Source organism: Pontibacter sp. JAM-7 (assembly GCF_048548695.2).
Classification (GTDB): Bacteria; Pseudomonadota; Gammaproteobacteria; order Pseudomonadales; family Balneatricaceae; genus Neptuniibacter.
In genome coordinates this window covers 230687-287491 of sequence record NZ_JBLYIF020000004.1, presented here as the reverse complement: position 1 = coordinate 287491, position 56805 = coordinate 230687, and the positions used below count along the sequence as shown (strand labels likewise).

Here is a 56805-nt window from a genome sequence, read left to right as displayed (position 1 = left end):
AACGGCAATCACAATCAGCAGTACCACAACCGTGATAATCAGTTCAATAAAGGTAAACCCAGACTGGTATTTCCTTACACGCATGCACGCTCCCATGACAGAACTTAATCCCTACATCATGTATCGGGTGAAACGACAAAAGCTAAAGTCATCTAGACTTGATTACGAAGTTCTTTGATACTTAGGCAAACTAAAGATAGCAGTGGCGACAATAAAATGAAACGGACAAACTCGGGTTTCAGCTTGATAGAACTGATGATTGTAGTAGCTGTAATAGGTATTTTAGCCGCTATAGCCTACCCTGCTTACAGGGATTATGTATTGGAAGCACGCCGGGCCGATGCTCAGGCTGTGTTGCTAGATGCGCAACTGCTCCAGGAACGCTATCGCGGCTATAACAATACCTATGCACTGACCTCTGCGGCCTTGGCGACTGCCGGTTTAGGCATGGTAACTGACAATGAGTACTACAATTTCACCACCGCCGGTTCAACCAGTACCTTCACCGTTACCGCAACGGTAAAGGCTGGCAGCACTCAAATTGAAGATCAAGAAGGCGGCGTAACATGTTCGCCCATGACGATAAATCAGTCCAGCACCGTTACTCCGCCGGGCTGCTGGAAGAACTAGCATCCGCCACGCTGATTATCTCGACATCAAACTGCAGGCTCTTGCCTGCCAGCGGATGGTTGAAGTCGACGGCAACTTTATCTTCGCCGATAGACGTAATAATACCCGGCAGCTCCCCGCTGGCCGGGTCACTGAATGACACTACCAGTCCTTCTTCAATTTCCATATCGGCAAACTGACTGCGCGGGATACGGTGAATATTGCTGGGGTTAGGCATGCCAAAACCGTTTTCCGGCAGGATTTTCAGGCTATGCTCAGTACCCTCTTCCAGGCCAAACAGTGCTTTTTCAAACCCTTCCAGCATATTGCCATCACCGATAGTGAAAGTAGCCGGCGTCGCGCCAAAATTAGAATCAACAAGCTCTCCACCTTCGAGTTTGATGGAAAAAAACAGGGTAACGGTTTTACCTGGGCCTATCAGTTTGCTCATGAGGTTCTCTTCTCAGGCGAAGTACGACGCCGTTCCAGAAACAATGTATCAATAATTAACAAAATCGCCCCCAGAGTAATGGCACTATCCGCCAGGTTAAACGCCGGGAAATACCAGCTCTGGTAATGCACTGAGATGAAGTCAACTACATAGCCCAGCATGACCCTATCGTAGAGATTGCCCAGCGCACCACCCAGAATCAGCGATAATCCAAGACCTAACCACCATAGCTGACGTTCAGTGCGTTTCAGCCAGATCACCAGTACCGCGCTAACAGCCAAGGCAATCAACACGAACAGCCAACGCTGCCAGCCACCAGCGTCAGACAGAAAGCTGAAGGCCGCGCCATAGTTGTATAACAGCGTAAGATCGAAGACCGGCAATACCGGATGCGGATCACCATAACTTAATAACGAAACGGCCAATTGCTTGGTCATATAATCCAGCCCAACCACCACGACCGCCAACCACAACCAACGCAAACAAGTGCCCGGTTTATGTGATTTCCCTGCTGCCTCAGACATCAAGCAAATTTCCGCTCTTCGCCAGCACCATGCACGTTCTCAACACAACGACCGCAGAGTTCCGGGTCGTCACTATGACTTCCCATATCATCCCGATAATGCCAGCAACGCGGACACTTATGCCCGGCACTTTTCTCGATGCTCAGTTGTAAACCGGCCAACTCGGTAGCTTCAGCGCCCTCGGCATCCAGCAACGGTTTCACTTCAGCTTTGGATGTAATCAGTACAAAACGCAGCTCATTTTCTAGCACAGACAACGCCGAGAGTAATTCAGGCTCACAATAGAGGGTAACTTCAGCCTCAAGACTGCCACCCACTTCGCCAGCATTACGCTTTGCTTCCAACAGTTTGTTGACGGCATCTTTGACTGTCATCACCTGATGCCAATAGTCCGCACTCAATGCACTGTCAGCAGGCAGTCTGGCCAATTGACCATACCAGCCGTCCAACTGCACGGACTCAGGCCGGTCACCTGCCAGATTTTTCCAGATCTCATCGGCGGTGAAGCTGCAGATCGGCGCAATCCAGCGGGTCAACGCCTCAACGATATGGTGCAGTGCTGTTTGCGCAGAACGGCGCGCATGGGAGTCAGTCGCTGCGGTATATTGGCGATCTTTAATGATGTCCAGGTAAAAACCACCTAGATCCAGCGAGCAGAAATGCGATATTTTCTGGAAAATCTGCAGGAATTCGTACTGCTCGTAGTGATGTAACAGCTCATCCTGCAGGCGCGCAGCCCGATCAACTGCCCAGGCATCCAGCGCCACCATTTCAGTCGCCGGTACACTGTGCGCTGCCGGATCAAAGCCACTCAGGTTTGCCAGCAGGAAACGGGCGGTATTACGAATGCGGCGGTAGGCATCTGCCGCGCGCTTGAGAATGTCATCGGAAATGGTCATTTCACTACGATAGTCGGTAGAAACCACCCACAACCGCAGAATATCGGCACCGTATTTGTTCATCACTTCCTGCGGCGCTATGACATTGCCAACAGACTTAGACATCTTGCGGCCCTGACCATCCACCGTGAAGCCGTGGGTCAGCACCTGCTTGTATGGCGCGCACCCCTTAATAGCAATGCCGGTTTTCAGCGATGACTGGAACCAACCACGGTGCTGGTCAGAACCCTCCAGGTAAAGGTCTGCCGGAAATTGCAGCTCATCCCGCTGATCCAATACGGAATAATGCGTCACCCCGGAGTCAAACCACACATCCAGAGTATCAGTGACCTTTTCATACTGATCAGCGTCTGCACCCAGCAATTCAGCAGGCTCCAGCTCAAACCAGGCATCAATCCCGTCAACTTCGATCCGCTTTGCCACCTGCTCGATTAAATCAGCGGTTTGCGGATGCAGCTGCTGGGTTTCTTTATGAATAAACAGAGTAATCGGCACACCCCAGGTACGCTGACGGGACACACACCAGTCAGGGCTCTGCTCTACCATTGCCTCGATGCGGTTTTGACCCCAGGCAGGGAACCATTGCACGCCCTTAATGGCAGCCAGGGCGTCATTTTTGAGGCCTTTTTCCTGCATACTGATAAACCACTGTGGCGTAGCCCGGTAGATCAGCGGCGTTTTGGTACGCCAGCAATGAGGATAACTGTGCTGAAACTTGTGCAGTTTCACCAGAGCATGTTTTTCCTGCAGCAGTGCAACGACTTTGTCGTCGACCTTGTATACGTGCTCGCCAGCAAACACGCCGGCCTCATCCGTAAACACACCGTTGGCAGCAACCAGGTTCATCGTACCGATGCCGTATTTCGCACCCACCTCAAAGTCTTCTACACCATGGTCCGGTGCGGTATGTACCGCGCCGGTACCGGCATCCAACGTCACATGATCACCCAGCAAAACCGGCACCTGACGCTCAGCAAAGGGATGTTGCAGCAACTGCTGCTCCAATGCCTGACCAGCACAACGACCGACAATCTGGTAAGACTCGATACCATAGCGCGACATGGCATCTTCCAGCAGGCCGGCCGCCAGCAACAACCGCTCAGCACCCTGCCCCAGGTCCACCTGCACTAGCAGGTACTCAAGCTCCGCATTCAGCGATACCGCCTGGTTGGAGGGCAGAGTCCAGGGTGTCGTGGTCCAGATCACAACGGCAACCGCACCTTCACCACCGCCGTTTTCTGGCTCAAATTTGCCAAGAAAGCCGGCTTGATCAACCGGCGCAAATTTCACATCAACCGCGGTAGAAGTTTTATCCTGATATTCAACTTCAGCTTCAGCTAGCGCAGAGCCGCCTACCACGCTCCAATACACCGGCTTAAAGCCTTTCACCAGATGACCGTTCTCAACGATTTTGCCCAAAGCCCGGACAATATTCGCTTCGGTATCAAAATTCATGGTCAGATAAGGCTTGTCCCAGTCACCCAGCACACCTAGGCGGATAAAATCTGCTTTCTGCCCCTCAACCTGTTTGCGGGCGTAATCGCGACACTTCTGACGAAACTGTTTATGGCTGACTTTAACGCCGGCCTTGCCAACCTTGGTTTCCACCTTGTGCTCGATAGGCAGACCATGGCAGTCCCAACCTGGCACATAGGGCGCATCAAATCCGCTCAGCGTGCGTGATTTGACAATAATATCTTTCAGAATTTTATTAACCGCATGACCGATATGAATGTCACCATTGGCGTAAGGAGGGCCATCATGCAACACAAACTTCTCACGACCAGCACTGGCTTCACGGATTTTTTGGTACAAACCTGACGTCTGCCACTGCTTTAGCATCTCCGGCTCACGCTGCGCCAGATTGCCACGCATCGGGAACGCCGTTTCCGGCAGGTTAAGTGTCGCTTTGTAATCGGTCATTATCTGGTTTCCGCTCCACACCCGACCGCAAAAAATCGGCGGGCCTGTTCAATATCTTCAAAAATCTGTTGTTTAAGTGCTTCCAGCCCGGAGAATTTTTGCTCTGGACGAATAAAGTGCTTAAATTCAACACTCAATAACTGGCGATAAATCTGTTGATTAAAACCAAACAGATGCGCCTCTAATACTGGCTGACTGCCACCGACCGTTGGCCGTATCCCAATATTTGCCACCCCCTGCAGCCAGTCACCCGACTCCGTCTGGGCACAAACGGCATAGACCCCCCGCAGCGGGCAAGGGTAACGATGCATACGCACATTGGCGGTGGGCACACCCAGCTGCCGGCCCAACTGCTGCCCCTGCATCACACGTCCAGTCACCCGATAAGGACGACCCAGCAACTGTACAGCCATATCAAAATCATTCGCGGCAAGGGCTTCTCGAATACGTGAGCTACTGATGCGTGCGTGATCCTGCAGGCAGGTCGCAGTATTCACCACAGTAAATCCATATTTTTCACCCGCCGCCTTCAGCATGGCGTAATCACCACTGCGATCACAGCCGAAGCGAAAATCATCCCCTACCACAAAGTGCTGCACATCCAGCCCCTGCAGTAACAGCGACTGCACAAAAGCATCTGCAGACAAGCTGCGTAAGCGTTCGTTAAACGACAAGCACAGCAGGCGATCAATGCCTTCGGCTTCCAGCAACCGGAATTTTTCGGTAAAGCGCGTCAACCTTGGCGGTGCATCAGCACCCGCAAAGAATTCGCGCGGCTGAGGCTCAAAGACGATCACGACAGATGGCACATCCAGCTGAGCGGCTTTATCCTTGACCTGCTGCAATACCCGACGATGCCCCATATGGACGCCATCAAAATTGCCAATTGTCGCTACACAGCCACGGTGTTCACCACGCAGATTATGCAGTCCCCGAATCAGTTCCATCTCTCAGCTTGCCAGTCAAAACGAACGCGCAATTATAGCCCAGTTGGCCCCTGACATGTACCGCCCACCCGATTTAATGCTGACGCAAGTGCCTGAGGCGCAAACCGCTCAATACCAATAACATCAAGTAGAGCAGAACGCTGCTACCCACCAGCCAGGACATATTCAATACCCGTTGTCCAACATCCATCTGTAACCACTGCGCTGCTGGCAAGCTCTGCCAGACAACCCAACCCAGCAAACTCAAATTAGCCACGCTTAAACGCAGCCAGTGAGCCCCCCAACCAACAGACCACTGCAGCACACCTGTGCGACGCAACCCCATCAGCAGCAAACCCGCGTTCATAAACGCCGAGATGGATGTCGCTGCCGCCAGACCTACATGCTGAAGCGGCCCAATCAGTAACAGATTCAACACCATATTCGCCGCGACAGCCTGCAATGCAATCTTTACGGGCGTCTTAGTGTCCTGACGGGAGAAGTAGCCAGTCGCCAGTACCTTGATCAGCATAAAGGCGACCAGACCACAGGCGTACGCGCGCAAGCTCATACCCGCCATCCACACATCACGCTCCTGCATGGCTCCGTAATGAAACAGCGTAATCAGCAGAGGCTCCGCCAATAGCAGCAGCGCCAGTGCAGCCGGCACTCCAATCAGCAGCACCATCTGCAACGCCCAGTTCAGAGTATCGGAAAACGCCTGTTGCGACTGTGTCGCATGTTTGCGGGATAAACTCGGCAGAATAACCGTGGCAATCGCAATACCAAAGACGCCAAGCGGCAACTCAGTCAGCCGGTCAGAGTAATAAAGCCAAGACACACTCCCGGTTTGCAGGAAAGACGCCAACACCGTATCCAGCAACAAACTGATCTGGGTAACAGACACGCCAAACAGAGCCGGCAGCATCAATTTTAAAATGCGCTGTACACCTTCGTCACGCCAGCCCCAGATCGGCTTTGGCAATAAAGCCAGCCGCGCCAAAAACGGCATCTGAAAGATCAGCTGTGTAACGCCGGCAATCATCACCCCCCAGGCCAGAGCCATCACCGGCGGATCAAACAGCGGACTGAGAAATATGGCCGACCCGATCAGAGAGACATTCAACAAAACTGGGGTAAACGCGGGCACCGCAAAGCGGCCATAGCTATTCAAAATAGAGCCAGCAAACGCCGTTAACGAGATCAGCAGTAAATACGGAAAGGTCAGGCGTAGCATGTCCACTGCGAGGGCGTACTTTGCACTGTCATTGAGATAAAAGCCTGGCGCAAACAGCGCTGTTAACACCGGTGCCGCCGTGACGGCCAGCACCGTCAGCATAATCAACACGCCGCCCAGGGTGCCCGCAACACGATGAATCAAGGCTTGAACCGCAGCCAGGTCTCGCTGACTGCGATACTCAGACAACACTGGCACAAACGCCTGAGCAAAGGCCCCTTCGGCAAACAGGCGACGCAGAAAGTTAGGAATCTTAAATGCGACAAAAAAAGCATCGGCGCTACTGCCAGCACCAAAGTAACCGGCTACTACAATATCACGCGCCAGGCCTAGCATCCGGGACAGCATGGTCATAAAACCCACCACTGCACTGGAGCGCAACAACCCTCCTTCGCGTTCTGCCGGTTTGTCCGTCTGCATTATCGTCCTCGGGTCAACCTATATAACTTGCGGGCATATTACTGGCTTGGCAATAAAATTTCCGCAGTTTTATTGACAGTTTGCCCGCAAATATGAATAATTCCGCCTCTTATTTTCGGCGCATACGCCGTTTTTATGATCAACCCTAATTAAAGGAGCCGGACTGTGGCAAATTCCGCAGGATCTCGTAAACGTGCTCGCCAGGCAGAGAAGCGTCGCCAGCATAACGCTAGCCTGCGTTCCATGGTACGTACCTACACCAAAAAAGTAGTTGCAGCGATCGACAGCGGCGATAAAGCAGCCGCCGAAGCCGCTCTAAAAACCGCTCAGCCTATTCTGGATAGCTCTGTCAACAAAGGCATCTACCACAAGAATAAAGTGGCTCGTATCAAGAGCCGCCTGACTGCACGGATCGTTGCTCTGGGTTAATTCATCACCCACAGCAAACAAAAAACCGGCTTCTGGCCGGTTTTTTTGTGGTCCGCTCATCGCCAAGCGCACTAAGCCAATACCAGATTATCCCGATGCACCAGCTCCACTTCGCCCATAAAGCCTAAAATGGACTCGATTTTACCGCTTGGCTGGCCGATGATGCGCTCAGCATCTTCATAACCATAATTCACCAGACCTCGCGCGATAATACGACCAGACTCATCCAACAACATCACCATCTCGCCACGCGAAAAATCACCACCGATACGCCTGACACCTGCCGGCAACAGGCTTTTACCACGTTCGCGCAATGCCCGAATAGCCCCCTCATCCAACACCAGCGTGCCACGCGCCTGAAGATGACCGGCAATCCACTGCTTACGGGCAGCAACCGGACCTTTTTCAGGCTCCAGCAGGGTACCAATCTGTTCTGCCGCACGAATTCTCAGCAACACATCAGCCTCACGACCGCTAGCAATAACAGTCACCGCCCCTGAACGCGCTGCCAGTTTGGCTGCTCTGACTTTTGTCGCCATACCACCACGACCCAGCTTGCCACCGCCACCCGCCATGGCCTCAAGCACCGGATCCTCAGCCTGAGCCTGGCTAATCAGTTCAGCCTTGGCATCAACCCTTGGGTCTGCAGTAAACAAACCCTGCTGGTCGGTCAGCAGAATCAATGCATCCGCTTCCACCAGATTCGCCACCAACGCACCCAGAGTGTCATTGTCACCAAAACGGATCTCCTTAGTGACCACGGTGTCGTTTTCATTAACAACCGGGACAACACCCAGAGACAGCAAAGTACGCAAAGTCGCCTGAGCATTCAGGTAACGCTTACGGTTAGCATGGTCTTCATGGGTAAGCAGGATCTGCGCAGTTAGAGTATTGTGACGTTTGAAATTGGTCTCGTACGCCTGCACCAAACCCATCTGCCCTACTGCAGCAGCGGCCTGCAATTTATAGATTTCATGCGGACGCCGCTGCCAGCCCAAGCGGGTCATACCTTCTGCAACTGAGCCGGATGAAACCAGCACAACCTCGATGCCCGCTTTCTGCAAAGCCGCGATCTGATCTACCCAGCGGCCAATCGCCTCTAGGTCCAGCCCCCGACCATCGTTTGTCAGCAAGGCACTGCCAATCTTCACTACCCAGCGCCGGCTACCTGCCAGCTTTTCACGCCCATTGGCCACAGCCAACCCTCAATCAAAAGGCCACAAAATTAACGCACGTACTCTACTTCAACGTCATAATCATCATCGTCGAAGTCATCGTCATCCAGGTCATCATCAGCGTCACGACGTTTACTGGCCCGCAGCTGCTCAATACGCTCACGCGCCTCCAGATCAATCTGGTGCCGCTCTTCCTCTTCCTGAGCCAACAGCTCAGGATTTTCTTCAATCGCCATCAGACGCTGATCCAGGAACGCCTGGATATCAAGCATCATAGCCTCTGTACCTTCCTGGCCAAGCGCAGAAATACGGTACACCGGCCCCTGCCAATCCAGGGCATCAAGTACCGCCTGACAGCGTTCTTCACGCTCTTCTTCCGGCACCATATCAAGCTTATTCAATACCAGCCAGCGCGGCCGATTGGCCAACGTCTGACTAAATTTTGCCAACTCAGCCGCAGCAACCACCGCCGCCTCTGCCGGAGCCTGCTCATCCCAGGGCGCCATATCCACCAAATGCAGCAAGATACGATTGCGGGCCAGATGTTTAAGGAAACGAATACCTAGGCCGGCGCCCTCTGCAGCACCTTCAATAATGCCGGGAATATCCGCAATCACAAAACTGCGGTGACGCTCCGTACGCACCACGCCCAAGTTCGGCACCAGAGTGGTAAATGGATAGTTAGCCACCTTGGGCCGCGCAGCAGACACTGCACGAATCAATGTCGACTTACCCGCATTAGGCAGACCCAACAAACCGACATCCGCCAGCACCTTCAATTCCAGCTTCAGGTTACGCGTCTCGCCAATAGAGCCTTTAGTGGTTTGACGCGGCGCCCGATTCACACTGCTCTTGTAGCGGGTATTGCCCAAGCCATGGAAACCGCCTTGGGCTATCTTCTCTACCTGACCCAATTCGGTCAGATCAGCCAGCACTTCATCGGTGTCGGTATCAATGATTGTTGTGCCCACCGGCACCCGCAGCACTAAATCTTCACCCTTGGAACCGGTACAGTTGCGCCCCATACCCTGTTGACCATTTTGCGCCTTATAAAAACGGGTAAAACGGTAGTCAATCAGAGTATTCAGGTTTTCGTCTGCTTCAAAAAACACTGAACCGCCGTCCCCGCCGTCACCACCATCGGGACCACCTTTGGGTATATATTTTTCACGTCGAAAGCTCATGCAGCCATTGCCGCCTTTACCGGCCTCGACTGTAATCACTGCCTCATCGACAAATTTCATTGTTAGTCACCATGCGGCTGACGCCGGTTCTTGTTCAGTATTGCTAATCATAAACAAAAAAAGCCCCGCCGTGGCGGAGCTTTTTCTGATGTGGGGCTATATCAAGCAGATACGACGGAAACGTATTTACGCTTGTTAGGACCCTTCACTTCAAATTTCACTACGCCATCAGCTTTAGCGAACAGGGTGTGGTCTTTACCACAACCTACATTATCACCTGCGTGGAATTTAGTACCACGCTGACGGATCAGGATGTTGCCAGCGATCACTGCCTGACCACCATAGCGTTTAACACCCAAGCGTTTCGATTCGGAATCGCGACCGTTTCGAGTAGAACCTGCAGCCTTCTTATGAGCCATTTATCTATCTCCTTTGCGGTTAATCTTAGGCGTTAATGCCAGTGATTTTAACTTCAGTAAACCACTGACGGTGGCCCTGGTGCTTCATGTGGTGCTTACGACGCTTGAACTTGATGATCTCAACCTTCTTAGCGCGTGCAGTCTGCACAACTTCTGCAGTCACTTTGGCACCTTCAACAACCGGCGCACCAACTTTAACGTCATCACCATTGCCAACCAGCAGAACGCGATCAAACTCAACGTTAGCACCGGCTTCAGCCTGCAGTTTTTCCAGCTTAAGGGTCTGGCCCTCCTGGACACGGTACTGTTTACCGCCACTTACGATTACTGCGTACATGTTAATCTCCGATAATTGCCCACCCGGCTACTGTTTAACAGACCTACTTTTAATGGCGCACCATATGGTAGGGAGCTACATTTGGATGAGTCAGGGCGCGCGATTATAATGCACTTCCCGGCCAGACAGCAACCCCTATCAAAGCCAACAGGCAGAATTCTTGACAGGGTTGCGGCCTACCCCTAGCATGCGCGCTTACTTAACATTCACGCATCGCCAAGATCATGCAGCCATCAGAACTCAACCCGCACATCGCCCCACAGTTTGAGGCCGTCAATGACTACATCATCAACCACCTGGGCTCTAACGTGCCACTGGTTGAGAAGATTGGTCACTATATAGTAGAAAGTGGCGGCAAACGGCTGCGACCTCTGCTGGTTTTATTGGCAGCTAATGCCAGTGGTTATCAAGGCGAGAAACATATCCCAATGGCCGCGGTCATTGAGTTTATTCACACTGCCACCCTGCTGCATGACGATGTAGTCGACAACTCCGAATTGCGCCGCGGCAAAGATACCGCCAATGCCCGCTGGGGCAATGCACCCAGCGTTCTGGTTGGTGACTTCCTGTACTCCCGCGCGTTTCAGATCATGGTCGAGATTGGCTCCATGGAGATTATGGAAGTGATCTCCAATGCCACTAATGTCATTGCTGAAGGCGAAGTCCTGCAACTCTTAAACTGCCGCAACCCCGATACCACCGAAGACGCCTACATGCAGGTCATTCTGGGCAAAACCGCGATGCTGTTTGAGGCCGCTGCCGAAGCGGGTGCTCTGCTTGCTGACTGTTCTACGACGGAAAGGCAGGCATTAAAAGAATATGGCCTACAGCTAGGCATCGCGTTTCAGCTAATCGACGATGTTATGGACTATTTATCTGACAGCGACGCCATGGGCAAGAACGTGGGCGATGATCTGGCAGAAGGAAAGGCCACACTGCCACTGATTCAGGCCATGCGAGTCTGCAATGACGAACAACGCATCCTGTTGCGACAAGCGATTCGTGAAGGCGGTCTGGAAAACCTGCAGCCGATTATGGATATTATCCTCAGCAGCGGCGCCATTGAATACACCCAGAGCAAAGCCCAGCAGGCTGCTGACCAAGCTATCAGTGCTTTAGCGCCACTGCCTGACAGCTCATTCAAAACCACACTCGAGCAATTGGCGAGTTTAGCGGTTAACCGCAACACTTAAGCGCTGGATAACCTCTCAGGCAGACGAGGCATCCTCCAGATACCAGACAGTCTCCTGCCATTCAGGACGATCCTCAGCCTGACGTTGATCTAGCCGCTGCAGCTTAAATCGCCCCTGAAATAACTTTATGACTTCATCATCATTCACGGTGAAGGGCGGCCCTTCCGCTGTGGCACGCTGCAGAGTCACCAGCAGCATTTTCACCCCCGGCGGCAACAAGGCCACCAGAGTTTCGGCGTAACGCAGCCGCATCGCCTCAGGCATTGCCACCAAGGCTGCCCGGTCATAAACGACACTTACCGCCGATAAGTCCTCCGCCTGCAGGCGAAAAAAATCACCGCACCACACTTCCAACGACGGTATAACGAAGCGCAAGTAGCGTTCGCAGGATTTTTTTTCAGGCTGCAAACCGTGCTCAGCAAAAAAAGCCTCACACGCCGATGCATTTAACTCAATCCCGGCAACAGAGCAGCCCTGACGGTACAGCCATAACATGTCCATCGACTTGCCGCACAGCGGCACCAACACACGCCCTCCGGGATTTACAGCAAGCTCAGGCCAATATTTACAGAGGTGCTGATTGACCTCAGACTGATGGAAACCGATCTGGCCATTCCGCCAGCGAGCATGCCAAAAAGACTCATCCACCGCATTTTTCTCCAACATTCATCAACAATTGGGCGAATAAAACCACGACAGTTCGTGCCTCACCCGGCTCAAGTCTGTATAATTACGCGATATTTTGACTTATAAAAAGCCCGGAAACACAGAACCCAATGACTCGACCTTCTTCTTTTAGCCGCGACGAACTCCTGCAGTGCGGCCACGGCGAAATGTTCGGCCCAGGAAATGCGCGTCTGCCGATTGGCAATATGCTCATGATGGATCGAATCCTAAAAATCACCGAAGACGGTGGCAACTTTGGCAAAGGTGAAATCATCGCAGAACTGGATATCAACCCAGAACTGTGGTTTTTCCAGTGCCACTTCGAATCTGACCCGGTAATGCCTGGCTGTCTGGGCCTGGACGCTATGTGGCAGCTGGTTGGCTTCTACCTAGGCTGGAAAGGCAACCCGGGGCGTGGCCGCGCATTGGGCTCAGGTGAAGTAAAATTCTTTGGGCAGGTCCTACCAACCGCGCAAAAAGTTACCTACCATATTCATCTGAAGCGCGTAATTGAGCGCAAGCTGGTAATGGGGATTGCCGACGGCAGCATGTATGTTGACGGTCGTGAAATCTACACTGCCAAGGATCTGCGGGTCGGGCTGTTTACGTCTACCGACGGATTCTAAAGCCACACCTGCGGGTAGGGTCATCAACAATAACTATCAGGCCGTAGTTTAGTTTCCGGTAGCCAAACGGCTACGATTCACGGAAAATAAGTGCCTTAACGAAAAGATAGAGAGAGAAGCACATGCGACGCGTCGTAGTTACCGGTATGGGCATTGTGTCTTGTTTAGGTAATGACAAGGCTACTGTTCTGGAGTCCCTGAAACTGGGCCGCTCCGGAATCAAGTTCCAGGAAGAATACAAAGAACGCGGCTTTCGCAGCCAGGTTGCCGGCAGTATCGATATCGACTTTGCCGAGCGTATCGACCGTAAACTGTTGCGTTTTATGGGCGACGCTGCTGCGTACACCTATATCGCCATGCAGGATGCCATCACTGATTCCGGCCTGGCCGAAGATCAGGTATCCAATGTACGTACCGGCCTGGTCGTAGGCTCCGGCGGCGCATCTGCAGAAAATATCGTCGAAACAGCAGATATCACTCGCGAAAAAGGCGTTAAACGCGTTGGGCCATATCGTGTAACCCGCACCATGGGTTCTACCGTATCTGCATGTCTGGCCACCCCATTCAAGATCAAGGGTGTGAACTACTCCATCACTTCAGCCTGTGCCACCAGTGCTCACTGTATCGGTAATGCGGTGGAGCAGATTCAGCTAGGCAAACAAGACGTAGTTTTTGCCGGAGGCGGTGAAGAACTGCACTGGGTACAAACCGCTATGTTTGACGCCATGGGCGCACTCTCCAGCAAATATAACGATACGCCCGAAAAAGCCTCTCGCGCCTACGATGCTAACCGTGACGGTTTTGTTATCTCCGGCGGTGCTGGTGTGCTGGTTGTCGAAGAACTAGAGCACGCCAAAGCCCGTGGTGCCAAAATCTATGCCGAAATCGTGGGTTATGGTGCTACCTCTGACGGCTATGACATGGTCGCTCCGTCAGGTGAAGGCGCAGTGCGCTGCATGCAGCAAGCCATGGCAACTGTTGACGGCGATATCGATTACATCAACGCTCATGGTACTTCTACACCCGCAGGCGACATGCAGGAACTGAAAGCCATGAAAGCAGCTTTTGGCGATCAGCTGCCAACAGTTACTTCAACCAAGTCACTGTCCGGACATTCCCTGGGTGCCGCAGGCGTTCAGGAAGCCATCTATTGCTTATTGATGCAGGAGAACAATTTCATTGCTGCATCAGCCAACATTGACGAAATCGACCCCGAGGCAACCGGTATGCCGATTGCCACTGAGTCCAAGAAAAATGTGGATCTGCAACGTGTAATGTCTAATAGTTTCGGTTTTGGTGGCACCAATGCCACACTGGTTTTCCAGAAAATCTAACTATCGACACACACTAAAAAACCCCGCTCTGGCGGGGTTTTTTAGTCTTATAGCTTGGCAAACATTAGCCTGACACATAATTTAGCGGAATCACTGTACTCCACAAAATCACGGTGGCCGCCAGCATACCCACCAAAGTACACAGGCCCACGGTCAAAATCGAAGTTGAAAACATAAACGCGCGGTCTTCAGGTATTTTCATAATCACCGGTACACCGGTATACAGCAGGTAAACTGAATAACAAACCGCGCACAGCCCAACCCCAACATTAAACCACAGCAACGGATACAGTGCGGCTAATCCCGACAGGAATAAAGGCGTGGCTGTGTAGGTGGCTAACGAAACACAATCTTCAAATGCAATGGTACCGCCATAGGTTTTTTCCATCCAATGCACACAATAGCTAATAAAGGCGACCCCAGCCCACATCGCAAAATAAAACGCTATCGCTGCCGGTAAGGCGCTCATTACATCCAGTTTCACATAATCAGTACCAGTGATACTCCATCCGATCTGCGTCGTCCCGATAAACATTGCTATTGCCGGGATCGCCGCCAGCATACTCACCTGCTGCAAAAAAATATGCGCAACACTGTAATGCTCGTTGCGAATTTGGCTCCATTCAGTTTTAGGGTGATACATCATTCCCATCATATGTTGAATGAACATGATAATTTCCTCTTTTTATTATATTGCCGACTGCCTGCTAAGGGACTAGGACGGCCGTTTGGTTGGTTTACATCTACTACATTTCTCCCTTCCTGTTTGTCAGGGGTTGGTAAGGCTACACATTCAGTTTAGATCGCCTCTTCGACCTTTCAACCAATGATCAGATAATGATCAAGTAAAATGGCACAAAACAGTAACATTATGTAAGTAATGCTATAGCGGAACATCGCCATAGGTGCACCCGGTTGGGCTTGGTAGACACGCCACGCCCACTGCATGAAGCGCAAGTTCAGCAACACCACTAGGCCCAGGTATAGATAACTACTCATGCCACTGAGAAATGGCAATGCCGTGGTCGCCACCATCAATAGCGTGTAAAGCACGATCTGCAACTGAGTATAAGCATCGCCATGGGTCACAGGCAGCATGGGGATGCCTGCCTTGGCATAATCTTGTTTACGGGCGATACACAGCGCCCAGAAATGCGGTGGCGTCCAAGCAAAAATAATCAGCATCAGCAGCAAGCTGTTAGGGTCAAGCGTGCCAGTAATGGCGGTCCACCCCAACATCGGTGGGGCAGCGCCTGCAATCCCACCAATGACAATATTTTGCGGTGTAGCCCGCTTTAGCCATACGGTATACACCAACGCATACCCCACCAGTGAGGCCAATGTCAGCCAAGCCGTAAGTGCATTCACCAGCACCACCAGCAAAGCAATGCCCAATGTGCCAACCACGGCCGAGAAAGTTAATGCCTGGATCGGCGAAAGCCGCCCCTGCGGCAATGGTCGGCCTTTGGTGCGAGCCATCTTTTCATCAATTTTACGATCCATAACATGATTGACAGCCGCTGCCGATGCCGCCGCCATGCCGATACCAATCAGACCGGCAACCACCTTAATCGGGTCCGGCAGTTCAGGCACTGCGACAAACATCCCAACCGCTGCAGTGATCAACATCACCAGCACCACATTGGGCTTACACAGTGTTATATAGTCCCGCCAGCTGATAGGCGTATCTAGCGCCCCAAGTACACGTGGTTCAGCCATGTATAACCTCCTTGGTAGACAACCCGGCACGGTCATAAGCCCATAACAGGGACAACAGAACCGCAACCGCCATAAAGTGATGAGCCATTGCCAAACCAATTGGTAGTGCATGCACAATATTGGCAATGCCTAAAGCAACTTGCGCCACCACAGATAGCGCCAGCAGTCGCACGGGTGCCGCCAGGTGTGGCAAGCGCCCGAAACACCAGAGTAATACCAGCGTATACGCCAGTACGACCAGAGCCCCCACGCGATGTACCATCTGGATTGCCGCTCGAGCTTCAACTCCCAACTGTCCCCCCTGATAATTTGGGCCGATTGCCTTAGTCGGATCAAAACCTGCGGCAAAATCCAAGCCCAATTCGGTACCCGGATTACATGACAACCAGTGAGTACAGGCATAACCGGCATAATTAGAGCTGGTCCAACCACCCAGGGCAATTTGTAATAACAACAGAAAAATACCCAGCAAAAACCAGCGTTGCACCGGTCCGGGATTAACAGCTTCCACTATATTCAGCCGCTTTAGCTTTTGCCTCAGTAACAACAACAAGGTTAACGTCAGCAGCCCGCCCATCAAATGTACGGTTACCACCAGCGGGTGTAGCTTCAGCGTCACCGTCCACATGCCAAACAGTGCCTGCACTACCACCAATACCAGCAGCGAAAAGCTCAGCACAATAGGGTAACGTGGCATACGCCGTTTCATTACCGCACAGCCGGCCAGAGCAGTAATTAACAAACCCAGGGTACCCGCAAGGTAGCGATGCCCCATTTCAAGCCAGGTTTTGTGCTTTTCAATCGGCACTTCCGGAAAACGCTGCTGTGCCAGCTGCAATGCTTCCTCAGACCCGGGCATCACAATATGGCCATAACAACCAGGCCAATCCGGGCAACTGAGGCCAGCATCATTAATCCGTGTCCAGCCCCCCATCAGCACCACCAGCAATACCAGCAGTATTGATAGGTTGACCAGTTTCCATGCAGTTCTGACCACCATGCTCAACCTACCTTTGACAGCTTCAACAGTTTACGCAAGTCATCAAGTACCGCTCTTGGCGACTGGGAAAACTCATACCGCAACACTAGGTTACCTAATGGGTCAGCTATCCAGACGGCTTCACCTAAACCCGTCAGAGACTGACCATTAAAACCGGACTGAGGCGCATCCAGCAGCTGCAAGACTACCCGATCACTGTCTTTACCCAATGCGACCTGAATCTTCTGCAAGGCCTGCCACCAATTCGTACACTGCTCATTGCTGTCACAATTTCTCGGTGCCGTCAGAATTAGATTCCAGTGTTCATTATTCAATTTATCCGGTAACTGTTCCGCATCAAACCAACTGCTAAGCTGCTGTCCCACAACCAGCTCACCTTTATTTACCCGGCCTTCAGGCAGGGCAAAACCGCCGTAATACATCGCCATCGCGCTCAGCATTGGCACCAGGCCAATCGCCCAGATCAACCAGAACATCCGCTTATTCATCGATATCCTCTCTTTGCATACGAAACCAGCTCACTACCAGTAGCACCAACAGCGCCAGCGCCAGCGCAAACCATTGCACCGCATAGCCAAGATGGCGCTCTGGCGGCACAAGATTAAGATTCCAGCGAATATCCAATTCAGACACCACCGGTGCTTGCGCACGCGCTTCTGCTTGCCACAGAGGTTGTGACACAAACCGCTGCACCAAATTAAAATCCAGTGTCTGAATCCGTTTTGGCCAACCTTCAGACCAATGATCTTCTGCCAGTAACAACTGTTTATCAGTGGCTTTCACCAGCATAGAAATTTCGACCTCCTCACGTGGTAACACAACTTGAGGCAGGTTATCCCGGGAAACTGGGGCCACCAGCCAACCAAGATTTACCAACACCAGCAGCGCTTCCTGCCGAGGCTGAAACACACCAATAATTTCATAACCAACCTTGCCATCACGGGTGCGGTTATCGAGTAAAAAGTAACGTTGTGGATCTAGTAGGCCGGTCAGACGTACCGGCTGGTACTGCCCACTGGAAAGAGTCTGCAAAGGTGGCAAAAACGCCATAGGCTCAGCCTGTTGCATACTGTCAATTAATTGCTGCTTTTCCGTTGCACGCTGCAACTGCCAACAGCCCAGCCCGATGAGTACTGGCAGTCCGATCACCGCAAAACTGCCCAGCATCCACTTGAAGCGAAGCGTACTTTGATCTTTACTCTGTAGGTTCATAAGCTTATCGGAGCTTTGCATATGCTACTTAAGCCACTGTTATTATTATTGTTTGCAGCCGCTGTTATCAGCCTATTCTGCGGTCTATTCTTTCTCATCAAAGACCAGGGGCAATCCAACCGCACGGTAAATTCATTGTTTCTTCGGGTGGCATTTTGCGCTCTGATTATTCTGGTCTTGGCGTATGGGATTTACAGTGGCGAACTAAAACCCCATGCACCCTGGTTGCAGTAATCAGATAATATAAACAAACAGGAACAGCCCCACCCATACCACATCGACAAAGTGCCAGTACCAGGCCACTGCCTCAAAGCCGAAGTGTTTATCTGCTGAAAAATGCCCCTTTATCACCCTGAGCCAGATGATGATTAACATTAGCGTGCCCAGCGTGACATGTAAGCCATGGAAACCGGTCAGAATAAAGAAGGTGGCACCATATATACCCGCATGCAGCGTCAGGCCCAAGTCATGATACGCCTCGATATATTCATAAGCCTGGAACACCAGGAAAGCCGCACCAAGCAGGATCGTAGTCGCCAGCCACAACACAATTTTGGAACGTTTGCCCTGCTTCAGGGCTTTATGCGCAATGGTGACAGTGAAACTGGAAGAGATCAGCAGAATGGTATTAATCAAAGGCAGGTGCCAGGGATAAATGATCGCTTTGGGACCAGGGAAGGCTTCTGCATCAGGCGGTGACATTAAAGGCCACTCAGCCGTAAAACCAGGCCACAGCATATTCGCCACCCCTTTTTCACCCTCACCTCCCAGCCAAGGCACCGCCAGCGTGCGCACATAAAATAGCGTGCCAAAAAAAGCAGCAAAGAACATCACCTCAGAAAAGATAAACCAGCTCATACCCCAGCGAAATGACCGATCCATTTGCGGGCTGTACAGGCCTTCATGACTTTCACGAATTACATTGCCAAACCAGCCAATCAGGATTAATCCCATAGCCAGCGCCCCTGCTAACAACAGGAGCACGCCAAATCCACCTCCCTGATCGGCATTCAAGCCATTAATGGTGTTACCGGCACCAAACGCCATAAGAAACAGCGCGATGGACGCCAGGATTGGCCAACGGCTCTGCGTCGGCACATAGTAGGTCTGGGTAGTCATAGTCCATTCCTCCCGCCAGCCGCGACACGGTTGTCCGCGGCTGGCGTAATATCAAAAAGCGTATAAGAGAGTGTGATGGTATGAATATGGGCGGGCAGTTCAGGTGAGATACTCAACAACAGCGGCATCTCCTTCTGTTCAGCAGCAGACAGGGGCTGGCGGTCAAAGCAAAAGCAGTTCACCTTTTGTACATAAGGAGCCGCCTCTGAAGGCGAAACAGAAGGGATTGCTTGGGCAATCATATAGCGGCCTGTCGGGTTGTGAGCAATATAAGCGGTCTGCAGCAACTGTCCTGGGTGCAACCGGGTTTGTGCTTGTGCCGGACGGAAGCCCCAGGGCATTGCTTCATTATTGACTGCGGTCAATTGCAGCTTCACCTCACGACTACGGTCTATTTGACCTGGCAATGGAGCCGCTACCGCTTGTAATTCCACCTTGCCATTAAGCCCAGTGATATCACAGAACACGTCATACAGCGGCACCAGCGCAAAACCAAAGCCGAACATCGCCAGACAGCCAAACAGACTGTAGAAGAGGGTGCGCTTGGTTCTGGCTTGCTGCTTACTGTCCATCGTCCTGAACTCCTGCCTTTATTTCACCACCGGTGGCTCAGTGAAACTGTGGTATGGCGCCGGGGATGGCAGTGTCCATTCCAGGCCATGAGAGCCTTCCCATACCCGGTCAGAGGCCTTATTACTGGAGCGAATACAGCTAATCACGTTGTACAGGAAGATCAACTGCGACAGCCCGAATATAAAGGCACCCACTGAGGCAATGGCATTGAAGTCAGCAAACTGCAAAGCATAATCGGGGATACGCCTCGGCATGCCCGCCAGACCGATAAAGTGCATAGGGAAGAAGGTGATATTTACACCCACAAAGCTGCACCAGAAATGTATCTTGCCCATCCGTTCGTTGTAGTAGTTACCGGTCCATTTCGGTAACCAGTAATAGGCGCCGGCCATAATGGCAAAAATGGCGCCTGGTACCAGCACATAATGGAAATGAGCCACCACAAAGTAGGTATCGTGGTATTGGAAATCTACCGGCGCTATCGCCAGCATCAAGCCGGAAAAGCCGCCAATAGTGAACAACACCACAAACGCCAACGAGAACAACATCGGAGTTTCAAATGTCATCGAGCCCCGGAACATAGTGGCAATCCAGTTAAACACTTTCACCCCGGTAGGGACCGCGATCAACATGGTCGAGAACATAAAGAACACCTCGCCGACCAACGGCATCCCCACGGTAAACATATGATGCGCCCAAACGATAAACGATAGGAACGCAATCGAGGCCGTGGCATACACCATCGAGGCATACCCAAAGAGCTTTTTGCGAGCAAAGGTGGGGATGATTTCACTGACAATGCCAAAGGCCGGCAAAATCATGATGTAGACTTCAGGGTGCCCAAAAAACCAGAACACATGCTGGAACAACACCGGATCACCGCCACCTGCTGCATTAAAGAAGCTGGTGCCAAAGTGGATATCCATCAGCATCATGGTAACTACACCGGCCAGAACAGGCATCACCGCAATCAGCAGGAAAGCAGTGATCAGCCAGGTCCAGACAAACAGTGGCAGCTTCATCATGGTCATGCCCGGAGCCCTGAGGTTCAGGATGGTGGCAATGATGTTGATCGCCCCCATAATTGAACTGATACCCATCATATGCACGGCGAAGATAAAGAAGGTCACGCTGGGTGGCGCATAGGTGGTGGATAAAGGTGCATAAAAGGTCCAGCCAAAGTTTGGCGCGCCGCCATCCATAAACAGCGTGGACAGCATCATGGCAAATGCAAACGGCAGGATCCAGAAGCTCCAGTTGTTCATTCGCGGCAACGCCATATCAGGCGCACCGACCATCATCGGTACCATCCAGTTGGCCAACCCAACAAATGCCGGCATCACAGCACCGAACACCATGATCAGCCCATGCATGGTGGTCATCTGATTGAAGAAATCAGGTTGAATTAACTGCAACCCCGGTTGAAACAGCTCAGCTCTGACCAGCAGCGCCATACAGCCACCGGTGAGAAACATAATGAAACTGAACCAGAGATACAGTGTTCCGATATCCTTGTGGTTAGTGGTAAAGAGCCAGCGTCCAATACCAGACGCAGGTCCATGGTGGTGTTCTGTCAGCTCGCCGGCTGCAGCAGTCTGTTCCAGAGTCGACATTTTCCCCTCCTACTGTTTCAGTGCTGCAATGTCAGCGGGATTGATCAAATCGCCTGTGCTGTTACCCCAGGCATTACGCTCATATGTAATGACTGCGGCCAGCTCAACGGCACCCAACTGATCACGAAACGCCTGCATCGCTGTGCCCGTTTTACCATTCAGCACAATATCGATGTGCGCCGCCGGATCACCCAGAGCAATGGGACTGTTTTTCAGTGCAGGGAAAACACCCGGTATACCACTGCCATCCGGGGCATGGCATGCCGCGCAGGCTTTGTTGTAAATCTGCTGCCCTGTCTCCATCAGCTCAGCCAGAGTCCAGGTTTTTTCTGCGGCCGCCGCCTGGGCGGTTTTCGCCTGTTTCATCTCAGCCAGCCACTGCTGATAATCAGCTTCTGACTTAGCTTCAACAACAATGGGCATAAAACCGTGGTCTTTACCGCACAGTTCAGCGCACTGACCACGATAAATGCCCGGTTCTTCAACCCGTGCCCAGATCTCATTGATGAAACCAGGAATGGCATCTTTTTTAACCGCCAGGTCCGGCACCCACCAAGAATGAATGACATCATTTGCTGTTACCAAGAAACGCACTTTTTTACCGGTGGGAATAACCAATGGGTTATCCACTTCCAGTAGGTAGTGCTCGCCCTTGGTGGCTTGATTGTTAATCTGTTCGGTTGGAGTGCTCAGTGATGAGAAGAAATCGACATCCTCCCCTAGGTACTGATAGCGCCACTTCCACTGATAGCCGGTCACCTGAATATCCAAGTCTGCCTCAGACTGGTCGTACATTTTGACCAGCGTCGCGGTAGCTGGAACAGCCATGGCAATCAGTATTACGAAGGGGATAACCGTCCAGGTGATCTCCACCACGACGTTTTCATGGAAGTTGTGGGCTTCTGCCCCACGGGACTTGCGGTGATGAATGAGAGCCCACAGCATCACGCCGAAGACTACGACACCAATAGCAACACAAATCCAGAAAATCAGCATATGCAGGCCATAGACCTCGCGGCTGATTTCAGTCACGCCCTGAGTCAGATTGACGGTCCAATCTGCCCATGCAGCGCTTGGCACACACAGTGCAATTAGCAACCCTAGGGTAGCTCTACTCATTGACTGCCCTCCTTTGTAAACATACAAAAGAGCCTGCTCAAGGCAAGTCACTAGGGGCGTTGTGACAACTATACGCAACGTCGGTAGCGACAGGCTTTGGGCAGGCTCTTTGTATACCTGGTTCCTTCCTATCTTTATCCGACCAATCCGCTTGGTTTTGCTGAAGTATAGCAGGGAAAAAATATTTGCAAGGGCAGGAGTGCAAATTAATTAAAGAGAAGATTCTTTAGCAATAACAATACTTAAGCGTCAATGTACTGCACAAAAAGTACTGAAATTATGCTGCGACAATATGCCGCAGATGCGGAAAAAACGCATTAAACTAAAGATTTAGAAAGCCGCACGATGCACGCAACAAACCGCTATCAGGCCCCCGCTAAGTGTAATGCGAAGCGCACCAACAAAATAACGCAGAGCACAAATAATACAGCCACCAAAATACCGCTCACCAGGTAAGGCAGGTACTTACCCGACGTAAAATCCCGGTTACGATTACTTTCTGACTGAACACCAAACAACGCAGCAAGAGCGCTGGCAAAAACATACCAGTAATCACTAAATTTTATTTTCTGAGTCATCAGTTACCTCCTGCAAACCCGTTATGAGGCTCCGGGGCGGCGCAGCCCGGCTCCATAAGTCTGCTTTACCTTTAGGTATAGCCGATAACCCAGCAAAACGGACAGGATCAGGCCATAAATCAAGACTTCGAGGTAATTACTGCGGATTTGCCAGATGAAGTGCACCATAGCGAGCAAAGCAATCACATAGACCAGTCGGTGCAGTTGCATCCAGCGCTTACCAAGCCGACGCTGCATCGCTTTAGTTGACGTCACCACGAGCGGCAACAGCAGCATGAAAGCTAACGAACCGACAATAATATAGGGGCGCTCTGTCACTTCACCCCATAAAAGATCCATACGCCAGCCAAGAATAAAAGTAACAAACGAGAGTAAGTGGATCAGGGCATAAAATGCTGTATACAGTCCCAGCATACGTCGATAGCGTATCAACCAGCTCCAGCCCAGTAGCTTGCGCAAAGGAGTGATCGCCAACGAAGCCAACAAAAAACGCAGAGTCCAGGTCCCCGTATAGTCGGTAACCTCCTCCGCTGGGTCAGCCCCCAGATTGAGGGTCCATGCCTGGTAAAAGATCCAGATCAGCGGCAACAATGATCCCAGAAACAGGCTCCACCAGAATAACCGGTGCCCCCACTTGTGACTGAAAGTCAGAACCATTTAGTCAGATCCATTCCCTTGTAGAGTGATGCAACTTCTTCAGCATAACCGTTGAACATTGTGGTCTCGATCCGGTTAGGGTCGAACAGAGAGGACGGCAAGCGCCGCTCGCTCGCCTGACTCCAGCGCGGGTGATCCACTTCTGGATTCACATTGGCATAGAAGCCATATTCATTTGGTGCAGTCAGGTTCCAGCTAGTGGGAGGCATTTCCTCTTCCAGGCTGATGCGGACAATGGATTTGATGCTTTTGAAACCATATTTCCAGGGCACAACCAAACGGATTGGAGCCCCGTTTTGCGGCGGCAGCGCATTACCGTACAGCCCCACTGCCAGCAACGTGAGTGGATGCATCGCTTCATCCAATCGCAACCCTTCCACATAAGGCCAGCGGATCGTACTGAAATAGGAGCGCTGGCCCGGCATCTGCTCTGGATCCAGCAAGGTCGTAAAGGCAACGTATTTTGCCTTTGAAGTAGGCTCGAATGCTTGCAGCACACTGGCCAGCGGCACGCCAATCCACGGAATCACCATCGACCACGCCTCAACACACCGCAGCCGATAGATACGCTCTTCCAACATATGGGGTTTGATGACATCTTCCAGGTTATAGACACCCGGCTTATTCACCGCACCGGCAATTTCTACTTTCCAGGGATCAGTTTTGAAGTTCTCCGCATATTTTGCCGGGTTCTTTTTCGCCGTACCAAATTCGTAGAAGTTATTGTGGGTAATCGCATTGAAATAGGGCGCTGGCTCCTCGGAGGTAGAGTACCCGGTATGGCGCTCACTACTGCGTAACTTGGGTTGCAGCCATTTCGGACCAGGATATTGCGGCAGATCCGCATCCAGAGGGTAGGCCGGTACCGCATGGGCAAGCCCAGTCATGCCACCGGCAATCAAACCACCGATGCCACGCATAAAGTGACGGCGCTGCAAATAGACCGATTCAGGTGTAATTTCTGACGATGGAATCAGGTCCGGTTTTTTAATCAGCATAATAGCCCCACAAAGTTTTCCGATTAGTGGTTAGACTATAAACTGAAAAATAATTCCCCCGACGCAATAACAAGGCCCACCGTGGCAGGCAAATAATTCTAGTCGGCTTCACGCTGCTTATGTTTACGCTTACGCCAAAGCCACAACGCCGGTCCGGAAGCGGCATACACCAGAAACAGCAACCACAAAAAAGTCGGTGGATTAATAGAGATCACCGCCAGCCCCAAAACAATACCGGTCAGGATCAAAAACGGCACTTTGGCTTTAAAGCTAATGTCTTTGAAACTGTAGTAGAGCACATTACTGACCATCAGCACCCCGGCCAACGCCACATAGAGCGCAACCAGATAGACATAGTTTGCACTGGTAACATCAAACTCCACTGCCGCCCAAACCAATCCTGCCACAGCGCCTGCCGCCGCCGGGCTCGGCAGGCCAATAAAGTAACGTTTATCCACCGAACCGATCTGGGTATTAAATCTCGCCAGACGCAATGCAGCACACGCCACGTACACAAAAGCCACAAACCAACCCAGTTTGCCAATATCCGCCAGCACCCAGTTGAACGCCACCAGCGAAGGCGCTACCCCAAAGGAAACCATATCTGCTAGGGAGTCGTATTCTGCCCCGAACGGGCTCGTGGTATTCGTCATGCGCGCGACCCGGCCATCCAGACCGTCCAGCACCATGGCGACAAAAATCGCTACCGCAGCATTCTCAAACTGGCTGTTCATACTGGCAACAACGGCATAAAAACCTGAGAATAGCGCCCCGGTGGTGAACAGGTTCGGTAACAGGTAGACCCCTCGACTGCGCGGTTTTTCCGGTGTCTGCTGTGGTGTTTCTTCTTGCTCTGTCATGGGTTAGCTCATCCGCCAGAAAGGGTGAAGCGTCATTCTACTGTGCTGCGTAGCACGATGCCACGTAAGATCAGATGAGTAGCACCTGATCCACAAAACGCGACAGCAGTCCATTCGACTGCGGGGTCTCCACTGCTGCATCCAAAACCGACTGCAGGTGACCCTCTCCCGCCGTATATTTCTGCTGATAATAGGTTAATCGTTCAACCAATACCCGACGATCAACCTCAGGATGGAACTGAAACGCCCAAAAAGGCTTTTGCCAGACCCTGAAGGCATGCACGCATTGCCGGGTATACGCCAGTACCTGACAGCAATCAGGCACCTGATCGGCAAACTGTTTATGTACAGAAACCGCATAAAAAGGGTCATTGAGATGCGAAAACAGGGGATCTTCTGCAGCAGCGAGGCTCAGACTGATTGGCAGCGTACCCATTTCAAAATCGACTTCTTTGTGCCGAATCACCCCTCCCAGCGCCAGTACCGCCAGCTGAAAACCAAAGCAGGAAGCAAACACCGGGAGATTTCGTTCCAGACAAACATTCAGCAAGCTAATGCAGCTAGTCACAAAAGGGTATGCTTGTGGCTCCAGCACATTGGCTTCGCTGGCGCCGCCTACCCAGAGGGCATCATAACCGTCCGCCGCATTCAGTGGCACATCGGGCTGATCGAACACATTCAGTACATCAATCTGGCGCAAACTCAAACCGCTATAATGTGCGAAGCTTTCAAGCTCCTCACGCCGAACTTGCTGGCCATCTCGAATTTGCAGCAATAGTACCCGCAGCGACCCTCGCTCTCGTTGCATTCACCCTCCGCTAGAGAAAAAGTTCGTTCAGATTGCAGCTGCCCCGAATACCGATATCCTGCCGGTGAGCTTGCAACCATTGCTCTGCGGTTTCCCTACCACGACCCTTCAACCCTTCCAGAAATGCCTGTCGGGTAACGTATTTGCTGGCACCTTCCAAGGTCGATAACACCTCTCCTGATTCTATCAGATGAAAGCGCAACTGACGGAACCGCTGTTCCAGGGAACTGGCAGTAAAATATTTACTGCGAGATTGTTCAATAGTGTAGCTGATCGCCCGCATCTCCCGCATGAAAGTACTTTGAAAGCCAAGTTCGGTAATGCGCTGGTTGATCGCCTGTGAACTGGTGGGGGTTTCCGGACGGCACATGGGCTGTAGCAGCACCATCAGGATATCGGAGCTGCGACAGTCAAATATCAACGGGTACACCGCAGGATTACCTGAAAAGCCGCCATCCCAATAGGGAACACCGTCAATTTCAATTGCCTGATGCAGCGTAGGCAGACAGGCTGAAGCGAGGACATGCTCTACTGTTAATTCCTGTTCCCGAAACAGCCGAATCTTGCCCCGACTAACGTCGGTGGCGGCAATAAACAGATTAAACGGTGACTCGGCACGCATGCGTTCGAAATCCACCTGTTCCACCAATAAACCACGTAACGGATTAATATCCAAAGGATTTAGATCATAGGGGGAAACGTAACGCAGCAGGTCCAACATCCAGTTGGTCATGCTGGTCAGCTGGGCATCGGGCATCTGTGTACCCAGCAAATCCTGAGGTGAACACAACGAAACCTTATGCCAAAACTGGCTCAGAGCCTCTCGGGCACCTTCTGCACCGCCTTGCATCCAGCCCTGAGTCAGAACAACCGCATTCGTAGCGCCGGCACTGGTACCACTGATACCTTCAGGATAAAAATCAGCCTCTTCAAGTAACCGGTCCAATACCCCCCAAGCAAACGCACCGTGGGCTCCCCCGCCTTGTAATGCCAGGTTAAGTCGTCGAGCCATCCTAAGCCTCTCCATATATTGTGCATTGCACAAAGTATAACCAATGCACGGCACGAGACTCTAATAGTTTCCATAAATGGTGGCCTAGGGTATCAAAAAACAAATTAAATCCATTTAGAACATAAGCTTAATATAAATTATATTCTTTCTCGGTATAAAAAAATGTGTTTTTTTTATCTGTCGACGACTTCACAAAAGCGACATTAAAAGCACCATTTTTGTGCATAGCGATAAAACAACCCCGCCTTTACCACGCGCCACCCCGCGAGGTTTCTCTAGCACCTGCCAACAAATCACAATAAGATGCCGCCATGGATATAAAGCAGCTGCGACAATTCCTGCTCCTCAGCGAATACCTGCACTTTGGCAAAGCCAGCGAAGCCTGCCATGTCAGCCCTTCAGCGCTGAGCCGTAGCATTAAACAGTTAGAGGAAGAGCTTGGTTCAGTACTGTTCGAAAGGGACAACCGTTCAGTTGCCATGACCCCGGCAGGCCGGCTGTTTCAGGGCTATGCTCGGGACGCCATCGCACAGTGGGACCTGATCAGTACCACACTGATGCAGCAAGCAGGAGAACTGCACGGCCAGCTAAGTATCTACTGCTCAGTCACCGCCAGTTATAGCTTCCTGTTTGAAATCCTCAGCCGGTTCCGAATTGATTACCCCAAGATCGAGATAAAACTGCATACCGGAGACCCGGAGCACGCCATCAACCGGGTAATCAACGGTGAAGATGACTTTGCCATTGCCGCCAAACCCAGCAACCTACCCAGCGCACTGGCATTCAAGCAGATCGCCATTTCCCCCCTATTATTTATTGGCCCCGGCGATGACACCACTGAGTCAACCGCAAAACCCACCTCGCTGATCACTGCGGATACGCCGATGATACTGTCTGAGGAAGGCATCGCCCGCAAACGCGTCGACCAATGGTTTCGTCAACATCAGATAAAGCCGCTGATCTACGCCCAAGTAGCCGGCAATGAAGCGATCGTCAGCATGGTGAGTCTGGGGTTTGGTGTTGGTGTGGTGCCGCAGATTGTGCTGGAGAACAGTCCGCTGGCGGACAGCGTGACAATTCTGTCCGTAACACCAGAGCTGGAACCTTACGAAGTTGGCATCGTGGCGCTGAACAAAAAGCTAAAAAACCCCCTGATCAGTGCATTCTGGTCCCAGTTACAGGTGCTGTGATCACTCTACCAGCAAACGTTCCAGTGCGGGCAAGACGCAAGGTCGACCTTGAGGATTGAGAGCAACACCTGTAACCAACCCGGTCAGCACCAACTGCTGATCCGATAAGCGAACCACCCGCTGGCGGAAACCAAACTTAACCCGGCTAATCCGTTCCACACTGACAGCAATACTAAATCGATCGCCACTGGTCAGTGACTGTTTGTAATCAAGTTCAGAACGCACCACAACCAGATGCACGCCCTCTGCAGTCAATGCGGCAAAGTCGATCCCTTTTTCCAGCAGAAATTCATGACGGGCATGTTCCAGATAATTAAAGTAGACCCCGTTATTCACAATTCCTTGCAGGTCACACTCATAGTCCCGCACTTTCATTTCCAGACTGAATGACATATCTCTCCCTCGTCGCAAAAGGCTGTTATACCACAGCCGCATTACGCTTCCGATCAAAGCGGTTAGCAAAACGGCTGTTTATGGTTTTAACTCTATACAGCTCAATGCAAGGCTTATCATCGACAGGAGAGCACCATGTCTCAAATCACCGGCAGTTGCCTATGCGGTCAGGTCAGCTTCACAATCCAGCCCCCTTACTTAGTGTTCCAAAACTGTTTCTGCTCACGTTGCCGTAAAAGCAGCGGTAGCGCCCATTGCAGTGGGATTATTATGCCCCCTGGACAGTTCAAATGGCTGACGGGTGAAGCGCAGGTTGGCCGCTATGAGATACCTGAGGCTGAGCACTATGCCACCGGCTTCTGCCAACGCTGTGGCAGTAACATGCCCTGGCTAACCCAATGCGGCTCAGCAATGGTTGTGCCTGCGGGCAGCCTCGACAGCTCGCCCCAGGCGCTACCGGAACAAAATATTTTCTGGGACAACCACGCCGACTGGTATCGGTTACCCGATACTCTAAAAACTTTCGTCGCTGCGCCCGGCCAATCCGCATCAACCAGCATTAAGCAATAACCCAGGGAGAGAAGGCATGTTTGCAGTCATTTTTGAAGTCTGGCTTAGGCCTGAGGGACGCGATCAATACCTGGAAATTGCCGCTGAAATGCGCGAAAAAGTCGCGCAGATCGAGGGTTTTATTTCGGTAGAGCGTTTTCAGAGCCTGACGGAAGAGGGCAAGCTGGTGTCGCTGTCATTCTGGCAGTCCGAAGCCGCCATTCAACAATGGCGCCAACAGATAGACCATGGCCGCGCGCAGAGCCTGGGGCGCCACCAGCTGTTCAAGGACTACCGGCTGAGAGTTGCTCATATTATGCGCGATTACGGGCCTGACGACAGGCAGCAGGCGCCGAATCCATAAGCACTGGCTACTGCTGTATTCCCATCCAGAAGACCTGCCAGCAGTGTGCATCAGGGTCACTAAAGCTACGACCATAAACCAGACCATGGTCGATGGCACCACCCACTGCTTTAGCCCCGGCATTCATGGCGCAGTCATACAGCCGCGCCACCTCATCCCGTGTATCCACCTGCAAGCTGAGAAAGGCCTTGGCCGCTGTTTCGCTATCACTACCGGAATCCTGCTTTGCCTGTTGATAGCCAGCATGCGTATGCAGCAACAGCTGGACCCGGCCCTTGGCCAGCGCAGTCATCTCGGCACCAGACAGCTGCAGATTTACAGCAAAACCAAGCTGCAGATAAAACGCTGTTGCTCGATCCAATGATGCAACCGGCAAATTGACAAACAATACCGACATAATAACTCCGATTATTTAATACCAAGCACAGCAGGCATTTAACTTGAACAAAAATCAACCATTAATGCTTGGCAAAACCCACTGGATTTTCTATCATATTTAAAAATGTTATATGCATATTCTATTTAGTTATTTAAAGGTCTCATTATGAAACCAATTGTCACAACCTTTTTCGATGAACCCACGTTCACCTACAGCTATATCGTGCAGGACCCTTCCAGTAAACACTGCGCTATCATCGATTCTGTGTTGGACTTTGATTATGCCAGTGGTACCACATCCACCGCATCAGCTGACGCAATTCTGCGTTTTATCGAACAACAACAGCTCAGCGTCGACTGGGTACTGGAAACCCATGTCCACGCAGATCACCTGTCCGCGGCACCTTATCTGGCAGAACGGTGCGGTGCCAAATTAGGTATTGGCATGAATATCACCATCGTCCAGGACACCTTTGGTAAGGCCTTTAACGCCGGCAGCGAATTTTGCCGGGACGGTAGCCAGTTTGACGCGCTATTTAACGATGGCGACAGTATTTATATTGGTTCGCTAACCGGTAAGGCTATTCACACCCCGGGGCATACACCCGCCTGTATGACCTATGTTTTTGCTGACGCGGCCTTTGTTGGCGACACCCTGTTTATGCCCGACTATGGCACCGCCCGCTGCGACTTTCCTGGTGGCGATGCAGCCACCCTTTACCGCTCTATTCAGAAAGTCTTTGCCCTGCCAGACGATACTCGACTGTTTATGTGTCACGACTACAAGGCACCGGGGCGAGATAGCTATGCCAATGAGACCAGTGTCGCGGAAGAGCGTCAGCACAATATTCATGTTGGCGAAGGCATCAGTGAGTCTGACTTCGTCAAAATGCGTCAGGCCCGTGATGCCACGCTGGCTATGCCCCGCCTGATTCTGCCATCAGTTCAGGTCAACATGCGGGCAGGACAAATGCCACCAGCAGAAGAAAACGGTCAGGTATATCTCAAGGTGCCCATTAACCTGTTTTAAACCGGCAACCACCTATAACAAGAATGACATTCCGGAGATGACTATGGATGTTCGCCAACTAACGCCATTTATCAGCGTGTCCCCTCAGCTTACCAGCAGTGATATTGGCCTTGTCGCCTCACAAGGCTTTAAAGCCATTATCTGCAACCGGCCTGCCAACGAAAGTGAAGATCAGCCGGATATGGCTGAACTGCAGGCCGCAGCAGAACTGCAGGGGTTAGCATGGCACGACCTGCCAGTGATCGCCGGAAACATCACCGATACTGACATTCAGAGCTTTGCCCAGTTGCTACAAAATCTACGCGGCCCGGTACTGGCGTTCTGCCGCACGGGAACGCGCAGCAGCACGCTATGGGCGCTGTCCGAAGCACCCAGATTGTCAGTCGATGCGATCCTTGCTACCACCGCCTCCGCTGGCTACGATCTCAGCGCCCAACACGAGCGTCTTCAGGCACTGAGTGAAAACCCGACTACCACACCATTAACGGTGGCGGGCAGTCGTCATGACGTTGTCATTGTCGGTGGCGGCGCGGGAGGCCAAGCAGTTGCCCACAGCCTGTTGAAACGCGCGCCCGATCTGGATATAGCGATCATCGAACCGCGCACTGAACACTACTACCAACCAGGCTGGACCCTGGTAGGTGGTGGCGTATTTGACCGCCGCGACACCGTCCGAGCCATGCGTGACGTCATGCCCGAACGTGCTAAATGGTACCAGGCCGCCACTGCGGGTTTCGCCCCGCAACAACAGCAGGTGATACTCGAAGACGGCGAGCGTATCGGCTATCGCATTCTGATTATCGCCCCTGGCCTAAGCCTGGACTGGGATGCAATACCCGGTTTAAAGGACACCCTGGGCAGCAATGGTGTTACCTCTAACTACCAGTTTGATCTGGCACCCTATACTTGGGAGCTGATTCAAAGTCTGCGCAATGGCAAAGCCCTGTTTACCCAACCTCCCATGCCTATCAAATGTGCCGGTGCGCCACAGAAAGCCATGTATCTGGCCTGTGACCACTGGACTCGGCAGAATCGCATGCAGGATATTCAGGTGGAATTTTGTAACGCCGGCGGCGCTCTGTTCGGCGTCGCCGACTATGTTCCTGCATTAATGGAATACGTGAAGAAGTACGCTATCCAACTCAATTTCCAACATAACCTGGTAGCGGTAGACGGCAACGCCAAGACAGCGTTATTCAAAACCGTCGACGCAGAAGGCAGTGTCAGCGAAATTGAAAAACCATTTGATATGATGCATGTCTGCCCACCCCAGAAAGCACCTGCTTTCATTGCTGACAGCCCACTGTCAGATGCCGCAGGCTGGCTCGACCTGAATTCAGAAACCCTGCAACACAAGCAGTTCGGCGATATCTTCGGACTCGGCGACGCGGGCAATAGTCCAAATGCAAAAACGGCAGCAGCAGTACGCAAGCAAGCACCCACGGTTGCAGAAAACGTCTTGCTCGCACTGCAGGGCGAATCTCCCCGGGCAATATACGATGGCTACGGCTCATGCCCACTAACGGTTGAGCGTGGCAAAATTGTCCTGGCCGAGTTTGGTTATGGCGGCAAACTGCTGCCCACCTTCCCAACCTGGCTGATCGACGGTAAACAACCGAGTCGCCTATCCTGGTTCCTAAAGGAGAAGATGCTGCCCTGGATCTACTGGAATGCCATGCTAAAAGGCCATGAATGGCTAGCCAAACCAGAAATTCTGGCCCACAAGCCAACCGCCCATGAAGCGCAGCAAGCCTGCGACTTCCGTGACAAAACATAACCCGTAATTCGGATCACCAGATGAAGCTGCAACGTATCCTACCGATGCTTGAGTGGGCCAGAGTCTACGACAAGCCCACGTTTACCAGTGATTTGGTTGCGGCCGCTATTGTCACCATTATGCTGATCCCGCAGTCGCTGGCCTATGCCTTGCTGGCAGGACTGCCAGCCGAGGTAGGCCTGTATGCCAGCATTTTGCCCCTGGTTGCCTACACCCTGTTTGGCAGCAGTCGCACTCTGGCAGTCGGTCCTGTGGCTGTGGTTTCACTGATGACGGCCGCCGCCGTCGGTAACCTGGCGCTACAAGGCACGGCTGAATATCTGGCGGCAGCCATCGCACTGGCCTTTCTCTCCGGCGTCATCCTGATATTGATGGGAATATTCCGGCTTGGCATGCTGGCCAACTTCCTCAGCCATCCAGTGATATCCGGTTTTATCACTGCATCCGGGATTATCATTGCCGCATCTCAGTTGAAACACCTGCTAGGCGTCAATGCCAGCGGCCATAACCTGTACCAAATTCTGTTCAGCCTCAGCAGTCAGTTAGACAACCTGAACTGGCCGACGCTGATCATCGGTATCAGCGCGACAGGGTTTCTGTTCTGGACCAGAAAACAGTTAAAACCTTTACTCATAAGATCCGGGCTGTCTCGCCGCACCGCAGATATTCTGACCAAGGCCGGTCCCGTCTTCATGGTGGTGGCCACCACACTGGTAACCTGGGGCGGCGACCTGCAAAACAGTGGCGTCAAGGTCGTTGGCAGCATACCTCAGGGGTTACCGGGGCTCAGCCTGCCGAGTTTCAATCCGGAGGTATGGGAACAACTCCTGGTTTCAGCGTTGCTCATCAGCGTGGTCGGCTTTGTCGAGAGTGTCTCCGTTGCCCAAACCCTGGCCGCAAAACGCCGCCAACGAATCTCACCTGATCAGGAGCTAATTGGTCTTGGCAGTGCCAATATCGCCAGTTCGATCTCCGGCGGTTTTCCTGTCACCGGCGGCTTTTCTCGCTCTGTGGTCAATTTTGATGCCGGCGCAGCAACGCCAGCTGCAGGGGCATTTACTGCCCTCGGTATCGCCATTGCCACACTGTTGCTGACGCCGCTGCTGTTTTTTCTGCCCCAGGCCACATTAGCCGCCACCATTATCGTTGCCGTGCTATCACTGGTAGATCTCGCTGCCCTTAAACGTACCTGGCAATATTCGCGCAGTGACTTTTCTGCCATGCTGGCAACCTTGCTGCTTACCCTGGCAGAGGGTGTTGAAATTGGCATTGTCGCGGGTGTCGGGCTATCGATCCTGCTCTACCTATACCGTACCAGCAAACCTCACAGTGCCATTGTCGGCCGGGTTCCGGGAACGGAGCATTTCCGCAATATCGACCGGCATGAGGTAGAAACTGATGCCAGCCTGCTAACACTGCGGGTAGATGAAAGCCTCTATTTTGCCAATGCCCGTTACCTGGAAGATTTGGTGTATGACTTGGTGGCGCGTAACCCAAGGGTCAAACATCTTATTTTGATGTGCCCTGCAGTCAATCTCATTGATGCTTCCGCCCTGGAAAGCCTGGAAGCGATCAACCAGCGGTTACAGGACAGTGGGGTGTGCCTACACCTGTCAGAGGTTAAAGGACCCGTAATGGATCAATTGCAACGCAGCCAGTTTTTGGTCGCGTTAAGTGGCCAGGTATTTCTCAGCCAGTTTGATGCCTGGAACCAGTTACGTCAGCCAACCACGCAAACACAGGTCACAGCGATAGTTGATTAACACTGAGTTCAACCTGACTTAAACGCTGTTTTAAAACAAAGAGAGTCGTGACAGCAGCTCCCTATCATCGCCGCCTAAACCTAGATATGGATTGTAATAACCTGTCTCATCCCAACCATCTAGCGATGAATATTGAGAAAAATAGTTAAAAAACAATTAAAAAGCCGAATAAAACCTCTTCTCGGTGTCAATCCACAACCCAAGACTCCCATTCTTGGCCTAATGCCAGAAAATGCGCCCTTGTCATAACAACTTTCAAACAGATGACTTAAAAAAACAGCCACCACTTATACAAAGTACACCTATTATTTATATAGGTTAATTAAGGTGGGTTATATGAACCATATATTCCGGGACAGAATGGGCTTGCCATCTGTCCTGACGCTGTTATTGCTTCTTTTAATACCGCTACAACCATTGCTGGCAGCAGGCGATATTGTCCGCGTCCAATTACTATGGAAGCATCAGTTTCAGTTCGCCGGCTATTACATGGCGAAGGAGAAAGGCTTTTATAAGCAACAGGGCATTGAACCTGAGTTCCTCGAACTGTCATCTGGTGAAGATCCGGCCGATGTTGTTACACGAGGTGATGCCGAGTTTGGTATTGGCCGCTCATCCCTGGTAGTGCAACGGCTCACTGGCAGTCCTGTGGTGGCTTTACTGGCCGCATTTCAGCAATCCCCTCTGATGCTAATGTCTCGTGCCGACAGCGGCATTCAGTCTCCCGCTGACCTCAAAGGCAAGCGTGTAGAGATCACTCTGGAAGCGCAGCAAGGCTCAGAAATTATCGCCATGCTACTGAAATATGGCGTCACCCTGGACGACATAGTATTAGTGCAGCACTCCTTCGCTCTGGATCAACTGACAGCCGGAGAGACGGATGCGGTAGGTTCCTACATCTCAAATGAGCCCTATGCCATGTCCCTCAAAGGGATCGAAGTGAATCAAATTCACCCCCAAGATCATGGCTTTCCCATGTACTCTGATATTCTCTTTACCAGTGAAAATACTGCCCGCACACAACCCGATCTAGTGCAACGATTCAAACGTGCCACGGTGCAAGGCTGGCTATACGCGTTTGACCATATCGACGAAACCGTGGCGCTCATCATGCGCGAGTATAACTCCCAGGAACGTAGCCAAGACGCGCTGACCTATGAGGCTGAAAGTCTAAAAGCACTGGCATTTGACGATATGGGGCTGTTTGGCAGCCTCGAAGAATCACGCTTTCAAGCCATGGCCAATGTCTACCGACTTACGGGTCAGCTCGATGGCGATATTGATCTGTCCGGATTTGTTTTCTGCTGCAGTATAAACCCTGAAAACAGCCTGCAGATTTCGCTAAAAGAGCGACAAAATCTGGCTCAGCTACCGAAATTAACGGTGTGTGTCGAGCAGGACTGGATGCCGTTTTCCGGTGTTCGCAGCAATGATATGCAAGGCATTATCGTTGACTACACCCAGCAGCTGTTTCAGTCCCTGGGGCTGAAATATCAATGGCGTGTCACCGATCATTGGCACCAGGCTTCTGCGATGCTGCACAGTGGGCAATGCGATATTCTCAGCGGCGTGCTCAATCTTATGCAAGGCAATGAACTGGCAGCATTCTCCAAACCGTTTTTCAGTATGCCGATGGTTGCCGCCAGTCGAAATGGGGAAGGTATAGAGAGCATAGCCCTGCGCCGTGGCCGGGTCGGATTTCTCTCCTATCATGGACTTGGCCGGCTGTTAGAAGGGCGCCACCCTGGTCTCAAACTGAGAGAAATTGCTTCGGTGGCTGAAGGCCTGCGACAGGTACAAAACGGTGACCTGGATACATTTATCGATGCCGAAGCCAGTATTGCGTTCTCCCTGCGCGAAGCCAATATCAGCAACCTGGTGATTGATGCCAGCATTCAAGACTCATGGGATCTGGGTTTTACCGTTGCGGAAGAGAATAGTTACCTGCTCCCTCTGCTGGAGAGGTCTATGGACAGTCTGGAGGCTCAGTTCCGCAATGAGGTTGCCACCCGCTGGTTACCGCTAACCTACAAGCCCCCGATTGATCCTGATGACCTGGAAAGGCTGATACTGATCTTGGTCGCAATCGCAGCGGTGTTCGGCTACCGCTACTACGCCATTCAAAAAAACAACCGCATTCTGGAGAAAATTGTCCACGCCGACCCGCTCACCGGGGCAAAAAACCGTTATGCCATGCAGCAGCAACTGCAACTGCATATTAACCTCGCCGCGCGCAGTGACAGACCGCTGAGCGTGATTTTTCTGGATATTGATAACTTCAAACAGATCAATGACCATTTCGGTCACAGTCAAGGCGACAAGGTACTGATTGCCGTCTGCGAAGCCCTACAGAATGGATTGCGCATCACCGATCAACTGGGTCGCTGGGGTGGTGAGGAGTTCCTGGTGGTGCTGCCAGATACTGATATTGAGGGCGGTAGCCAGGTAGCAGAAAAACTGCGCCAGCACCTAAAAAGCGCCTCAACAGAAGATTTTAAATTACCCACCTGCAGCTTTGGGGTCGCCGAATGGCAAACTGGTGAGAGCCAGGACGATCTGGTCAGACGCGCCGACAATGCTCTGTATCAGGCCAAGTACCGAGGCAAAGACATGGTACGACAAGCCTTTTACCCCATCCCGTCAAAACCCATGCCGATAAAATCACAGCCCAGACAGCCATATTAGACACAAAAAAGCCGCCCTTAAGGCGGCTTGTTAAATGCAACTGGGCTTACATTACTTTCACGTCCAGCTCACCCTTCTCATAGCGCACCGCCATATCTTCCAGTGCTACAGCTCTGATCTTATCGGCATGACCTGCAGTACCAAAGGCTTCATAGCGCGCGACACAGATATCGCTCATCGCTTCCATGGTTTTCTTCAGATACTTACGCGGATCAAACTCGGCCGGATTTTCCGCCAGGAAACGACGAATCGCACCGGTGGAAGCCAGACGCAGATCGGTATCAATATTCACCTTACGCACACCGTACTTGATGCCTTCGACAATCTGCTCAACCGGCACACCATAGGTTTCCGGAATCGCGCCGCCAAATTCATTGATGATCGCCAGCCACTCCTGCGGCACAGACGAAGAACCATGCATCACCAGATGGGTTTCTGGAATACGGGCATGAATCGCCTTAATGCGGTCAATCGCCAGAATGTCACCAGTAGGTGGCCGGGTAAATTTGTATGCGCCGTGACTAGTACCACAAGCAATGGCCAATGCATCGACACCGGTTTTCTTGACGAAGTCAGCCGCTTCATCCGGGTCAGTCAGCATCTGATCATGGGACAGCGTACAATCCGCACCGATACCGTCCTCTTCACCGGCCTGTCCGGTTTCCAGAGAACCCAGGCAGCCCAACTCGCCTTCTACCGACACGCCACAGGCGTGGGCCATTTCTACCGTACGACGGGTTACATCAACGTTGTACTCATAACTGGATGGCGTTTTGCCATCACCTTTCAACGAGCCATCCATCATCACTGATGAGAACCCCATCGCAATGGAACGCTGACAGACTGCCGGTGAAGTACCATGATCCTGATGCATGCACACCGGGATATGTGGGAACTCTTCAATCGCCGCCAAAATCATATGGCGCAGGAAATTGGAACCAGCGTACTTACGGGCACCGGCAGAGGCCTGCACGATAACCGGAGAGTTGGTTTTGTCCGCCGCTTCCATGATGGCACGCATCTGTTCCACGTTATTTACGTTAAACGCCGGGATGCCATAGCCGTATTCTGCCGCGTGATCCAGCAGCTGACGCATGGAGATTAAAGCCATTGTGTCACCTATTTATGTTGATTATGCATGCCTGAGGGCATGTATCAGGGTGCTCACAGGCACCCTGAACCATTAACTGTTTTTTGCTTCCAGAGCTGCGACTGCAGGCAACACCTTGCCTTCAACGAATTCCAGGAACGCACCACCGCCGGTGGAAATATAAGACACCTTATCAGCGATAGCGTATTTGTCCACCGCTGCCAGCGTGTCGCCACCACCAGCAATGGAGAAGCCCTTATTATCAGCGATCGCCAGGGACAGTGCTTTCGTACCTTCACCAAACTGATCAAACTCAAACACACCCACCGGACCGTTCCAGATAATAGTGCCGGCATCTTTCAGTAAACTCGCCAGGGCCGCTGCAGAGTCAGGGCCGATGTCCAAAATCATGTCATCTTCCGCCACGTCTTCCACCGCTTTCACGGTTGCAGTTGCGGTTTCCGCAAACTCAGTGGCGACAACCACGTCGGTTGGCAGCGGGATGTTCACCCTAGCCATCAGCGCTTTGGCCACCGGCACCAAGTCATGTTCACACAGCGATTTGCCGACTGGCTTGCCCGCAGCGGCCAGGAAGGTGTTAGCAATACCGCCTCCAACAATCAACTGATCGACTTTATCTGACAATGAATTCAGAACTTCCAGTTTAGTGGAAACTTTAGAACCACCCACAATCGCGGTCAGTGGCCGGGCAGGCTTATCCAGCGCCTTACCCAGTGCATCCAGCTCACCAGCCAGCAGTGGACCCGCACAAGCCACCGGCGCAAAGCGGGCTACGCCATGAGTGGAAGCCTGGGCGCGATGCGCGGTACCGAAAGCATCCATCACAAATACGTCGCACAACGCTGCATAGGCCTGAGCCAATTCATCAACATCTTTTTTCTCACCCTTGTTGAAGCGCACGTTCTCCAGCAACACCAGCTCACCGGCGGCAACATCAACCCCTGCGGCAAAGTCCTTGATCACTTGAACATCACGCCCCAGCAATCCAGCCAGGTGGTTTGCCACGGGCAGCATAGAGAAAGCTTCATCATATTCACCTTCAGTCGGACGACCCAGGTGAGACATCACAATCACTTTCGCACCCGCATTAAGGGCCAGCTCTATAGTGGGCAAAGACGCCCGAATCCGGGCATCGGAGGTAACAACACCGTTCTTAACCGGCACGTTAAGATCTTCCCGGATCAGCACGCGTTTGCCGGCCAGATCCAGATCGGTCATTTTCAATACGCTCATTGACGTGTCCTACAGGTTGTAAAAATTAAATCAGTTACGGCTGGTCGACAGATCCAGCCAGCGCTTCGCCACATCCAGCATCCGATTGGCAAAGCCCCATTCATTATCAAACCAGCACACCAGCTTCAGCAGACGACCTTCACACACCCGGGTTTGGGTGCCATCCACAATGCCAGAGCGGGTGTCATGGTTAAAATCCACCGAGGCATGGGGTTCTGCGGTATACCCCAACAACCCTTGCAAGCGCCCAGCCGCAGCCTGCTCAAGCAGCCGGTTCACTTCAGCAACATCGGTATCCCGTTTCAGGTTTAGTGACAGGTCCATCATCGATACGTTGATGGTGGGTACCCGTACATGCAGGCATTCAAACTTACCCGCCAGTTGCGGCAATAAACGGTCGATACCCTTACTTAACCCGGTATCCACCGGCACGATCGACTGCATGGCACTGCGGGTCAGCCGCAGGTCGGTCTGGTGATAGCTATCAATGACCGGCTGGTCATTCATGGCAGAGTGAATCGTTGTCGTCACACCATTAACGATTCCCAGTTCACGATCCAGCAGATCCAGCAACGGCACAATGCAGTTAGTGGTACAGGACGCAGCGGAGACGATTCTATGCTCCGCCTGCAGTGACGTTTCATTGACACCACAAACCACAGTGCAGTCCACCTCGGCAGTGGCTGGCTGCGAAAATAGCAGCCGCTGTGCACCCTGGGTAATATGCCGCTCGGCGTCCTGCCGGGTTTTAAAAGACCCGGAACATTCAAATAGCAGATCAATATTCAGGTCAGCCCAGGGTAGCTGTTCGGCTTCAGCGTGATTCAGTAACAAAATCTGATCACCATTAATATTCAGATGATTCTGATCCTGCTGCACCGGTAACGGAAAACGGCCATGCGTCGTGTCATAGCGGGTCAGATAAGTGACCGTCTCCGGGTCAGACAATTCATTGATCGCCACGACCCTGAGCTGATCCTGATAGCCATTTTCGTAGATCGCCCGCAGCAGACACTGACCGATGCGGCCATAGCCATTAATTGCGATTCGATAACTCAACGCAGTCACTCACCTAGGCGGGGCCAAGCCCCACGCTTTAAAGTACAGATTTAACTGTGACCACAACGTTGTCGACAGTGAAGCCAAAGTATTTGAACAGGTCACCTGCCGGTGCTGACTCACCAAAGGTAGTCATACCCACAATGGCACCATTCAGGCCCACATACTTGTACCAGAAGTCAGCCTGAGCCGCTTCTACCGCCACACGTGCAGTGACAGCTGCCGGCAGCACACTTTCACGATACGCCGCATCCTGCTGGTCAAACAACCGGGTTTCCGGCATAGACACCACGCGTACCTGCTTACCTTCAGCGGCCAGCGCCTCGGCGGCATCCATCGCCAACCCCACTTCGGAGCCAGTGGCAATCAGGATGGCATCCGGCTGACCGTCACTATCACGCAGGATATAACCGCCACGGGCGATATTCGCCAGCTGTTCATCGCTACGTTGCTGGTGCGGTAGCGCCTGACGGGAGAAGATCATCGCGGTTGGACCGTCGGTACGTTCCAGTGCTGTTTTCCATGCCACCGCTGATTCAACGGCATCACATGGACGCCAGCAGCTCATATTCGGCGTGTGACGCAGGTTGGCAATCTGTTCGATTGGCTGATGAGTCGGACCATCTTCACCCAGACCAATGGAGTCATGGGTATATACGTGGATCGCCCGTTGCTTCATCAGCGCCGCCATACGCACTGCATTACGCGCATACTCCATAAAGACCAGGAAGGTAGCGCCGTAAGGAATAAAACCACCATGCAGAGCAATGCCGTTCATCATGGCTGACATGCCAAATTCGCGCACGCCGTAGAACATATAGTTACCATCGGCATCATCTCTACTGACACCCTTGCAACCAGACCACAGTGTCAGGTTAGAACCGGCCAGGTCGGCGGAGCCACCCAGCAGTTCTGGCAACATCGGACCATAGGTATTCAGCGCATTCTGCGATGCTTTACGCGAGGCAATGGTTTCACCCTTAGCCTGCAGCTCACGAATCCAGCTATCCGCTTTTTCAGCAAAATCAGCTGGCAGATCACCAGAGATCCGACGCAGCAGTTCCGCCGCTTCCTCTGGGTATTCAGCACGGTAAGCCGCAAAACGGTCATTCCACTCATTTTCCGCATGGCTGCCAGCTTCCCGGGCATCCCAGTCCGCAGCAATATCTTCGGGAATGGTAAAGGCAGGCTGTGTCCAGCCCAGACGTTCACGAGTCAGGGCAATTTCATCATCACCCAACGGCGCACCGTGGCAATCTTCCTTACCTTCTTTGTTCGGCGAACCAAAACCGATCACGGTTTTACAGCAGATCAGGGTCGGTTGCTCAGTGTTTTCCTGTGCTTTAACAATCGCATCACGAATCTGGTCGGCATCATGGCCATCCACTGCCGGAATTACCTGCCAACCATAGGCTTCAAAACGCTTGGCAGTATCGTCGGTAAACCAGCCTTCCACTTCACCATCGATGGAGATACCGTTGTCATCCCAGAACGCAATCAGCTTGCCCAGCCCCAGCGTACCCGCCAGAGAACAGGCTTCGTGGGAGATACCTTCCATCATGCAACCATCACCCATAAAGGCATAAGTGTGGTGATCGACAATATCGTGGCCTGCACGGTTGAATTGTGCCGCCAGCACTTTCTCTGCAATGGCAAAACCCACCGCATTGGTGATGCCCTGACCCAGTGGACCTGTGGTGGTTTCAACACCCGGGCAGTAACCGTATTCCGGATGGCCTGCAGTTTTGGCATGCAACTGACGGAAATTTTTCAGATCATCGATGGACACATCGTAACCAGTGAGGTGCAACAGGCTATAGATCAACATGGAGCCATGGCCGTTGGACAGAATAAACCGGTCACGATCAAACCATTGCGGGTTGGATGGGTTGTGCTTAAGGAAATCATTCCATAGCACCTCGGCAATATCCGCCATACCCATAGGGGCACCCGGGTGACCTGATTTAGCTTTCTGTACGGCATCCATGCTCAATGCGCGAATCGCATTGGCAAGTTCTCGACGAGAGGACATTCACTCAGCTCCTGGGCACCGGGCCCATCGATAGAATTCGGGGAAAATTTGCGCGCAATTTTCCCCCAGATAGCAGCCAGCTTCAAATCAGATTTAGTGTTTTCGTGAAAAAATGAGTCTTTTTCATGCAAAAACGCATTTTTTTCATCGCCAAACGGATTGTACGTTAGGCATTCAACTTTTGCGGGGGTACAATACCGCCCTTTCCAGACTGGGCCTCTGTGCATTGTCCTGCCAGCCCAACTAATATTTCTTTCCGAAGACAAACTTTCCGAGGGTCTCCCGAAAATGAGCGAATACGGCTTGTTTACCTCAGAATCCGTTTCTGAAGGTCATCCAGACAAAATTGCCGACCAGATCTCCGACGCAGTACTGGATGCCATCATTGCTGAAGACAAATATGCCCGCGTCGCCTGTGAAACCATGGTGAAAACCGGTGTCGCTATTGTCTCTGGTGAAATCTCCACCAACGCCTGGGTCGACCTGGAAGACCTGGTGCGAAAAGTTATCTGCGATATCGGCTACACCTCATCTGATGTCGGTTACGACGGCGCGACCTGTGGTGTCCTCAACATCATCGGCAAACAATCAATCGATATCGCCCAAGGGGTTGACCGCAGCAAACCTGAAGACCAGGGCGCCGGTGACCAGGGCCTAATGTTCGGTTACGCCTCTAATGAAACGGATGTGCTGATGCCAGCACCAATCACCTATGCTCACCGTTTAGTAGAGCGTCAGGCGGAAGCACGCAAATCCGGCCTGCTGCCCTGGCTGCGACCGGATGCGAAATCTCAGCTGACTTTCCGTTATGAAAACGGTAAGCCCGTGGCGGTAGATGCACTGGTACTATCGACCCAGCATAACCCCGATGTCACACAGTCCGATCTGCGTGAAGCGGTCATGGAGCTGATTGTTAAACACGTTATTCCTGCCGAATGGATCACGGCGGACACCCGTTTCCACATCAACCCGACCGGCAACTTTGTCATAGGTGGCCCGGTGGGTGACTGTGGCCTGACCGGGCGCAAGATCATCGTTGATACCTACGGCGGCATGGCCCGCCATGGTGGCGGCGCGTTCTCCGGTAAGGACCCATCCAAGGTGGACCGTTCTGCGGCCTATGCTGGCCGCTACGTTGCCAAAAACATCGTGGCTGCCGGTCTGGCGGATCGCTGTGAGATTCAGATCTCTTACGCCATCGGTGTTGCCGAACCAACCTCAGTGGCAATCAATACCTTTGGCACCAACAAGATCCCGGATGAGCGTATCATCCAGCTGGTTAAGGAGCACTTTGATCTGCGCCCCTACGCCATCACCAAGATGCTGGACCTGCTGCACCCGATGTATCAAGCAACCGCGGCTTATGGTCACTTCGGTCGCAACCCGTTTGAGATGGAATTTAAAGGCGATGTTTTTACCGCCTTTACCTGGGAACGCACTGATAAAGCCGACGCCCTGCGCGACGCTGCTAGCTTGTAAGCAAATACCCACGCAAACAGAAAAGCACCTTCGGGTGCTTTTTTTGTGCCTGATTATCACTGCAGCGCGCACTCAAACGAGGGTGCAATTTAGCGTTTGATCCCGGATAATCCATGCATCATTAACGGGTTGAATCTGCCATGAGAATTCCACGCTTTTATGAACCCCAGCCATTCAGCACAGGGGGAACCATTCAGCTGAGTGACGATGTAATTCAACATGTCTGCCGCGCCTTGCGCATGCGCCCCGGCGATGCACTGTGCTTATTCAATGCCGAAGGTGTCGAATGCCGAGCCGAGCTGGTGCAGGTCGAAAAACGCGCCGCCACAGCACGTATCATCGCGCATACCGAACCTAAGGTAGAATCGCCTTTGGCCGTTACCATAGGCCAGGTGCTGTCCCGTGGTGAACGTATGGATTACGCAGTACAAAAAAGCACCGAGCTAGGTGCAAGCCGCATCTCACCACTGTTTTCCGAACGTTGTGAGGTCAAACTCGTCGAACAACGGCAGGAAAAACGTACCCGCCACTGGCAACAGGTCGCCATCAGTGCCTGTGAGCAAAGTGGCCGGGTCATACCACCGGAAATCGACGCCCCAACAGGGTTGGCGCAATGGCTGAGTAAACAGGATGCGGAACTCAAGCTGGTACTACACCATCATAGTCAGCAGCCATTGGAGGACATCAGCCGCCCCGGCTCAGTGGCGCTGCTGATCGGCCCCGAAGGCGGGCTGACCGAAGCCGAGGTGGAGCTGGCTATGCAACACGGCTTTCAGCCACTGGCATTAGGCCCCAGGGTAATGCGTACAGAAACGGCGCCGGTGGCGGCCCTGTCGATCCTCAACTATCTCTGGGGTGATATGGGCTGATGCTATCCGCCACCCATGCACTGGGGTACACTCAAAAACAAACGCGCTACAGGTATGTTTAACTTCCTATGACCATCAAACTTGGCATCATCATGGATCCGATAGAAGCGATCCATTACAAAAAAGACAGCTCACTGACCATGCTGCGTGCTGCACAGGAAAAGGGTTGGGAACTCTGGTATATGGAACAGCATCATCTGTTCTCCCGCGATGGCAAGGTCCAGGCCAGCATGGCACCACTCAGCGTTGCCATGAACCCCGCAGATTGGTTTCAGCGAGGCGACTATCAAACCAAAGCCCTTGCCGATCTGGATGTAATCCTGATGCGCAAGGACCCGCCGTTTGATAACGAATTTATCTACACTACCCATCTGTTGGAGCAGGCCGAGCGCGAAGGTGTGCTAGTGGTCAACCGACCGCAGAGCCTGCGTGATTTCAACGAAAAGTTGTTTGCCACCCACTTCCCACAGTGCTGCCCGCCAGTCTTGGCCAGCCGTGACCCTAGCCGGTTAAAAGCCTTTCATGCCGAACAGCAGGATGTGATCTTCAAACCCCTGGACGGCATGGGCGGATCACAAATTTACCGAGTCAAAGCGGACGCCCTGAATCTGGGGGTCATTATTGAGACGCTGACCGAGCATGGCAGCCGTACTATTATGGCTCAGCGATACATTCCGGACATCGTCTCCGGCGACAAACGTATTCTGATGATCGATGGCGAGCCAGTGCCCTACGCCCTGGCACGAATTCCCACCGGTACTGAAACCCGCGGTAACCTGGCGGCAGGCGGTCGCGGTGAAGGCCGCGAGCTAACGGAGCGCGACCGCTGGATCTGTGCCCAGATAGCCCCAACGCTAAAAGCAAAGGGACTGCTGTTTGTCGGGCTGGATGTGATCGGTGACTACCTGACCGAGATTAATGTCACCAGCCCAACCTGTATCCGCGAACTGGATCAGCAGTTTGGTCTGGATATCGGCATGCAGTTAATGAACTGCATCGCCAATCAGCTGAAACGTTAACAGTATAATGGAGCAGGGTAGGGTGAGACATGCAGCACAACCAGCCGTATCTGTCGCTGATCGTTTCGGCTTCACCCTGTTCTTTGCTGTCGCCTTTCATGCGCTGATCGTATTGGGAGTGGGCTTCACCGTCGACAAGCCTAAACCGCGCACCACCATCGAAGTCACTCTGGCTCAGCAGCCCAGTGAAATAAGCCCTGAGAAAGCTGACTTTATCGCCCAGGCAGACCAACTAGGCAGCGGCACAGAGCAAAAGAAACACCTGCCCTCTACCCGACAAACCGCTGAGTTTCAGGACAGCCAATCACAGCCACTGGCCGCGCAACAGACACCCCAGCCAACCCTGAACAACCAGTCCAATCCAGACACCATGGCCGAAGCCAGTCCGGGTAAGCAGAAGAACACCACCCCGGCGCGCAGCGGCCAACAAAAAGTGGTCACGACCACCAAAGCCAAGCAACACGCCAGTACCGACCGCAGCAGCCCGGACAAAACTGCCCCACAAGCGGCACCGGGCACCGCCACATCACTGCTGGCACGCAGTCTCGAAATCGCCAGCCTGCAGGCCGATATTAACCGTTTAAATGAACAACTCGCCCGGGCACCTCGGGTCTTGCGCGTCACGACTGCTGCCACTCGGGGGGCCGATTACGCGGCTTACATGGATGGCTGGCGTAAAGAGATCGAGCGCATCGGTAATATTAATTACCCGGCCGAAGCCCGGCGTCAAAAAATGTACGGCAGTTTACGCCTGCTGGTAGCGATTCGCGCCGATGGCACGGTAAAAGATATCGAAATGCTGAAATCGTCTGGCTTTCCAGTATTGGATGATGCAGCGATCAAGATTGTGCGCCTGGCATCCCCCTTCCAACCCTTCCCCGTTGAGATGCGCAAAAAGTACGACATGCTGGAGATCATCCGCACCTGGAAGTTTGAGAAAAAGGCATACTTAGACTAAGCCTTAAGTAACCGGTCTGTTACCGGTTGCCTGTTCCGAGCCAGTCATCAAGGCAGTCTATTATGGCAACCACGTTCCACTCACTACGAGATCATCTGTTGATCTCTATGCCCCATCTGGACGATCTGCATTTTTCCCAGACCGTTACCTATATCTGCGACCACAGCGAATACGGCGCCATGGGCATTGTTGTTAATCGTCCGGTCGGTATCAGTTTGGCCGACCTGTGTGACCACCTGGAGACGCCATGCCCTTCCATTAGCGATCAGCAACAATCCGTGTACTTTGGTGGCCCGGTAAAACCAGAACGCGGCTATGTGCTGCATCAGGCAGATGACCCACGCGAATGGCCTGACAGCTATTTCATTACTGACGAAATCTGCCTGACCACCTCAGTGGAAGTGATTGAGCTGGCAGGCAACGGCTGCTTACAGTCCGGTTACCTGGTAGCCTTGGGTTGCGCAGGCTGGGGGCCGGGGCAGTTAGAGCAGGAAATGGCAGATAACAGCTGGTTAAGCTGTCCGGCAAATTCAGATATACTCTTCCGCATTCCGGCTGAAGATCGCCTTCGGGCAGCCGCTTCGATACTGGGCGTAAATCTGGATCTTCTCTCCGCCCAGGCAGGACACGCCTGATACAGATGAGCAATGAATTAAGTCAGTTGATGGGGTTCGATTTCGGCACCTCCCGCATTGGCGTGGCTATTGGTCAGACACTGACCGGCACCGCCAGCGAGCTGCCCCCTGTTGCGGCTAAAGAAGGCAAGCCCGACTGGGTTCAACTGGACCGTTTGCTACAGGAGTGGCAACCCCAGGGGTTGGTTATCGGCGTGCCGCTGAATATGGATGGCAGTATCAGTGAAATGGCTTACCGGGCACGCAAGTTTGCCAACCGGCTGCATGAGCGGTATAAACTGCCAAGTTTTTTGCAGGATGAGCGCCTCTCCACCCGGGAAGCAAAATCGATCCATTTTGCACGGGGTGGCGGCACTGACTTCAAGCGTCAGTCCGTCGACGGCATTGCGGCCTGCCTAATTCTGGAAAGCTGGTTTCAAAGCACCACTCACATTCCTAGCCACACCCGTTTAGAGGACGTGTATGAGCTCAAGCAGCCTTAACGCAGAAGCCCTGCTCAAACAGGTCGAACAAGACCTGAAAGCATTACTGGCATCTAAAGAGCGCGAAGATCCACTGATGATCGGCATCCACACCGGCGGCGTCTGGCTGGCTGAGCGATTGCACAAGGCACTTAACCTCAACAGTCCAATGGGCGTACTGGACATCTCATTCCACCGTGACGACTTTAATCACAGCGGTCTGAGTATGGGTGGCCAGGGCCAGTCCAGCCAGCTCCCCGTAACAGAGGGGCGTCATGTCCTGCTGGTGGATGATGTCATCATGAGCGGCCGCACCATTCGGGCGGCACTAAATGAACTGTTTGATTACGGCCGACCCGCCTCGGTCACCCTGATTACACTGCTCGATCTGCAACGTCGTGAACTCCCGATTCAGGCTGATGTCACAGGTGGCACTCTGGCACTGGGTTCGGATCAGCAAGTGAAACTCACCGGTCCACATCCGCTGGAACTGGAAATTCGTCAGAAATAATTTGCCTGGACAGCTGCCATGTTTGAACACAACGACCCTAACCAGATTCAGCTTACCCCCGACGGTGAGTTGAAACACTTTATCACTGTGGAAGGCCTGTCCCGCGAACTGCTGACCGAAATCATGGATACAGCCGATTCGTTTGTGGACATGGGCGCGAAACAGGTGAAAAAGGTGCCGCTGCTACGTGGCAAAACCGTGGTAAACCTGTTTTTCGAAGCCTCAACCCGCACCCTGTCCACCTTTGAGCTGGCAGCGAAGCGCCTGTCGGCAGACGTGCTGAATCTGAATATCAGTACCTCATCCACCTCCAAGGGCGAGACGTTAAAAGACACGTTGATGACGCTGCATGCAATGCAATCAGACATGTTTGTCGTGCGCCATTCCAGCAGTGGCGCGGCACACTTTATCGCCCAGCATGTCACGCCGGATGTGGCCGTGATTAATGCCGGCGACGGGCGTCATGCTCACCCCACGCAAGCGATGCTGGATATGCTGACTATCCGCCGACACAAGGGCGACTTCACCCCGCTGACCGTCGCCATCGTTGGTGACATCCTGCACTCCCGGGTGGCGCGCTCCCAGATCCATGCCCTGCGCACTTTAGGTGCCGCCGAAATCCGGGTCATTGCGCCCAAGACCCTGCTGCCTCGGCATATCGAAGCCCTGGGCGTTAAGGTATATACCGATATGCAGCAAGGGCTGAAAGATGTAGACGTCATCATGATGCTGCGGCTACAGAAAGAACGCATGACCAGTGCCCTGCTGCCCAGCGAAAGTGAGTTCTACAAGCTCTATGGCTTGACCGCTGACAAACTGGCACTGGCCAAGCCCGATGCCGTGGTTATGCATCCGGGCCCGATCAACCGCGGCGTAGAGATTGCCTCTTCCGTTGCCGATGGTGAACAATCACTGATTCTGGATCAGGTCACTAACGGTATCGCCGTGCGCATGGCCGTGATGTCCATGGCGATGAGCGGCCAGACCAAATGCCGAATGGAAACAGCAGAGAATACCGAGACGAATCTATGAGCATTCTGATTCAGGGCGGCCGTATCATTGATCCCGCCAGCCAGACCGATACCATCGCCGACCTGTTAATTCAGGATGGTCGGATTGCCGCCATCGGCACTGACCTGCAGGAACAAGTTGAGCAGGTGATTGATGCCAGCGGCCAGATTGTCTGCCCCGGCCTGGTGGACCTTTGCGCTCACAGCCGCGAACCTGGCCCCTCTCAACGCGGCTCAATCAAAACCGAATCCAACGCCGCAGCCGCCGGTGGTATTACCACCATGATCTGCCCGCCAACCACTAACCCGGTGGTCGACAGTCCAGCTGTCGCGGAGTTAATTAAGGACCGTTGTGCAGAAACCGGCATCACCCGCATCAGACCCATGGGCGCACTCACCAAAGGTCTGGAAGGTGAACAACTGGCTCCCCTGTATGCTCTGGCCGCTTCCGGCTGTATTGCGTTCAGCAATGCCCGCCATGCGTTTGCCAATTCGCAGGTGCTGAACCGGACGCTGGAATACGCCGCCACCCATGACATGCTGGTGGTATTTAATCCAGAAGATGCTGCCCTGGCAGAGGGTGGTTGCATGCACGATGACACTACCAGCACTCGGCTGGGCCTGAACGGTATCCCAAGTGCCGCAGAGACCATCGAAGTTGCCCGCTGTCTGTTACTGGTGGAACAAACTGGCGTACGTGCCCACTTCGGCCAGATCTCTTGTGAACGTTCAGTACAGATGATTGCCGATGCCCGCGATCGCGGCCTGCCCGTAAGTGCCGATGTCGCCATTCAAAACCTGCTACTGGTGGATGAAAACGTCAATGGTTTCAACAGTGCCTTTCACCTGCAGCCACCACTGCGCAGCCAACTGGATCGCGCCGGCCTGATTCAGGGGCTTATCAGTGGTGCCATCCAGGCAATCTGCTCCAACCACCACCCCCTGGAACGGGCCGCCAAAGAAGCCCCGTTTGCCAATACCGAACCGGGCATGACTGGGTTAGAAACCTTGCTATCGCTGTCCCTGTTACTGGTAGAGCAACAGATTCTGGAGCTACCGCAGTTAATTGAAAAACTCACCCTGGCACCGGCCACCATTCTTGGTCTTAATGCCGGTACACTGAGTATTGGCAGCACCGCTGATATCTGTATTTTCAACCCAGACATGAGCTGGACCCTTACCCCGGAGACATCACGCTCCCGTGGCAAGAATACGCCATTCATGCATCACCCTCTGCGTGGCAAGGTCACCCATACCCTGCTGGGTGGACAGCCCGTTTTCAACCTGCAATAGCGGCAACGGCAGATCATGGCTTAAATGCCTTAAGCCATGATCTGCCTAGATGACATACGACTGATTAACCCCTACACTTTGTAAACGTTTACATCTATGGACTGGACATATACGTTTAATGACTGGAATATCAGGCCGCCTGCGGCAGCTATTTTCGTTGGCGCTAATACTATTCTGGATTTTCACCACCTCAACCGCAGCCGCCGTTACGGCTAAACCGACAACTGGCATTACGCTGGATCTGTCGCCTGCGGAACAGCAGTGGATCGCAGAGCATCCGGTAGTCAGAGTTGCCTTTGACGGCAACTACGCACCCTACAGTTTTCTGGACGATGACGGTCAATTTGCCGGTGTAACCACAGATATCACCCGGGAGTTGTTCAAGCGGGCCGGTATAACACTCAAAGTCTACCCTGACGGTCAGTGGAACAACCTATATAACGCAGCGCTAAAGCGTGATGTGGATGTGATTGCCACGCTGGTCAAACGCCCAGGCAGGGAAGCGTGGTTCAACTTCAGCCGCCCCTACCTTTCCCTTAGCCAATACATCATCACCCGCAAACAATCGTTACATGAATTTAATAGCAGGCGTGATCTGGCCGATCGTCGGGTCGCGATGGTGAGCGGTTATTCCATGGCCGAAGTGGTACTGCAAGAGTACCCTGACATTGAACCCGTATTTGTCGATACTCTGGAAGCCGCTCTGAAAGCCGTCGACCAAGGCAGTGCCGATGCCACGATTGCCGACATCGGTATGGCGCACCAACTTGTGCGCCAAAACAACCTCGACAATCTGGCTTATGCGATTTTGTATTCAGCGGACCAGTCACGTCAGGCCTTTGGCGTACGCAATGACTGGCCAGAGCTAGTCAGCATCCTGAATAAAGCACTTGCCACACTGCAAGATCAGGAGTTACTGAATATTTATGCCCGCTGGACCCTGCCAGACATCCCACAAATCAGTAATAACCTGTTCGGTCTCGCACCCCGATTCAGTGAATTCCAGAAACTCTGGTTAGAAAAGCAACCCGCGATCAAAGTTGGCGTAATGCAGTCATGGCCGCCGATTAACTACCTGAATAGCCGGGGTGAAGCAGACGGGATCGGAGCCGATTACCTAAGGGAAGTCAACCGTATGCTGGGCGGCAAACTCACCCCTGTGTACGGTGACTGGCAGCAACTTTATGAGGATTTTGAGCAGGGCAAGGTAGACGTTTTAATGGACCTGACACCAACCGCCGAGCGTACGCGTCAATTCCTGTTCAGCCGCCCCTATCTTGATATTCCCCATGCCCTGGTAGCACGTAAAGATAGCCCGTTATTGCATAGTGAAGCCGACCTGAAAGGTAAAACACTGGCGTTAGAAGAGGGCTTTGGCAACGTCAAATACTTTAAAACCCAGCTCCCTAGTGTCGCGCTAAAACTCTTCCCTACTACCCGCGATGCGCTGAATGCTGTGTCCAGAGGGGATGCCGATGCCTATGCTGGCAACCGCGCGGTTGCTATGCATATTATCTCACGCGAACTGATCTCGAATTTACGGATTCATAACGACCTGCAAAAAGAAGGTTCCGTACTGGCCTTCGGTGTGCGTAAAGACTTACCCATGCTGGCGGATCTTATTAATCAGGCACTGGCATCTATCACACCTCAAGTAAGAGAGCGTATTAACCTACGTTGGATCGGCATTGGCAAAAGTTTTGTCGAAGCCAACCTAACCGCTAAAGAACAGGCCTGGCTGGCAGCACACCCGGTCATTAAACTGGCCTCGGATATGAGCTGGCCACCCTATGAAAGCATTGATAAATCAGGCAACTATCAGGGGGTCGCAGCTGACTACATCAGCCTGTTAGAAACCCGGCTTGGCATCAAGTTCGAGACATCTCCCGCACTGCCGTGGAAACAGATTACCGAGATGGTACAAGATCGCCAGCTGGACCTGTTTCCCGCCGCAATGAAAACACCTCAGCGGCTGACCTATGCCGACTTTACCCGACCCTATATTTACTCACCGATGGTCATCGTGACCCGCAAAGAAGTCGGATATATAGAAGACCTCGCAGCGCTGGGTGATAAACCCATAGCAATAGAAGCCGGCTATGCCTCGTATGATTTATTAAACAAGAGCCCTCTGCAGCTCAACCTGCAACCCCACCCGGACAGCCTGACAGCCATGTTGGCTGTGTCCAGTGGGGAAGCCTATGCCTATGTAGGCAATATCGCCACGCTGGGCCAGTTAATGCAGCAGTCAGGCATCACCAACCTGAAAGTATCCGGACAAACGCCCTACCAGTTTGAGCTAGCCATGGGGGTTCGTAATGACTGGCCTGAGCTGACCTCTATCCTGCAAAAGACTCTGGACAGTATTACCGCCGAGGAGAAACATGCCATTTTACGTAAGTGGATGGATATCAATCTTGAGCCAGAACTGGATCTGACCTACCTGTGGTATATCGCTGTTACTGCCATCGTAATCGCGATAGTGAGCCTGCTGTGGAATTTCTCTCTCAACCGAAAAGTGCGGCACCGCACGGCACAACTAAACTATCAGGCACGCTACGACAGCCTCACCCTCCTGCCAAACCGAACCCAGGTGTTAGAGCAGCTTCAGCGGCACTTACAACCCACCATAGGCAGCAAAACGCCGCTGGCGGTGCTGTTCATTGACCTGGATGACTTTAAAAAGATCAATGACACCCTGGGTCACGAAACCGGTGATCAGGTCCTGGTTCAGGCTGGCCATAGACTGAGAGAAACCATCCGTGATTGCGACAGCGTAGGCCGCCTTGGTGGTGATGAATTTGTCATCTTGCTGTTTGATCTGGTGCAGGCCGATGATGCAGGCAAGGTAGCGGAAAAACTGCAACAGTTATTCATCCAGCCATTCCGCATCTCAGACCGGGAGCTGATCCTCACCTGCAGCATTGGTATCGCTATTTACCCTGCCGACGGCCAGGATTCATCTGAGCTGCTACGTAACGCCGATACCGCGATGTATCACTCGAAAAAGCAGGGCCGCAATACTTATTCTTACTACACCACAACCATGAATCAAAAGGTTCACCGCAACCTCGAACTGGAAGAGCAAATGCATGGTGCGCTAGAGCGCGGTGAATTCTATCTCTGCTTCCAACCTCAGATTCGCTCAGCCGATGGTCAGGTAGCGGGATTTGAAGCCCTGTTGCGCTGGCGTAATCCGGCGCTGGGTGACGTGTTCCCGGATGAGTTTATCCCGATTGCAGAGCACAACGGCATGATCGTGCCGATCGGTAAATTCGTGCTACAGCAAGGCCTGTCGGTGCTGCGCCGCTGGCAGGTACGCTACAACCGCCAGTACACACTGGCGGTCAACCTTTCTCCACGCCAGTTCCGTGATACCCGCCTGATTAGCTGCATCGTTGATACGCTGAAAAGTACTGGCGTATCCAGCCAATCACTTGAACTCGAAATCACCGAGGGCGTGCTGCTGAGTGGGATGGCATTTGTTGGTGAAACCCTGCAGGCAGTAAAAGACCTGGGCGTACTCATTTCGATGGATGACTTCGGCGCCGGCTACTCTTCGTTAAGTTACCTGCGTAACTACCCCTTCGATAGCCTGAAAATTGACCGTGAATTTGTGCAGGATATTACCGATGATGTCTCCGACCTTAATCTGGTGCGGGGCACCATTGCGATGGCACACAGCCTGAATTTAAAAGTGGTCGCTGAAGGAGTTGAGAATCAAGCACAAGTCGACTTGCTTACATCACTTAATTGCGACTATCTGCAGGGCTATCACTTCAGTAAACCGCGGCCTGAATCTGTCATAGCGAAATGGCTGGAAGCCGAGCACGAGGCAGCGTTGAATACTAGTCCATACCCCGCCAATAACTAACAAAAAAAGCCGGCACACAGGCCGGCTATTGTTATATTGCAGCTAACTGCAGAATCAGAATTTATTAAATTCCTCTTCTTCATCCTCGTCCAGATAATCATCCTCACCCTGCAGCGAGAACATCGACTCTTCCTGAACACCCAGCTCTGGGTTGGTATCGGCACTCAGTTTAATCAACAGACGCAAATCATTGGCAGAATCAGCATGCGCCAATGCAGCTTCATAGGTAACCACACCATCCCGGTACAGCTCAAACAGCGACTGGTCGAAGGTCTGCATACCCAGGTTAGTGGATTTTTTGATTACCTCTTTCAGTTCATGCACTTCACCCTTACGGATCAGGTCCTGCATCAACGGCGTATTGATCAGTACCTCAATGGCGGCACGTCGGCCTTTGCCATCCTTAGTCGGCAGCAACTGCTGCGCCACAATAGCTTTAAGGTTAAGCGACAGATCCATCCACAGCTGATCATGGTTGTCTGGCGGGAAGAAACTGATAATACGGTCGAGCGCCTGGTTGGCATTATTCGCGTGCAGGGTCGCCAGGGTCAGGTGCCCGGTTTCAGCAAAGGTCAGACCATACTGCATGGTCTCCTTGGTTCGAATCTCACCCATCAGGATAACGTCAGGTGCCTGACGCAGGGTATTTTTCAGTGCCACACCGAATGAATCTGTATCCAGCCCCACCTCACGCTGAGTGATAATACTCTGCTTGTGATCATGCACGTACTCGATAGGGTCTTCGATGGTGATGATATGGCCGCGATGGTTGGTATTACGGTAATCAATCATCGATGCCAACGAGGTAGATTTACCCGTGGAGGTACCACCTACAAACAGAATCAGACCGCGCTTGGTCATCGCCAGATCCTGCAAAACAGGTGGCAAATTCAGCTCTTCAAGGCTCGGGATATAATCACTAATCTTACGTAACACCATGCCGGCAGCATTACGCTGAAAAAATGCCGAGACACGGAATCGACCCAAGCCCGGCGCGCTGATGGCAAAGTTACACTCCTTGGTGCCTTCGAACTCTGCCAACTGTTTGTCATTCATGGTGCTGTAAACCAAAGCCCGCGCCTGAGAAGGTTTCAGCGGCTCCTTGGTCATGGGTTTCAGTGTGCCATCCAGCTTCAGGGTTGGCCGGGCACCGGCGGTAATGAAGAGGTCGGATGCGTCCTTCTCCACCATCACTTTCAATAACTGCGTAAAATCCACGCTACTCTCCTTTTATCCCGTCAGAAGGCTTTCGGGTTCTGAGCTTTCTCACGTGCGGTTTCACGCGAAATCTGCCCTTTACTGACCAGCTCGGCCAGACACTGATCCAGAGTTTTCATACCAAATGCCGACCCGGTCTGAATGGCCGAGTACATCTGTGCCACTTTATCTTCACGGATCAGGTTACGAATTGCCGGGGTACCAATCATAATCTCATGGGCGGCACAGCGCCCCCCCTGAGGCTTTTTCAACAACGTTTGGGAGATGACCCCCTGCAATGACTCGGACAGCATA

General features: G+C 52.5%; 57 protein-coding genes (2 of these 57 only partly in view). 23 read left to right on the top strand and 34 right to left on the bottom strand.

Features of this window, described 5'->3' with window-relative positions:
- Positions 1-84, bottom strand: the 5' end (the start) of a protein-coding gene (locus tag ACFVYJ_RS07580) for a GspH/FimT family pseudopilin (protein WP_419414610.1). Its footprint begins 453 nt before the window's first position; 84 of the gene's 537 nt are visible here — the first part of the coding sequence; the start codon lies at positions 82-84; its stop codon lies beyond the left edge, outside the window.
- Positions 85-216: 132 nt separating this feature from the next.
- On the opposite strand from ACFVYJ_RS07580, the gene ACFVYJ_RS07575 reads away from it, so the two are divergent.
- Complete coding sequence (locus ACFVYJ_RS07575) at positions 217-630, top strand: type IV pilin protein (protein WP_419414611.1); 414 nt, start codon at positions 217-219, stop codon at positions 628-630.
- Here ACFVYJ_RS07575 and ACFVYJ_RS07570 read toward each other — a convergent pair.
- From ACFVYJ_RS07570 to murJ, 5 genes are all read right to left on the bottom strand, one after another.
- Positions 602-1060: an FKBP-type peptidyl-prolyl cis-trans isomerase gene (locus ACFVYJ_RS07570; RefSeq protein WP_419414612.1), complete on the bottom strand. Its 459-nt coding sequence runs from the start codon at positions 1058-1060 to the stop codon at positions 602-604. The two genes, ACFVYJ_RS07575 and ACFVYJ_RS07570, sit on opposite strands and share 29 nt — an antisense overlap.
- A complete protein-coding gene (gene lspA / locus ACFVYJ_RS07565) occupies positions 1057-1584 on the bottom strand; it encodes a signal peptidase II (protein WP_419414613.1) in 528 nt (175 codons plus the stop codon). Before lspA ends, ACFVYJ_RS07570 begins: the two co-directional genes overlap by 4 nt.
- Positions 1584-4406 (bottom strand): isoleucine--tRNA ligase, encoded by a 2823-nt coding sequence (gene ileS, locus ACFVYJ_RS07560; RefSeq protein WP_419414614.1) that lies wholly within the window; start codon positions 4404-4406, stop codon positions 1584-1586. The genes lspA and ileS overlap by 1 nt, the downstream gene beginning before the upstream one ends.
- Entirely contained in the window at positions 4406-5353 is a 948-nt protein-coding gene (gene ribF / locus ACFVYJ_RS07555; RefSeq protein WP_419414615.1) for a bifunctional riboflavin kinase/FAD synthetase, read from the bottom strand. Before ribF ends, ileS begins: the two co-directional genes overlap by 1 nt.
- Positions 5354-5426: 73 nt before the next feature.
- Positions 5427-6989, bottom strand: a complete 1563-nt coding sequence (murJ, locus tag ACFVYJ_RS07550) for a murein biosynthesis integral membrane protein MurJ (RefSeq protein ID WP_419414616.1) — start codon at positions 6987-6989, stop codon at positions 5427-5429.
- A gap of 165 nt (positions 6990-7154) precedes the next feature.
- On the opposite strand from murJ, the gene rpsT reads away from it, so the two are divergent.
- Positions 7155-7418: a 30S ribosomal protein S20 gene (gene rpsT, locus ACFVYJ_RS07545; protein ID WP_419414617.1), complete on the top strand. Its 264-nt coding sequence runs from the start codon at positions 7155-7157 to the stop codon at positions 7416-7418.
- Between the two features lie 71 nt (positions 7419-7489).
- Here the strand turns inward: rpsT and proB are convergent, their stop codons facing one another.
- The 4 genes from proB to rplU all read right to left on the bottom strand — a co-directional run bounded on the left by proB (position 7490) and on the right by rplU (position 10533).
- Complete coding sequence (proB, locus tag ACFVYJ_RS07540) at positions 7490-8614, bottom strand: glutamate 5-kinase (protein ID WP_419414618.1); 1125 nt, start codon at positions 8612-8614, stop codon at positions 7490-7492.
- Between the two features lie 29 nt (positions 8615-8643).
- Positions 8644-9837, bottom strand: coding sequence for an Obg family GTPase CgtA (gene cgtA / locus ACFVYJ_RS07535; RefSeq protein ID WP_419414619.1), 1194 nt, complete (start codon positions 9835-9837; stop codon positions 8644-8646).
- A 101-nt stretch (positions 9838-9938) separates the two neighbouring features.
- Positions 9939-10196, bottom strand: coding sequence for a 50S ribosomal protein L27 (rpmA, locus tag ACFVYJ_RS07530; RefSeq protein ID WP_419414620.1), 258 nt, complete (start codon positions 10194-10196; stop codon positions 9939-9941).
- A gap of 25 nt (positions 10197-10221) precedes the next feature.
- The gene (gene rplU / locus ACFVYJ_RS07525) at positions 10222-10533 is read right to left on the bottom strand and encodes a 50S ribosomal protein L21 (protein ID WP_419414621.1); all 312 of its coding nucleotides are present in this window, start codon (positions 10531-10533) and stop codon (positions 10222-10224) included.
- Between the two features lie 224 nt (positions 10534-10757).
- Between rplU and ispB the strand changes: the two genes are divergently transcribed.
- Positions 10758-11726: an octaprenyl diphosphate synthase gene (gene ispB, locus ACFVYJ_RS07520; protein WP_419414622.1), complete on the top strand. Its 969-nt coding sequence runs from the start codon at positions 10758-10760 to the stop codon at positions 11724-11726.
- Between the two features lie 15 nt (positions 11727-11741).
- Here ispB and ACFVYJ_RS07515 read toward each other — a convergent pair whose 3' ends face one another.
- Complete coding sequence (locus ACFVYJ_RS07515; protein ID WP_463255100.1) at positions 11742-12392, bottom strand: thiopurine S-methyltransferase; 651 nt, start codon at positions 12390-12392, stop codon at positions 11742-11744.
- A 110-nt stretch (positions 12393-12502) separates the two neighbouring features.
- On the opposite strand from ACFVYJ_RS07515, the gene fabA reads away from it, so the two are divergent.
- Together fabA and fabB are read left to right on the top strand one after the other, a co-directional pair.
- A complete protein-coding gene (fabA, locus tag ACFVYJ_RS07510) occupies positions 12503-13018 on the top strand; it encodes a 3-hydroxyacyl-[acyl-carrier-protein] dehydratase FabA (protein ID WP_275816721.1) in 516 nt (171 codons plus the stop codon).
- A gap of 122 nt (positions 13019-13140) precedes the next feature.
- The gene (gene fabB / locus ACFVYJ_RS07505; RefSeq protein ID WP_419414624.1) at positions 13141-14352 is read left to right on the top strand and encodes a beta-ketoacyl-ACP synthase I; all 1212 of its coding nucleotides are present in this window, start codon (positions 13141-13143) and stop codon (positions 14350-14352) included.
- Positions 14353-14416: 64 nt separating this feature from the next.
- On the opposite strand, the gene ACFVYJ_RS07500 is transcribed toward fabB, so the two are convergent.
- The 5 genes from ACFVYJ_RS07500 to ACFVYJ_RS07480 form a co-directional block, all read right to left on the bottom strand.
- Positions 14417-15022 carry a Yip1 family protein gene (locus ACFVYJ_RS07500; RefSeq protein ID WP_419414625.1) on the bottom strand — a complete coding sequence of 202 codons (606 nt, stop codon included), beginning with the start codon at positions 15020-15022 and terminating at the stop codon, positions 14417-14419.
- Positions 15023-15171: 149 nt separating this feature from the next.
- Complete coding sequence (gene cyoE, locus ACFVYJ_RS07495) at positions 15172-16071, bottom strand: heme o synthase (protein ID WP_419414626.1); 900 nt, start codon at positions 16069-16071, stop codon at positions 15172-15174.
- Positions 16064-17071 carry a COX15/CtaA family protein gene (locus ACFVYJ_RS07490; RefSeq protein WP_419414627.1) on the bottom strand — a complete coding sequence of 336 codons (1008 nt, stop codon included), beginning with the start codon at positions 17069-17071 and terminating at the stop codon, positions 16064-16066. Before ACFVYJ_RS07490 ends, cyoE begins: the two co-directional genes overlap by 8 nt.
- Positions 17072-17073: 2 nt before the next feature.
- Positions 17074-17559 (bottom strand): hypothetical protein, encoded by a 486-nt coding sequence (locus tag ACFVYJ_RS07485; RefSeq protein ID WP_419414628.1) that lies wholly within the window; start codon positions 17557-17559, stop codon positions 17074-17076.
- Positions 17552-18283: an SURF1 family protein gene (locus ACFVYJ_RS07480; RefSeq protein ID WP_419414629.1), complete on the bottom strand. Its 732-nt coding sequence runs from the start codon at positions 18281-18283 to the stop codon at positions 17552-17554. Before ACFVYJ_RS07480 ends, ACFVYJ_RS07485 begins: the two co-directional genes overlap by 8 nt.
- A gap of 21 nt (positions 18284-18304) precedes the next feature.
- On the opposite strand from ACFVYJ_RS07480, the gene ACFVYJ_RS07475 reads away from it, so the two are divergent.
- Positions 18305-18517 carry a twin transmembrane helix small protein gene (locus ACFVYJ_RS07475; protein WP_419414630.1) on the top strand — a complete coding sequence of 71 codons (213 nt, stop codon included), beginning with the start codon at positions 18305-18307 and terminating at the stop codon, positions 18515-18517.
- Here the strand turns inward: ACFVYJ_RS07475 and ACFVYJ_RS07470 are convergent, their stop codons facing one another.
- The 10 genes from ACFVYJ_RS07470 to ACFVYJ_RS07425 form a co-directional block, all read right to left on the bottom strand.
- Positions 18518-19402 carry a cytochrome c oxidase subunit 3 gene (locus ACFVYJ_RS07470; protein ID WP_419414631.1) on the bottom strand — a complete coding sequence of 295 codons (885 nt, stop codon included), beginning with the start codon at positions 19400-19402 and terminating at the stop codon, positions 18518-18520. It abuts the gene before it with no gap.
- Entirely contained in the window at positions 19399-19974 is a 576-nt protein-coding gene (locus ACFVYJ_RS07465) for a cytochrome c oxidase assembly protein (RefSeq protein WP_419414632.1), read from the bottom strand. Before ACFVYJ_RS07465 ends, ACFVYJ_RS07470 begins: the two co-directional genes overlap by 4 nt.
- An 18-nt stretch (positions 19975-19992) precedes the next feature.
- Positions 19993-21588 (bottom strand): cytochrome c oxidase subunit I, encoded by a 1596-nt coding sequence (gene ctaD, locus ACFVYJ_RS07460; protein ID WP_419414633.1) that lies wholly within the window; start codon positions 21586-21588, stop codon positions 19993-19995.
- A gap of 9 nt (positions 21589-21597) precedes the next feature.
- The gene (gene coxB / locus ACFVYJ_RS07455; RefSeq protein WP_419414634.1) at positions 21598-22707 is read right to left on the bottom strand and encodes a cytochrome c oxidase subunit II; all 1110 of its coding nucleotides are present in this window, start codon (positions 22705-22707) and stop codon (positions 21598-21600) included.
- 365 nt (positions 22708-23072) lie between these two features.
- Positions 23073-23285, bottom strand: a complete 213-nt coding sequence (locus tag ACFVYJ_RS07450; protein WP_419414635.1) for a DUF2970 domain-containing protein — start codon at positions 23283-23285, stop codon at positions 23073-23075.
- A 21-nt stretch (positions 23286-23306) separates the two neighbouring features.
- The gene (locus ACFVYJ_RS07445) at positions 23307-23942 is read right to left on the bottom strand and encodes a protein-methionine-sulfoxide reductase heme-binding subunit MsrQ (protein ID WP_419414636.1); all 636 of its coding nucleotides are present in this window, start codon (positions 23940-23942) and stop codon (positions 23307-23309) included.
- Positions 23933-24940, bottom strand: coding sequence for a protein-methionine-sulfoxide reductase catalytic subunit MsrP (gene msrP, locus ACFVYJ_RS07440; RefSeq protein ID WP_419414637.1), 1008 nt, complete (start codon positions 24938-24940; stop codon positions 23933-23935). Before msrP ends, ACFVYJ_RS07445 begins: the two co-directional genes overlap by 10 nt.
- Positions 24941-25038: 98 nt before the next feature.
- A complete protein-coding gene (pssA, locus tag ACFVYJ_RS07435; protein ID WP_419414638.1) occupies positions 25039-25800 on the bottom strand; it encodes a CDP-diacylglycerol--serine O-phosphatidyltransferase in 762 nt (253 codons plus the stop codon).
- Between the two features lie 70 nt (positions 25801-25870).
- The gene (locus ACFVYJ_RS07430; RefSeq protein ID WP_419414639.1) at positions 25871-26608 is read right to left on the bottom strand and encodes a type 1 glutamine amidotransferase; all 738 of its coding nucleotides are present in this window, start codon (positions 26606-26608) and stop codon (positions 25871-25873) included.
- Between the two features lie 10 nt (positions 26609-26618).
- Positions 26619-27620, bottom strand: coding sequence for a patatin-like phospholipase family protein (locus ACFVYJ_RS07425; protein WP_419414640.1), 1002 nt, complete (start codon positions 27618-27620; stop codon positions 26619-26621).
- A 311-nt stretch (positions 27621-27931) separates the two neighbouring features.
- Between ACFVYJ_RS07425 and ilvY the strand changes: the two genes are divergently transcribed.
- Entirely contained in the window at positions 27932-28810 is an 879-nt protein-coding gene (ilvY, locus tag ACFVYJ_RS07420) for an HTH-type transcriptional activator IlvY (protein ID WP_419414641.1), read from the top strand.
- Here the strand turns inward: ilvY and ACFVYJ_RS07415 are convergent, their stop codons facing one another.
- Positions 28811-29203 (bottom strand): acyl-CoA thioesterase, encoded by a 393-nt coding sequence (locus tag ACFVYJ_RS07415; RefSeq protein WP_419414642.1) that lies wholly within the window; start codon positions 29201-29203, stop codon positions 28811-28813.
- Between the two features lie 135 nt (positions 29204-29338).
- On the opposite strand from ACFVYJ_RS07415, the gene ACFVYJ_RS07410 reads away from it, so the two are divergent.
- Complete coding sequence (locus ACFVYJ_RS07410; protein ID WP_419414643.1) at positions 29339-29773, top strand: GFA family protein; 435 nt, start codon at positions 29339-29341, stop codon at positions 29771-29773.
- 16 nt (positions 29774-29789) lie between these two features.
- Positions 29790-30116, top strand: a complete 327-nt coding sequence (locus ACFVYJ_RS07405; RefSeq protein WP_419414644.1) for an antibiotic biosynthesis monooxygenase family protein — start codon at positions 29790-29792, stop codon at positions 30114-30116.
- Between the two features lie 7 nt (positions 30117-30123).
- On the opposite strand, the gene ACFVYJ_RS07400 is transcribed toward ACFVYJ_RS07405, so the two are convergent.
- On the bottom strand, positions 30124-30513 hold the full coding sequence (locus tag ACFVYJ_RS07400; RefSeq protein ID WP_419414645.1) for a VOC family protein: 390 nt from the start codon (positions 30511-30513) through the stop codon (positions 30124-30126).
- A gap of 147 nt (positions 30514-30660) precedes the next feature.
- On the opposite strand from ACFVYJ_RS07400, the gene ACFVYJ_RS07395 reads away from it, so the two are divergent.
- The 4 genes from ACFVYJ_RS07395 to ACFVYJ_RS07380 all read left to right on the top strand — a co-directional run bounded on the left by ACFVYJ_RS07395 (position 30661) and on the right by ACFVYJ_RS07380 (position 37749).
- Entirely contained in the window at positions 30661-31524 is an 864-nt protein-coding gene (locus tag ACFVYJ_RS07395) for an MBL fold metallo-hydrolase (RefSeq protein WP_419414646.1), read from the top strand.
- 43 nt (positions 31525-31567) lie between these two features.
- On the top strand, positions 31568-33301 hold the full coding sequence (locus ACFVYJ_RS07390) for a bifunctional protein tyrosine phosphatase family protein/NAD(P)/FAD-dependent oxidoreductase (RefSeq protein WP_419414647.1): 1734 nt from the start codon (positions 31568-31570) through the stop codon (positions 33299-33301).
- 20 nt (positions 33302-33321) lie between these two features.
- Positions 33322-35064 carry a SulP family inorganic anion transporter gene (locus ACFVYJ_RS07385; protein ID WP_419414648.1) on the top strand — a complete coding sequence of 581 codons (1743 nt, stop codon included), beginning with the start codon at positions 33322-33324 and terminating at the stop codon, positions 35062-35064.
- A gap of 336 nt (positions 35065-35400) precedes the next feature.
- The gene (locus ACFVYJ_RS07380) at positions 35401-37749 is read left to right on the top strand and encodes an ABC transporter substrate-binding protein (protein ID WP_419414649.1); all 2349 of its coding nucleotides are present in this window, start codon (positions 35401-35403) and stop codon (positions 37747-37749) included.
- A 46-nt stretch (positions 37750-37795) separates the two neighbouring features.
- Here the strand turns inward: ACFVYJ_RS07380 and fba are convergent, their stop codons facing one another.
- The 4 genes from fba to tkt all read right to left on the bottom strand — a co-directional run bounded on the left by fba (position 37796) and on the right by tkt (position 43184).
- The gene (gene fba, locus ACFVYJ_RS07375) at positions 37796-38860 is read right to left on the bottom strand and encodes a class II fructose-bisphosphate aldolase (protein WP_419414650.1); all 1065 of its coding nucleotides are present in this window, start codon (positions 38858-38860) and stop codon (positions 37796-37798) included.
- 72 nt (positions 38861-38932) lie between these two features.
- A complete protein-coding gene (locus ACFVYJ_RS07370; RefSeq protein WP_419414651.1) occupies positions 38933-40093 on the bottom strand; it encodes a phosphoglycerate kinase in 1161 nt (386 codons plus the stop codon).
- A gap of 30 nt (positions 40094-40123) precedes the next feature.
- Complete coding sequence (locus ACFVYJ_RS07365) at positions 40124-41152, bottom strand: type I glyceraldehyde-3-phosphate dehydrogenase (RefSeq protein ID WP_419414652.1); 1029 nt, start codon at positions 41150-41152, stop codon at positions 40124-40126.
- Between the two features lie 37 nt (positions 41153-41189).
- On the bottom strand, positions 41190-43184 hold the full coding sequence (gene tkt, locus ACFVYJ_RS07360; protein WP_419414653.1) for a transketolase: 1995 nt from the start codon (positions 43182-43184) through the stop codon (positions 41190-41192).
- Between the two features lie 288 nt (positions 43185-43472).
- Between tkt and metK the strand changes: the two genes are divergently transcribed.
- The 10 genes from metK (at position 43473) to ACFVYJ_RS07310 (ending at position 55293) form a co-directional block, all read left to right on the top strand.
- The gene (gene metK, locus ACFVYJ_RS07355) at positions 43473-44663 is read left to right on the top strand and encodes a methionine adenosyltransferase (RefSeq protein ID WP_419414654.1); all 1191 of its coding nucleotides are present in this window, start codon (positions 43473-43475) and stop codon (positions 44661-44663) included.
- Between the two features lie 140 nt (positions 44664-44803).
- On the top strand, positions 44804-45532 hold the full coding sequence (locus ACFVYJ_RS07350) for a 16S rRNA (uracil(1498)-N(3))-methyltransferase (RefSeq protein WP_419414655.1): 729 nt from the start codon (positions 44804-44806) through the stop codon (positions 45530-45532).
- 68 nt (positions 45533-45600) lie between these two features.
- Positions 45601-46551, top strand: a complete 951-nt coding sequence (gshB, locus tag ACFVYJ_RS07345) for a glutathione synthase (protein ID WP_419414656.1) — start codon at positions 45601-45603, stop codon at positions 46549-46551.
- Between the two features lie 22 nt (positions 46552-46573).
- Positions 46574-47509 carry an energy transducer TonB gene (locus ACFVYJ_RS07340; protein WP_419414657.1) on the top strand — a complete coding sequence of 312 codons (936 nt, stop codon included), beginning with the start codon at positions 46574-46576 and terminating at the stop codon, positions 47507-47509.
- 62 nt (positions 47510-47571) lie between these two features.
- Positions 47572-48144: a YqgE/AlgH family protein gene (locus ACFVYJ_RS07335; RefSeq protein WP_419414658.1), complete on the top strand. Its 573-nt coding sequence runs from the start codon at positions 47572-47574 to the stop codon at positions 48142-48144.
- A gap of 5 nt (positions 48145-48149) precedes the next feature.
- Positions 48150-48626 (top strand): Holliday junction resolvase RuvX, encoded by a 477-nt coding sequence (gene ruvX / locus ACFVYJ_RS07330; protein ID WP_419414659.1) that lies wholly within the window; start codon positions 48150-48152, stop codon positions 48624-48626.
- Entirely contained in the window at positions 48607-49116 is a 510-nt protein-coding gene (gene pyrR, locus ACFVYJ_RS07325; protein WP_419414660.1) for a bifunctional pyr operon transcriptional regulator/uracil phosphoribosyltransferase PyrR, read from the top strand. The genes ruvX and pyrR overlap by 20 nt, the downstream gene beginning before the upstream one ends.
- A gap of 18 nt (positions 49117-49134) precedes the next feature.
- On the top strand, positions 49135-50148 hold the full coding sequence (locus ACFVYJ_RS07320) for an aspartate carbamoyltransferase catalytic subunit (RefSeq protein WP_419414661.1): 1014 nt from the start codon (positions 49135-49137) through the stop codon (positions 50146-50148).
- Positions 50145-51419: a dihydroorotase gene (locus tag ACFVYJ_RS07315; RefSeq protein ID WP_419414662.1), complete on the top strand. Its 1275-nt coding sequence runs from the start codon at positions 50145-50147 to the stop codon at positions 51417-51419. Before ACFVYJ_RS07320 ends, ACFVYJ_RS07315 begins: the two co-directional genes overlap by 4 nt.
- A gap of 118 nt (positions 51420-51537) precedes the next feature.
- Positions 51538-55293, top strand: coding sequence for a transporter substrate-binding domain-containing protein (locus tag ACFVYJ_RS07310; protein ID WP_419414663.1), 3756 nt, complete (start codon positions 51538-51540; stop codon positions 55291-55293).
- Between the two features lie 54 nt (positions 55294-55347).
- Here ACFVYJ_RS07310 and ACFVYJ_RS07305 read toward each other — a convergent pair whose 3' ends face one another.
- Complete coding sequence (locus ACFVYJ_RS07305) at positions 55348-56511, bottom strand: PilT/PilU family type 4a pilus ATPase (protein WP_419414664.1); 1164 nt, start codon at positions 56509-56511, stop codon at positions 55348-55350.
- Positions 56512-56531: 20 nt separating this feature from the next.
- A protein-coding gene (locus ACFVYJ_RS07300; protein WP_419414665.1) for a type IV pilus twitching motility protein PilT crosses the window boundary here: on the bottom strand, positions 56532-56805 show its end. 761 nt of this gene lie beyond the right edge of the window; 274 of the gene's 1035 nt are visible here — the last part of the coding sequence; the start codon falls outside the window, past its right edge — the gene reads right to left on this strand; it ends in the stop codon at positions 56532-56534.

Excerpts from the sequence above, each read along its gene's own strand:
- rplU (WP_419414621.1), bottom strand. The coding sequence starts at position 10,533 with ATGTACGCAGTAATCGTAAGTGGCGGTAAACAGTACCGTGTCCAGGAG.
- ACFVYJ_RS07405 (WP_419414644.1), top strand. The coding sequence starts at position 29,790 with ATGTTTGCAGTCATTTTTGAAGTCTGGCTTAGGCCTGAGGGACGCGAT.
- ACFVYJ_RS07465 (WP_419414632.1), bottom strand. The coding sequence starts at position 19,974 with ATGGACAGTAAGCAGCAAGCCAGAACCAAGCGCACCCTCTTCTACAGT.
- ACFVYJ_RS07450 (WP_419414635.1), bottom strand. The coding sequence starts at position 23,285 with ATGACTCAGAAAATAAAATTTAGTGATTACTGGTATGTTTTTGCCAGC.
- fabB (WP_419414624.1), top strand. The coding sequence starts at position 13,141 with ATGCGACGCGTCGTAGTTACCGGTATGGGCATTGTGTCTTGTTTAGGT.
- pssA (WP_419414638.1), bottom strand. The coding sequence starts at position 25,800 with ATGACAGAGCAAGAAGAAACACCACAGCAGACACCGGAAAAACCGCGC.
- cyoE (WP_419414626.1), bottom strand. The coding sequence starts at position 16,071 with ATGGCTGAACCACGTGTACTTGGGGCGCTAGATACGCCTATCAGCTGG.
- ACFVYJ_RS07335 (WP_419414658.1), top strand. The coding sequence starts at position 47,572 with ATGGCAACCACGTTCCACTCACTACGAGATCATCTGTTGATCTCTATG.
- coxB (WP_419414634.1), bottom strand. The coding sequence starts at position 22,707 with ATGAGTAGAGCTACCCTAGGGTTGCTAATTGCACTGTGTGTGCCAAGC.
- ACFVYJ_RS07515 (WP_463255100.1), bottom strand. The coding sequence starts at position 12,392 with ATGTTGGAGAAAAATGCGGTGGATGAGTCTTTTTGGCATGCTCGCTGG.
- ACFVYJ_RS07575 (WP_419414611.1), top strand. The coding sequence starts at position 217 with ATGAAACGGACAAACTCGGGTTTCAGCTTGATAGAACTGATGATTGTA.
- ACFVYJ_RS07570 (WP_419414612.1), bottom strand. The coding sequence starts at position 1,060 with ATGAGCAAACTGATAGGCCCAGGTAAAACCGTTACCCTGTTTTTTTCC.
- ACFVYJ_RS07480 (WP_419414629.1), bottom strand. The coding sequence starts at position 18,283 with ATGAACCTACAGAGTAAAGATCAAAGTACGCTTCGCTTCAAGTGGATG.
- tkt (WP_419414653.1), bottom strand. The coding sequence starts at position 43,184 with ATGTCCTCTCGTCGAGAACTTGCCAATGCGATTCGCGCATTGAGCATG.
- msrP (WP_419414637.1), bottom strand. The coding sequence starts at position 24,940 with ATGCTGATTAAAAAACCGGACCTGATTCCATCGTCAGAAATTACACCT.
- ACFVYJ_RS07310 (WP_419414663.1), top strand. The coding sequence starts at position 51,538 with ATGACTGGAATATCAGGCCGCCTGCGGCAGCTATTTTCGTTGGCGCTA.
- ACFVYJ_RS07415 (WP_419414642.1), bottom strand. The coding sequence starts at position 29,203 with ATGTCATTCAGTCTGGAAATGAAAGTGCGGGACTATGAGTGTGACCTG.
- ACFVYJ_RS07410 (WP_419414643.1), top strand. The coding sequence starts at position 29,339 with ATGTCTCAAATCACCGGCAGTTGCCTATGCGGTCAGGTCAGCTTCACA.
- ACFVYJ_RS07370 (WP_419414651.1), bottom strand. The coding sequence starts at position 40,093 with ATGAGCGTATTGAAAATGACCGATCTGGATCTGGCCGGCAAACGCGTG.
- fba (WP_419414650.1), bottom strand. The coding sequence starts at position 38,860 with ATGGCTTTAATCTCCATGCGTCAGCTGCTGGATCACGCGGCAGAATAC.
- ruvX (WP_419414659.1), top strand. The coding sequence starts at position 48,150 with ATGAGCAATGAATTAAGTCAGTTGATGGGGTTCGATTTCGGCACCTCC.
- metK (WP_419414654.1), top strand. The coding sequence starts at position 43,473 with ATGAGCGAATACGGCTTGTTTACCTCAGAATCCGTTTCTGAAGGTCAT.
- ACFVYJ_RS07400 (WP_419414645.1), bottom strand. The coding sequence starts at position 30,513 with ATGTCGGTATTGTTTGTCAATTTGCCGGTTGCATCATTGGATCGAGCA.
- ACFVYJ_RS07385 (WP_419414648.1), top strand. The coding sequence starts at position 33,322 with ATGAAGCTGCAACGTATCCTACCGATGCTTGAGTGGGCCAGAGTCTAC.
- fabA (WP_275816721.1), top strand. The coding sequence starts at position 12,503 with ATGACTCGACCTTCTTCTTTTAGCCGCGACGAACTCCTGCAGTGCGGC.
- pyrR (WP_419414660.1), top strand. The coding sequence starts at position 48,607 with ATGAGCTCAAGCAGCCTTAACGCAGAAGCCCTGCTCAAACAGGTCGAA.
- ACFVYJ_RS07470 (WP_419414631.1), bottom strand. The coding sequence starts at position 19,402 with ATGACTACCCAGACCTACTATGTGCCGACGCAGAGCCGTTGGCCAATC.
- ACFVYJ_RS07445 (WP_419414636.1), bottom strand. The coding sequence starts at position 23,942 with ATGGTTCTGACTTTCAGTCACAAGTGGGGGCACCGGTTATTCTGGTGG.
- ACFVYJ_RS07395 (WP_419414646.1), top strand. The coding sequence starts at position 30,661 with ATGAAACCAATTGTCACAACCTTTTTCGATGAACCCACGTTCACCTAC.
- ileS (WP_419414614.1), bottom strand. The coding sequence starts at position 4,406 with ATGACCGATTACAAAGCGACACTTAACCTGCCGGAAACGGCGTTCCCG.
- ACFVYJ_RS07500 (WP_419414625.1), bottom strand. The coding sequence starts at position 15,022 with ATGTTCATTCAACATATGATGGGAATGATGTATCACCCTAAAACTGAA.
- ACFVYJ_RS07490 (WP_419414627.1), bottom strand. The coding sequence starts at position 17,071 with ATGGTGGTCAGAACTGCATGGAAACTGGTCAACCTATCAATACTGCTG.
- cgtA (WP_419414619.1), bottom strand. The coding sequence starts at position 9,837 with ATGAAATTTGTCGATGAGGCAGTGATTACAGTCGAGGCCGGTAAAGGC.
- ACFVYJ_RS07320 (WP_419414661.1), top strand. The coding sequence starts at position 49,135 with ATGTTTGAACACAACGACCCTAACCAGATTCAGCTTACCCCCGACGGT.
- ACFVYJ_RS07390 (WP_419414647.1), top strand. The coding sequence starts at position 31,568 with ATGGATGTTCGCCAACTAACGCCATTTATCAGCGTGTCCCCTCAGCTT.
- ACFVYJ_RS07350 (WP_419414655.1), top strand. The coding sequence starts at position 44,804 with ATGAGAATTCCACGCTTTTATGAACCCCAGCCATTCAGCACAGGGGGA.
- gshB (WP_419414656.1), top strand. The coding sequence starts at position 45,601 with ATGACCATCAAACTTGGCATCATCATGGATCCGATAGAAGCGATCCAT.
- ctaD (WP_419414633.1), bottom strand. The coding sequence starts at position 21,588 with ATGTCGACTCTGGAACAGACTGCTGCAGCCGGCGAGCTGACAGAACAC.
- lspA (WP_419414613.1), bottom strand. The coding sequence starts at position 1,584 with ATGTCTGAGGCAGCAGGGAAATCACATAAACCGGGCACTTGTTTGCGT.
- ACFVYJ_RS07425 (WP_419414640.1), bottom strand. The coding sequence starts at position 27,620 with ATGGCTCGACGACTTAACCTGGCATTACAAGGCGGGGGAGCCCACGGT.
- ACFVYJ_RS07485 (WP_419414628.1), bottom strand. The coding sequence starts at position 17,559 with ATGAATAAGCGGATGTTCTGGTTGATCTGGGCGATTGGCCTGGTGCCA.
- ribF (WP_419414615.1), bottom strand. The coding sequence starts at position 5,353 with ATGGAACTGATTCGGGGACTGCATAATCTGCGTGGTGAACACCGTGGC.
- ACFVYJ_RS07475 (WP_419414630.1), top strand. The coding sequence starts at position 18,305 with ATGCTACTTAAGCCACTGTTATTATTATTGTTTGCAGCCGCTGTTATC.
- ispB (WP_419414622.1), top strand. The coding sequence starts at position 10,758 with ATGCAGCCATCAGAACTCAACCCGCACATCGCCCCACAGTTTGAGGCC.
- ACFVYJ_RS07430 (WP_419414639.1), bottom strand. The coding sequence starts at position 26,608 with ATGCAACGAGAGCGAGGGTCGCTGCGGGTACTATTGCTGCAAATTCGA.
- ACFVYJ_RS07315 (WP_419414662.1), top strand. The coding sequence starts at position 50,145 with ATGAGCATTCTGATTCAGGGCGGCCGTATCATTGATCCCGCCAGCCAG.
- ACFVYJ_RS07380 (WP_419414649.1), top strand. The coding sequence starts at position 35,401 with ATGAACCATATATTCCGGGACAGAATGGGCTTGCCATCTGTCCTGACG.
- rpmA (WP_419414620.1), bottom strand. The coding sequence starts at position 10,196 with ATGGCTCATAAGAAGGCTGCAGGTTCTACTCGAAACGGTCGCGATTCC.
- murJ (WP_419414616.1), bottom strand. The coding sequence starts at position 6,989 with ATGCAGACGGACAAACCGGCAGAACGCGAAGGAGGGTTGTTGCGCTCC.
- ilvY (WP_419414641.1), top strand. The coding sequence starts at position 27,932 with ATGGATATAAAGCAGCTGCGACAATTCCTGCTCCTCAGCGAATACCTG.